Origin of the sequence: Pseudarthrobacter cellobiosi, from assembly GCF_023913815.1 — a bacterium.
Lineage (GTDB): Bacteria > Actinomycetota > Actinomycetes > Actinomycetales > Micrococcaceae > Arthrobacter > Arthrobacter cellobiosi.
The window spans coordinates 1-55,237 of record NZ_JAMXBK010000025.1 but is presented as its reverse complement, the minus strand read 5'-3'; the positions used below and the strand labels follow the sequence as shown (position 1 = coordinate 55,237).

57 protein-coding genes and 1 pseudogene (1 of these 58 cut by a window edge) are annotated in these 55,237 nt (G+C 66.0%); 25 read left to right on the top strand and 33 right to left on the bottom strand.

Features of this window, described 5'->3' with window-relative positions; all coding sequences use genetic code 11:
* On the top strand, positions 1–852 hold the 3' portion of the coding sequence (locus tag NG701_RS12190) for a polysaccharide deacetylase family protein (protein ID WP_252567792.1). It extends 108 nt beyond the left edge of the window; the window shows 852 of its 960 coding nt (coding positions 109–960); its start codon lies off the left edge, out of view; its stop codon occupies positions 850–852.
* 102 nt (positions 853–954) lie between these two features.
* Here the strand turns inward: NG701_RS12190 and NG701_RS12185 are convergent, their stop codons facing one another.
* From NG701_RS12185 to NG701_RS12165, 5 genes are all read right to left on the bottom strand, one after another.
* Positions 955–1,938 (bottom strand): ribokinase, encoded by a 984-nt coding sequence (locus NG701_RS12185; protein ID WP_252567790.1) that lies wholly within the window; start codon positions 1,936–1,938, stop codon positions 955–957.
* Positions 1,935–3,362 carry a uridine transporter UriT gene (uriT, locus tag NG701_RS12180; protein WP_252567788.1) on the bottom strand — a complete coding sequence of 476 codons (1,428 nt, stop codon included), beginning with the start codon at positions 3,360–3,362 and terminating at the stop codon, positions 1,935–1,937. The genes NG701_RS12185 and uriT overlap by 4 nt, the downstream gene beginning before the upstream one ends.
* Positions 3,363–4,391 (bottom strand): uridine-preferring nucleoside hydrolase UriH, encoded by a 1,029-nt coding sequence (gene uriH / locus NG701_RS12175; RefSeq protein ID WP_374208684.1) that lies wholly within the window; start codon positions 4,389–4,391, stop codon positions 3,363–3,365.
* 140 nt (positions 4,392–4,531) lie between these two features.
* Positions 4,532–5,080, bottom strand: coding sequence for a DapH/DapD/GlmU-related protein (locus NG701_RS12170; RefSeq protein ID WP_252567786.1), 549 nt, complete (start codon positions 5,078–5,080; stop codon positions 4,532–4,534).
* Positions 5,081–5,122: 42 nt separating this feature from the next.
* Positions 5,123–6,022, bottom strand: a complete 900-nt coding sequence (locus NG701_RS12165) for a helix-turn-helix domain-containing protein (protein WP_252567784.1) — start codon at positions 6,020–6,022, stop codon at positions 5,123–5,125.
* Between the two features lie 127 nt (positions 6,023–6,149).
* Between NG701_RS12165 and NG701_RS12160 the strand changes: the two genes are divergently transcribed.
* From NG701_RS12160 to NG701_RS12135, 6 genes are all read left to right on the top strand, one after another.
* Positions 6,150–7,193, top strand: coding sequence for an NAD(P)-dependent alcohol dehydrogenase (locus tag NG701_RS12160; RefSeq protein ID WP_252567782.1), 1,044 nt, complete (start codon positions 6,150–6,152; stop codon positions 7,191–7,193).
* A 47-nt stretch (positions 7,194–7,240) separates the two neighbouring features.
* Positions 7,241–8,290: a LacI family DNA-binding transcriptional regulator gene (locus NG701_RS12155; protein ID WP_252567780.1), complete on the top strand. Its 1,050-nt coding sequence runs from the start codon at positions 7,241–7,243 to the stop codon at positions 8,288–8,290.
* Between the two features lie 113 nt (positions 8,291–8,403).
* Positions 8,404–9,513 carry a GTP pyrophosphokinase gene (locus tag NG701_RS12150; RefSeq protein WP_252567778.1) on the top strand — a complete coding sequence of 370 codons (1,110 nt, stop codon included), beginning with the start codon at positions 8,404–8,406 and terminating at the stop codon, positions 9,511–9,513.
* Positions 9,514–9,645: 132 nt separating this feature from the next.
* Complete coding sequence (locus NG701_RS12145; RefSeq protein ID WP_252567776.1) at positions 9,646–10,998, top strand: glycosyltransferase family 87 protein; 1,353 nt, start codon at positions 9,646–9,648, stop codon at positions 10,996–10,998.
* A 61-nt stretch (positions 10,999–11,059) separates the two neighbouring features.
* The gene (locus NG701_RS12140; protein WP_252567774.1) at positions 11,060–12,280 is read left to right on the top strand and encodes a glycosyltransferase 87 family protein; all 1,221 of its coding nucleotides are present in this window, start codon (positions 11,060–11,062) and stop codon (positions 12,278–12,280) included.
* Between the two features lie 24 nt (positions 12,281–12,304).
* Entirely contained in the window at positions 12,305–12,601 is a 297-nt protein-coding gene (locus tag NG701_RS12135; protein WP_252567772.1) for a hypothetical protein, read from the top strand.
* 40 nt (positions 12,602–12,641) lie between these two features.
* Here NG701_RS12135 and mptB read toward each other — a convergent pair whose 3' ends face one another.
* Entirely contained in the window at positions 12,642–14,261 is a 1,620-nt protein-coding gene (gene mptB, locus NG701_RS12130; protein WP_252567770.1) for a polyprenol phosphomannose-dependent alpha 1,6 mannosyltransferase MptB, read from the bottom strand.
* Between the two features lie 168 nt (positions 14,262–14,429).
* Here mptB and NG701_RS12125 point away from each other — a divergent pair.
* Positions 14,430–15,419: pseudogene (locus NG701_RS12125) on the top strand (SulP family inorganic anion transporter); the annotation flags it as partial.
* A gap of 88 nt (positions 15,420–15,507) precedes the next feature.
* Here the strand turns inward: NG701_RS12125 and NG701_RS12120 are convergent.
* From NG701_RS12120 to NG701_RS12110, 3 genes are all read right to left on the bottom strand, one after another.
* Entirely contained in the window at positions 15,508–16,659 is a 1,152-nt protein-coding gene (locus NG701_RS12120) for a GGDEF domain-containing protein (RefSeq protein WP_252567768.1), read from the bottom strand.
* Between the two features lie 165 nt (positions 16,660–16,824).
* Positions 16,825–17,478: a response regulator gene (locus NG701_RS12115; RefSeq protein WP_252567766.1), complete on the bottom strand. Its 654-nt coding sequence runs from the start codon at positions 17,476–17,478 to the stop codon at positions 16,825–16,827.
* Entirely contained in the window at positions 17,478–18,890 is a 1,413-nt protein-coding gene (locus NG701_RS12110) for a sensor histidine kinase (RefSeq protein ID WP_252567764.1), read from the bottom strand. The genes NG701_RS12115 and NG701_RS12110 overlap by 1 nt, the downstream gene beginning before the upstream one ends.
* Before the next feature lie 165 nt (positions 18,891–19,055).
* On the opposite strand from NG701_RS12110, the gene NG701_RS12105 reads away from it, so the two are divergent.
* The 5 genes from NG701_RS12105 to NG701_RS12085 all read left to right on the top strand — a co-directional run bounded on the left by NG701_RS12105 (position 19,056) and on the right by NG701_RS12085 (position 22,397).
* Positions 19,056–20,210 (top strand): ABC transporter permease, encoded by a 1,155-nt coding sequence (locus tag NG701_RS12105; protein WP_252567762.1) that lies wholly within the window; start codon positions 19,056–19,058, stop codon positions 20,208–20,210.
* 34 nt (positions 20,211–20,244) lie between these two features.
* Positions 20,245–21,015 (top strand): ABC transporter ATP-binding protein, encoded by a 771-nt coding sequence (locus tag NG701_RS12100; protein ID WP_252567760.1) that lies wholly within the window; start codon positions 20,245–20,247, stop codon positions 21,013–21,015.
* Positions 21,016–21,024: 9 nt separating this feature from the next.
* Positions 21,025–21,729, top strand: coding sequence for an alpha/beta fold hydrolase (locus NG701_RS12095; protein ID WP_252567758.1), 705 nt, complete (start codon positions 21,025–21,027; stop codon positions 21,727–21,729).
* 102 nt (positions 21,730–21,831) lie between these two features.
* A complete protein-coding gene (locus NG701_RS12090) occupies positions 21,832–22,107 on the top strand; it encodes a type II toxin-antitoxin system Phd/YefM family antitoxin (RefSeq protein ID WP_056347465.1) in 276 nt (91 codons plus the stop codon).
* A complete protein-coding gene (locus tag NG701_RS12085; RefSeq protein ID WP_252567756.1) occupies positions 22,104–22,397 on the top strand; it encodes a type II toxin-antitoxin system RelE family toxin in 294 nt (97 codons plus the stop codon). The genes NG701_RS12090 and NG701_RS12085 overlap by 4 nt, the downstream gene beginning before the upstream one ends.
* 36 nt (positions 22,398–22,433) lie before the next feature.
* On the opposite strand, the gene NG701_RS12080 is transcribed toward NG701_RS12085, so the two are convergent.
* On the bottom strand, positions 22,434–23,660 hold the full coding sequence (locus NG701_RS12080; protein ID WP_308216223.1) for a multidrug effflux MFS transporter: 1,227 nt from the start codon (positions 23,658–23,660) through the stop codon (positions 22,434–22,436).
* Positions 23,661–23,823: 163 nt separating this feature from the next.
* Here NG701_RS12080 and arfB point away from each other — a divergent pair, with 163 nt between their 5' ends.
* On the top strand, positions 23,824–24,246 hold the full coding sequence (gene arfB / locus NG701_RS12075) for an alternative ribosome rescue aminoacyl-tRNA hydrolase ArfB (protein WP_252567754.1): 423 nt from the start codon (positions 23,824–23,826) through the stop codon (positions 24,244–24,246).
* A 52-nt stretch (positions 24,247–24,298) separates the two neighbouring features.
* On the opposite strand, the gene NG701_RS12070 is transcribed toward arfB, so the two are convergent.
* From NG701_RS12070 to NG701_RS12035, 8 genes are read right to left on the bottom strand one after another with little or no spacing between them, the layout of a single operon-like run.
* Positions 24,299–25,360, bottom strand: coding sequence for a HoxN/HupN/NixA family nickel/cobalt transporter (locus NG701_RS12070; protein WP_252567752.1), 1,062 nt, complete (start codon positions 25,358–25,360; stop codon positions 24,299–24,301).
* Positions 25,361–26,230 (bottom strand): urease accessory protein UreD, encoded by an 870-nt coding sequence (locus NG701_RS12065; protein ID WP_252567750.1) that lies wholly within the window; start codon positions 26,228–26,230, stop codon positions 25,361–25,363.
* A complete protein-coding gene (ureG, locus tag NG701_RS12060) occupies positions 26,227–26,841 on the bottom strand; it encodes an urease accessory protein UreG (protein ID WP_252567748.1) in 615 nt (204 codons plus the stop codon). The genes NG701_RS12065 and ureG overlap by 4 nt, the downstream gene beginning before the upstream one ends.
* 42 nt (positions 26,842–26,883) lie before the next feature.
* Entirely contained in the window at positions 26,884–27,594 is a 711-nt protein-coding gene (locus NG701_RS12055; RefSeq protein WP_252567746.1) for an urease accessory protein UreF, read from the bottom strand.
* Entirely contained in the window at positions 27,575–28,060 is a 486-nt protein-coding gene (gene ureE / locus NG701_RS12050) for an urease accessory protein UreE (protein WP_252567744.1), read from the bottom strand. The genes NG701_RS12055 and ureE overlap by 20 nt, the downstream gene beginning before the upstream one ends.
* Positions 28,061–28,084: 24 nt before the next feature.
* Positions 28,085–29,797: an urease subunit alpha gene (gene ureC, locus NG701_RS12045; protein WP_252567742.1), complete on the bottom strand. Its 1,713-nt coding sequence runs from the start codon at positions 29,795–29,797 to the stop codon at positions 28,085–28,087.
* On the bottom strand, positions 29,794–30,141 hold the full coding sequence (locus tag NG701_RS12040; RefSeq protein ID WP_252567740.1) for an urease subunit beta: 348 nt from the start codon (positions 30,139–30,141) through the stop codon (positions 29,794–29,796). The genes ureC and NG701_RS12040 overlap by 4 nt, the downstream gene beginning before the upstream one ends.
* A 14-nt stretch (positions 30,142–30,155) precedes the next feature.
* Positions 30,156–30,458 carry an urease subunit gamma gene (locus NG701_RS12035; RefSeq protein WP_252567738.1) on the bottom strand — a complete coding sequence of 101 codons (303 nt, stop codon included), beginning with the start codon at positions 30,456–30,458 and terminating at the stop codon, positions 30,156–30,158.
* A gap of 240 nt (positions 30,459–30,698) precedes the next feature.
* Between NG701_RS12035 and NG701_RS12030 the strand changes: the two genes are divergently transcribed.
* On the top strand, positions 30,699–31,709 hold the full coding sequence (locus tag NG701_RS12030) for a DMT family transporter (protein ID WP_252567736.1): 1,011 nt from the start codon (positions 30,699–30,701) through the stop codon (positions 31,707–31,709).
* Between the two features lie 27 nt (positions 31,710–31,736).
* Here the strand turns inward: NG701_RS12030 and NG701_RS12025 are convergent, their stop codons facing one another.
* The 8 genes from NG701_RS12025 to NG701_RS11990 are packed head-to-tail and all read right to left on the bottom strand — an operon-like array spanning position 31,737 to position 40,801.
* A complete protein-coding gene (locus NG701_RS12025) occupies positions 31,737–33,266 on the bottom strand; it encodes an aldehyde dehydrogenase family protein (protein WP_252567734.1) in 1,530 nt (509 codons plus the stop codon).
* Entirely contained in the window at positions 33,263–34,012 is a 750-nt protein-coding gene (locus tag NG701_RS12020; protein ID WP_252567732.1) for an HD domain-containing protein, read from the bottom strand. The genes NG701_RS12025 and NG701_RS12020 overlap by 4 nt, the downstream gene beginning before the upstream one ends.
* Positions 34,013–34,042: 30 nt before the next feature.
* Positions 34,043–35,344: an NAD(P)/FAD-dependent oxidoreductase gene (locus tag NG701_RS12015; protein WP_252567730.1), complete on the bottom strand. Its 1,302-nt coding sequence runs from the start codon at positions 35,342–35,344 to the stop codon at positions 34,043–34,045.
* Positions 35,345–35,346: 2 nt separating this feature from the next.
* The gene (locus NG701_RS12010; RefSeq protein WP_252567729.1) at positions 35,347–35,667 is read right to left on the bottom strand and encodes a 2Fe-2S iron-sulfur cluster-binding protein; all 321 of its coding nucleotides are present in this window, start codon (positions 35,665–35,667) and stop codon (positions 35,347–35,349) included.
* 45 nt (positions 35,668–35,712) lie between these two features.
* Positions 35,713–36,486 carry an SDR family NAD(P)-dependent oxidoreductase gene (locus tag NG701_RS12005; protein ID WP_252567727.1) on the bottom strand — a complete coding sequence of 258 codons (774 nt, stop codon included), beginning with the start codon at positions 36,484–36,486 and terminating at the stop codon, positions 35,713–35,715.
* Positions 36,479–38,356, bottom strand: a complete 1,878-nt coding sequence (locus NG701_RS12000) for a PEP-utilizing enzyme (RefSeq protein ID WP_252567725.1) — start codon at positions 38,354–38,356, stop codon at positions 36,479–36,481. Before NG701_RS12000 ends, NG701_RS12005 begins: the two co-directional genes overlap by 8 nt.
* Positions 38,357–38,405: 49 nt before the next feature.
* Entirely contained in the window at positions 38,406–39,521 is a 1,116-nt protein-coding gene (locus NG701_RS11995; protein ID WP_252567723.1) for a PEP/pyruvate-binding domain-containing protein, read from the bottom strand.
* A gap of 2 nt (positions 39,522–39,523) precedes the next feature.
* Positions 39,524–40,801 carry a cytochrome P450 gene (locus NG701_RS11990; protein ID WP_252567721.1) on the bottom strand — a complete coding sequence of 426 codons (1,278 nt, stop codon included), beginning with the start codon at positions 40,799–40,801 and terminating at the stop codon, positions 39,524–39,526.
* A gap of 644 nt (positions 40,802–41,445) precedes the next feature.
* Between NG701_RS11990 and NG701_RS11985 the strand changes: the two genes are divergently transcribed.
* A complete protein-coding gene (locus NG701_RS11985) occupies positions 41,446–41,838 on the top strand; it encodes a hypothetical protein (protein ID WP_252567719.1) in 393 nt (130 codons plus the stop codon).
* 41 nt (positions 41,839–41,879) lie between these two features.
* A complete protein-coding gene (locus NG701_RS11980; protein ID WP_252567717.1) occupies positions 41,880–42,470 on the top strand; it encodes an RES family NAD+ phosphorylase in 591 nt (196 codons plus the stop codon).
* Positions 42,471–42,474: 4 nt separating this feature from the next.
* On the opposite strand, the gene NG701_RS11975 is transcribed toward NG701_RS11980, so the two are convergent.
* Entirely contained in the window at positions 42,475–43,269 is a 795-nt protein-coding gene (locus NG701_RS11975; RefSeq protein WP_252567715.1) for an IclR family transcriptional regulator, read from the bottom strand.
* 71 nt (positions 43,270–43,340) lie between these two features.
* Positions 43,341–44,036: an HD domain-containing protein gene (locus NG701_RS11970; RefSeq protein WP_252567713.1), complete on the bottom strand. Its 696-nt coding sequence runs from the start codon at positions 44,034–44,036 to the stop codon at positions 43,341–43,343.
* Positions 44,037–44,308: 272 nt separating this feature from the next.
* Here NG701_RS11970 and NG701_RS11965 point away from each other — a divergent pair, with 272 nt between their 5' ends.
* Both NG701_RS11965 and NG701_RS11960 read left to right on the top strand, forming a co-directional pair.
* The gene (locus NG701_RS11965) at positions 44,309–44,530 is read left to right on the top strand and encodes a hypothetical protein (RefSeq protein ID WP_252567711.1); all 222 of its coding nucleotides are present in this window, start codon (positions 44,309–44,311) and stop codon (positions 44,528–44,530) included.
* 570 nt (positions 44,531–45,100) lie between these two features.
* Positions 45,101–45,505 (top strand): RidA family protein, encoded by a 405-nt coding sequence (locus NG701_RS11960; RefSeq protein WP_252567709.1) that lies wholly within the window; start codon positions 45,101–45,103, stop codon positions 45,503–45,505.
* A 144-nt stretch (positions 45,506–45,649) separates the two neighbouring features.
* Here the strand turns inward: NG701_RS11960 and NG701_RS11955 are convergent, their stop codons facing one another.
* Genes NG701_RS11955 through NG701_RS11940 form a run of 4 tightly spaced genes read right to left on the bottom strand, consistent with a single transcriptional unit; the run spans position 45,650 to position 51,314 of the window.
* Positions 45,650–47,425, bottom strand: a complete 1,776-nt coding sequence (locus NG701_RS11955) for an acetyl/propionyl/methylcrotonyl-CoA carboxylase subunit alpha (protein WP_252567707.1) — start codon at positions 47,423–47,425, stop codon at positions 45,650–45,652.
* 7 nt (positions 47,426–47,432) lie between these two features.
* Positions 47,433–49,124, bottom strand: a complete 1,692-nt coding sequence (locus NG701_RS11950; RefSeq protein WP_252567705.1) for a 5-oxoprolinase subunit B/C family protein — start codon at positions 49,122–49,124, stop codon at positions 47,433–47,435.
* Between the two features lie 18 nt (positions 49,125–49,142).
* Complete coding sequence (locus tag NG701_RS11945) at positions 49,143–50,495, bottom strand: MFS transporter (RefSeq protein WP_252567703.1); 1,353 nt, start codon at positions 50,493–50,495, stop codon at positions 49,143–49,145.
* A gap of 60 nt (positions 50,496–50,555) precedes the next feature.
* On the bottom strand, positions 50,556–51,314 hold the full coding sequence (locus tag NG701_RS11940; protein WP_252567701.1) for a LamB/YcsF family protein: 759 nt from the start codon (positions 51,312–51,314) through the stop codon (positions 50,556–50,558).
* Positions 51,315–51,420: 106 nt separating this feature from the next.
* Here NG701_RS11940 and NG701_RS11935 point away from each other — a divergent pair, with 106 nt between their 5' ends.
* Positions 51,421–52,161: a GntR family transcriptional regulator gene (locus NG701_RS11935; protein ID WP_252567699.1), complete on the top strand. Its 741-nt coding sequence runs from the start codon at positions 51,421–51,423 to the stop codon at positions 52,159–52,161.
* 17 nt (positions 52,162–52,178) lie between these two features.
* Positions 52,179–52,514, top strand: a complete 336-nt coding sequence (locus NG701_RS11930; protein WP_252567697.1) for a hypothetical protein — start codon at positions 52,179–52,181, stop codon at positions 52,512–52,514.
* A gap of 38 nt (positions 52,515–52,552) precedes the next feature.
* Here NG701_RS11930 and NG701_RS11925 read toward each other — a convergent pair whose 3' ends face one another.
* The gene (locus NG701_RS11925) at positions 52,553–53,302 is read right to left on the bottom strand and encodes a LysR family transcriptional regulator substrate-binding protein (protein WP_252567696.1); all 750 of its coding nucleotides are present in this window, start codon (positions 53,300–53,302) and stop codon (positions 52,553–52,555) included.
* 112 nt (positions 53,303–53,414) lie between these two features.
* Here NG701_RS11925 and NG701_RS11920 point away from each other — a divergent pair, with 112 nt between their 5' ends.
* The 4 genes from NG701_RS11920 (at position 53,415) to NG701_RS11905 (ending at position 54,957) form a co-directional block, all read left to right on the top strand.
* The gene (locus NG701_RS11920) at positions 53,415–53,819 is read left to right on the top strand and encodes a DUF5997 family protein (RefSeq protein WP_252567694.1); all 405 of its coding nucleotides are present in this window, start codon (positions 53,415–53,417) and stop codon (positions 53,817–53,819) included.
* 143 nt (positions 53,820–53,962) lie between these two features.
* Positions 53,963–54,232: a type II toxin-antitoxin system Phd/YefM family antitoxin gene (locus NG701_RS11915; protein ID WP_252567692.1), complete on the top strand. Its 270-nt coding sequence runs from the start codon at positions 53,963–53,965 to the stop codon at positions 54,230–54,232.
* Positions 54,229–54,612 carry a PIN domain-containing protein gene (locus NG701_RS11910; protein ID WP_252567690.1) on the top strand — a complete coding sequence of 128 codons (384 nt, stop codon included), beginning with the start codon at positions 54,229–54,231 and terminating at the stop codon, positions 54,610–54,612. Before NG701_RS11915 ends, NG701_RS11910 begins: the two co-directional genes overlap by 4 nt.
* Positions 54,613–54,804: 192 nt before the next feature.
* Positions 54,805–54,957: a hypothetical protein gene (locus NG701_RS11905; protein WP_252567688.1), complete on the top strand. Its 153-nt coding sequence runs from the start codon at positions 54,805–54,807 to the stop codon at positions 54,955–54,957.
* The last annotated feature ends 280 nt before the right edge of the window (positions 54,958–55,237 follow it).

Below are 55,237 nucleotides of genomic sequence, written 5' to 3'. Positions count from 1 at the left end.
GCCCACGATCCGAAGAGCACGCGCCGGATGTCCCTGATGACCCACCAGTCGTACGGGCCCAAGGTGGCGGTCCTGCGTCTGCTTCAGATCCTCCAGCGACAGGACATTCGGGCCACCTTCTTCGTTCCCGGCTTCACGGCAGACTGCTACCCGGACACGGTCCGGCGCATCGTGGACGCCGGGCACGAGGTGGCCCACCACGGGTACCTGCACGAACCCATGCAGGGGATCGACGCCGAGACCGAGGCCCGCTACATCGACCGCGGGCTCGAGGCCCTCGCGAAGGTCGGCGTGGAACCGGTGGGTTACCGCGCGCCGTGGTGGGAACTGAACTGGCACTCCCCTGCGCTCCTGGCGGACCGAGGTTTCCTCTACGATTCGAGCCTGCTCGACGGCGACGCACCGTACCGTTTCAGCGTCGCCCCCGGCGACAGCCGGGACATCGTGGAGATCCCGGTCGACTGGACCCTGGACGACTGGGAACAGTACGCGTTCTACCCCGGAGTTACCGGCAGCGGCGTCATCGAAAGCCCGGCCAAGGTCCTGGAAATGTGGACCCTGGAGGCGGAGGCACACCATGCCCAGGGCAGCTGCTTTGTCCTGACCAACCACCCGTTCATCTCCGGCCGGCCGTCCAAGGCCGTTGCCCTGGAAAAGCTGATTGACCGGGTGAAGTCAATGGACGGAATGTGGGTCACCACCATGGAGGACATCGCCGAGCATACCCGCAGGACCGTCGAGGAGGTCCACATCCACGCCCGGATCGAGGTCCCTTCCTTTCCGGACACGGGCGCCCGGTTCACGCCGGCCGCGGTCCGGCAGCAGACACCGGCCGGTAGCCACGGCCGGTAACCCCGGACTGCGATAAGCGGCACACAAGGAAGCGCCCGACGGCGGCAGGAGACTGCCGCCGTCGGGCGCTTCTTGCGTTGTGTGGGACCGTCAGCGGACACCCTAGGCGAGCAGGCGCTCCACGTCCGCCACTTCCGGGTAGGCCGCCTGCGTTCCCTTGCGCGTGGTAGCCAGCGCGGCGGCAATCGAAGCGAAAGCGGCGGCGTCAGCCAGCGGCGCGCCGGCTGCCAGGCGGGCCGCCACGGCCCCCGTGAACGCGTCGCCCGCGCCGGTGGTGTCCACGGCCTTGACCTTGATGGGTGCCACCCGGACCAGCTGCTGCCCGGCAGGAGCCAGCGAATCCAGCACCACAGAGCCGTGGGCCCCCAGCGTGACCAGGACGCGTTGCAGGCCCCGCTCGGCGAAGTGCAGCCTGACCGCTTCCCAATGGCTGACATCCGCGTCGCTGCCGGGAATTTCGGCGGAACCGGGATTCCCGGCGGAGCCGAGGAACAGCGACGCCTCATGGGCGTTGACCAGCAGGACGTCGGTCAGGTCCGCCAGCGCCTGCGGGATTTCCGCGTACGGCGAGAGGTTCAGCAGAACTGTGGCGCCGGCGTCGTGCCCTGCCCGGGCGGCGGACTCAACCGTGTCAAGGCTGACTTCCAGGCAGAGACAGACCACTGCGGCGCCGTCGAACGTTTCCGCCGCAGCGGCGACGTCCGCCGGCGAGAGGGTGCCGTTGGCGCCGGCGGAGATGATGATGTTGTTTTCGCCGCTGGAATCCACGGCGATGACGGCGACGCCGGTGGCCTCGGTTGCTGAGGTGCGCACGCCGGAGATGTCCACCCCGGCGCCGGCAGCGGAGGACAGGAGCATGTCGCCGTTGGCGTCCACGCCCACGGCACCCACAAGACTGACGGACCCGCCCAGCAGGCTGGCGGCGACGGCCTGGTTGGCGCTTTTGCCGCCCGGGTTCACGGCGAAACCGTTGCCGTGCACCGTCTCGCCGGGCAGCGGCAGCCGCTCGCAATAAATGGTCAGGTCCGCGTTCAGGGAACCGACGACGACGATCCGGCCGCGGGTGCCGGCTGTTGCGGCGGTCATTCGGTCACCTCAGCCTCGACGGGCTTGGGGATCAGGAGCGACGCGGCGAACGCGGCCACCGTGATGACCAGGCCCGTCACCACCACGGAGAGGTAGGACGCCTTGGCGTCGCCGAGAGCCGAGGTGGCCACCAGCACTGCGGGCAGCACCAGGAAGCTCAAGCCGGCGCCCAGGTTGAAGGCGCCCGCGTTCATGCCGGGCAGGAACCCCGGGTTTCCGGCGGGTGAGAGGACAACTCCGAGTCCGTTCAGCATGATGTTGACCGTACCGGCGTACATGATGCCCAGCAAGACCGTTCCGGCGATCATCATGGGCAGGCTGCTGAGGCCGAAGAACGCGATGATGGCCAGGGCGGCGATGCTGCCCAGCATGCCGATACGCAGGACCTTGGTGTAACCGAGAATGGGCGCGAGCCTGCGGCTGAGGGGACCCACCAGCCAGCCGAGCAGGGCGTACGGGGTGAGGATGATGAGCGACATTTCCGTGGGGCCGATGCCGAATCCCGGGTCAGCGGCCTGCACGTACGCCGGTACGATCCCGTTGATGACGGCGAAGATGCCGGTCATGGTCAGCGTGATGGTCAGCAGCGGCGCCCAGGTGGAGCGCTGCCGCAGGTGGACGGTTTCCACCATGGGCTGTTTGGCGCGCTTTTCCACCGTCCAGAAGCAGTAAAATGCGACGGCGGCAACCACCACCAGCCCGATGGCCAGCAGGAGCGTGCCGGGCGCGAAGGCGCCCACCAGCTTGGAGCCCTCGTTGAGGGCGGTGAGCAGCGCACCCACGGCCACGACGATGAAGAACACGCCCAGCCAGTCCATGGAGGTGCCGGCGGCCGGCTTGCTCTCGCCGGCGAGGACGGCGATCAGGGCGGTGGCGACGAGGGCCAGGACCACCATCAGCCAGAAGATGCTGCGGAACCCGAAGTGCTCGGCGAAGTAGCCGCCCACGAACGAGTCGACGCCGGCCACGCCGCCGTTGACCGCGGTGATGAGGCCCATGAGCGTCCCGTATTTGCGCGGGTTGCTGACGGCGGAGCGGAGCATGATCAGGCATAACGGCACCGTGGGGCCGCTGACGCCCTGGATGATGCGGCCCACAAAGAGCCAGGTCACGTCGGGAGCCATGGCCGCGATGACCGAACCGCCGGCCATCAGGAGCATCATGCCGATCAGGATCTTCTTCCGGCCGATGATGTCACTCAGGCGGGGCAGGAAGACGGAGAACAGGGCGGCCGCGGTGAAGAACCAGGTCTGGGAGAGGCCGATGACGGCCTGATCGGTGTTCAGTTCCTTGCCCATGGTGACCAGGGCCGGGCTGAGCATGGAGGCGTTGAGCTGGAAGGCGACGCACGCGGCCAGCAGGGCGACCATCAGGGCGGTGACGTTGCCCCGGCTGGTCTTTGCCTCAATGAGGGTGGCGCTCATTTACTTGCCTCCCGTGGCTGCTGCAAGGCCTGCTGCTTCAAGAACGGCCGGTTCGCCGATGCGCACGAGGGCATCCGTGACGAGGTCCCAGAAACGGGCGTGGTCCAGGTCAACGGCCACGGACGTGGTGCAGTCGTCCGGTGCGGGGGCGCGGAAGTCGGCCACGGTCATGCCGAGCGTCAGTGTGCCCTGCAGTTCGATGTCCACCGGAACCTTGCGAGTGGTGACGATGCTGGGATCGATCACGTAGGCCACGGCGCACGGATCGTGGACGGGCGGGAAGTCAAAGCCCTGGGCGTCCTTGTAGGTCTGGGTGAAGAACTCCATCAGTTCCATCACGAACTTGGCGGGTCCGGTACCCACAGCCGCAATCCTCTCCACCACATCCGGGGTGGCCAGGGCCTGGTGCGTGAGGTCCAGGCCCACCATCACCACGGGCCACTTCTCGTTGAATACGATGTGGGCGGCCTCGGGGTCGATGATGATGTTGAATTCGGCCACGGCGCTCCAGTTGCCCACGTGGTAGCCGCCGCCCATAAGGACAACTTCCTTGACGCGTTCCACAATGCGTGGCTCCTTGCGGGCTGCCAGCGCGATGTTGGTGAGGCCGCCGGTGGGAACCAGGGTGACCGTTCCGGGTTCGTGGGCCATCACAGTGTCAATGATGAGGTCGACGGCGTGGCGCGGGTCCAGTTCGATGGTGGACTCGGGCTGTGCGGGGCCGTCCATGCCCGTTTCTCCGTGGATGGACGGCGCGGTTTCGATGGTGCGGACCAGGGGCCGGCCGCAGCCGGCGGCAAAAGGTACGCCGGTGATGCCGGCGATGGTCCCGACGGCGAGCGCGTTCTTGGTGACCTTTTCGAGCGTCTGGTTGCCCACCACGGTGGTGACGGCCAGCAGTTCAATATCAGGGTTGCCGTGCGCGAGCAGGATGGCCACGGCGTCGTCATGCCCGGGGTCGCAGTCAAGAATGATTTTCTTGGGGGCGGGTTTCATCGGTTTGGATTCCACGTTAAATCTCCACGTCATTGGGGCCTGCCGGAGCAGTGGCCGAAAGCATTCACGGAGATCATGACACCTGCCCAAGCCGCGCGTCAAGCGCTTAACGTTGCCGCACGTCAAACGCTTGATGTCTTGGCGGCGCTTTCAGACCGTGGGGCCTCAGTTGGCTAGCGAGCCACTACTCGTGCAGGCGAGCCCACAACAATGGCACTTTCCGGTACGTCCTTCGTGACCACGGACGCAGCCGCCACAACGGCATCATCACCGATCGTCACGCCCGGCAGAATTGTGGCGTTGGCCCCGATCCAAACATTGCGGCCAATGACCACAGGGGCCGGGTGCATGTCCGCGCGACGGCTCGGCATGAGGTCGTGGTTGAGCGTGGCTATCACCACGTTGTGCCCGATCAGACAGTCGTCCCCGATGACCACACCGCCCTGGTCCTGAAACTTGCACCCGGAATTGATGAAGATCCGTTCCCCGAGGGAGATGTTCTTCCCGAAGTCGGAGTAGAAGGGCGGGAAAACCGTCACAGATTCGTCAACCGGCTTGCCGGTCAGCTGAGCTAACAGCTCCCGTACCCGCTCCGGTTCCTGATATCCGCCAGTGATGCGCAGGGCATCCTGGCTGACCCGGTGCATGACCTCATGCAACGGCGAGTCCCCGGTGATGGTGTGTCCGGCATTCAGCGCCTCAAGGAGATCGGCGAGTTCCATGGTGTCTTTTCAGTCAAAGCTCGTCACGCGTGTTCGCACACTTTAATTGTTGGGTTTTGCTGCTTCCGAAACCGCCGTGGCCGCCCAGCTGGTGAGGAGTTTGATGCGCTCTTCGTGGGTCGTCCCGGGTTCGGCGGTGTAGAAGCTGACGTCTCTGACGACACCCGGGGAGGTAGGCAACGCCAGGGACTGGTAGGTCAGCTCCAGGTCGCCGACCACGGGGTGTCGCAGCCGCTTGGTTCCCTCGTGTCGGAAACGGATGTCATGCGATGCCCACAGCGTGCGGAACTCGGGGCTCAAGGTGGATAGTTCGCCTACGAGTTCGCGCAGAGAGCGGTCGTTGGGCTCACGGCCGGCTTCGGCACGCAGCAGGGCGGCGGTGGCCGCGGCGCCGGCGTCCCAGTCGACGAAGAACTCCCGTGCGGCCGGGTCGAGGAAGTGAAAGCGTGCGAAGTTTGCTTGGCCGTTGGCAGTGGTGGTTTCGCTAGCAAACATGGGCGCGTGGAGTGCGCGCCCCAGCGCATTAGAGGCCACGATATCGAGGCGGCCATTGCGGACGAACGCGGCCGACGTGGTGATGGAGTCAAGCAGCCAATGGACAGTGACCGCCAGCCCCACTTCCTTGCGGCGGGAATGCGTCCGGCGCATGGGCCGGGCGGCCCGTGCCAGCTCGAAAAGGTACAGGCATTCCTCATCATTCAGGTGCAGTGCCCCGGCGACGGCCTTGAGGACGTCGTCAGACACGCCGCTGATGTTGCCCTTCTCCAGCCGCGCGTACCACTCGGTGCTCACTCCGGCGAGGACAGCAACCTCTTCGCGGCGCAGTCCGGGAACGCGGCGACGGCTGCCCGCGGGAAGCCCCACCTGCTCCGGGCGGATTTTGGCGCGGCGGCTGGCCAGGAAGTCCCGGATGTCGGCGCGGTTGTCGGGCAGGTTGTCCATGAATCCACGATAGCCCCAGTTCACCAGGCTAAAGGGGGGAGAGCTTGTACCCCAATAAACGCAGCCTTCTTCAGCCGATGGAAATAGGGTGATATTGATGCAAAGGCACCCCCTAAACAGGAGAAGAATGTTTACCGTTAGTTCCTACGCCGCACCGTCCGCCGCTGAGCCGCTCGTTCCCACGAAGATCGAACGCCGCGACGTCGGCCCCCTTGATGTCCTGATCGACATCAAGTTCGCCGGCATCTGCCACTCTGACATCCACACCGTCCGCGGGGACTGGGGTCCCCAGTCCTACCCATTGGCCCCCGGCCACGAGATCGCCGGCATCGTCACCGAGATCGGCTCGGCGGTCACCAAGCACGCTATCGGCGACCGGGTCGGCGTCGGCTGCATGGTCAACTCCTGCCGCGAATGCGTCAACTGCCTCAAGGGCGAAGAGCAGTACTGCCTGAATGGCAACGTCGGCACCTATGGCGCTGTGGACCGCGACGGCACCATCACGCAGGGTGGCTACTCCACGCACGTCGTCGTGACCGAAGACTTTGTTGTGCGGATCCCCGAAGGCATCGCGCTCGACGCCGCCGCTCCCCTGCTGTGCGCGGGCGTCACCACGTACTCCCCACTGCGGCACTGGGGTGCCGGCCCTGGGAAGAGAGTTGCCGTCGTCGGCCTGGGCGGCCTCGGCCACATGGCCGTTAAGCTCGCCCACGCCATGGGCGCGGAAGTCAGCGTACTTTCCCAGTCGCTCAAAAAACAGGAGGACGGGCTGAAGCTGGGCGCGGACCACTACTACGCCACCAGCGACGAGACCACCTTTGAGGATCTCGCCGGCAGCTTCGACCTGATCATCAACACCGTGAGCGCATCGATCGACATCAGTGCCTACCTGCAGCTGCTCACCCTCGACGGCGCCCTGGTCAACGTCGGTGCTCCCGCTGAACCGCTCCCGGTCAACGCGTTCGCCCTCATCATGGGCCGCCGCTCCTTCGCCGGCTCCATGATCGGCGGGATCCGCGAAACCCAGGAAATGCTCGACTTCTGCGCCGAGCACAACCTCGGCGCCGAAATCGAAGTCATCCCGGCCAGCAAGATCAACGATGCCTACGAACGCGTCCTTGCCTCCGACGTCCGCTACCGGTTCGTCATCGACACCTCCACTCTCGTCTAGAACACCGGCGGGCAGCACCGGCCCTCCACGCCTACTACGATCGAAGGATGGAATCCGCGGAGCAGGTGCAGCAATCCGTCCGCTCTCGGCGCATCACCGCCGCCATGGTCGCGGCCCGCGCCGGCGTCTCGACGGCGACGGTTTCCCTGGTGGCCAACGGCAAGACTGCCGGTCGCGTTTCTGAGGACAACATTGCCAGAGTGCGGGACGCAATTTCCGAGCTCGGGTACGTGGTGGACGGGATCGGCAGCTCGCTGGCCAAAGGCGTCAGCTCCATCGTGATCCTCGTGTCTCCGGACATCTCCAACCCGTTTTTCGCCAAGGTGATCGCCGGGGTCCGGGAGTCACTCGGGGCTGATTACCAGCTGCTGCTGTCCGTCACCGACGCGGGCGAATTTCCGCAGGCCGGCGACGTCCGGAAGCTGATGGCACTCCGGCCGGCCGGGCTGCTCGTGGGTGCCCCAAACGCCGAATTCCTGGAAGAACTTTCTGCCGCGGGCCCCGTGGTCCTGCTCGATGCTCCAGGGCTGGAGGCCTACGCCCCGTCCGTCAATCTGGACGTTGCGCACGGCGCGGGGGAGCTGGCGGGACACCTGGCAGATGCAGGGCATCGGCAGGTGGCCTACGTGGACAGTGTCACCGGCACAGCGACGTTCGCCATCCGCCGCGAAGCCTTCCTGGACGAGGCAGCGGCCCACGGAATATCGGTGGGGCCCGGCCACATCATCAGGACCACCATCGACGTCGGGGCGTCTGCCGCCGCGTTCGCCGCCGCCTGGCCCGCGTGGCAGCAGGCCGGGGTCACCGCCGTCGTCTGCTGCACTGACACCCACGCCTATGGGGTGCTGCAGGAAGCGCGGGTGGCAGGCGTCCAGATCCCGGGCCAGCTGGCCATCGCCGGCTTCGATGATCTGCCGTACTCCGCCACCAGCAATCCCAGCCTGACCAGCGTGCATCTGCCGGCGACCTTGTTGGGGCTGAAGGCCGGCGGGCAGCTGCGCCGACTTATGGAAGGCCACCAGCTGGAGCAGCCGCAGCTGACGCTGGAAAGCTCCCTGGTGGTCCGCAACTCCACCTCGGCAACGGCCCCTTCATAGCCAACGCTCTCTCACTTTCCCTAAGAAAGTGAGAGAGCGTTGCCGCATTTCTTAGAATAAGTGAGAGAGCGTCCTGATGGGGTGCTGTCACACCCCCGCCGTAAGCTGGGGGCATGCCGAGTAACTGGGACAGCCTGGACATCAGCCTGCGTGAATCCGTGCAGGAAAACGTGGAGATCTACGAGCGCGTCCGCCCTGCCCTGAAGCTGGTCACCAAGGACGTTCTCCACATCCTCCGCGACATGTTGAAGGACACCGAGGTCACTCCGCTGTTTGTCACCGGGCGCACCAAATCGGTGGAATCCTTCCGGGAGAAGATTTCCCGGATTGAGGAACCGCTGGAACCCGGCGGCCCCCCGGTGCTGAAGTTCCCGGACCCGTTCCGCACCCTCAATGACATGGTGGGCGTGCGCGTTATCACCAAGCTGCCCGCGGAGAACGCCCTGGTGGCCAACATCATCAAGCGCCAGCGCCAGGTGTTCGACTGCCGCGGCGACCGGGAGAAGGACATCGGCTCCATCGAGTCCGGCACGTACGGCTACTCCAGCCGCCACCTCATCCTGCGCACCATCCAGAACGAGGCCGTCAAGGATTACCAGCAGGCCTTCAACCCGGACATTCAGGCCAACGGCAGCTACTTCTTCGAATGCCAGATCCGCACCGTCTTCGCCCACGCCTGGAGCGAGATCGAGCACGACATCCGCTTCAAGGCCGAGGACCCCCGCGCCTGGACTCCGCATTTCGACCGCCAGTTCACCGCCACCGCCGCCATGCTGGAAACGGTGGAGAGCGCCTTCGCGGACCTGCACGAACGCTACGAGGAAGTCCGCAGCTACTGGGATGTCGAGGGTGAGGGCGCCGCGCAGCTCACACCCAACCGGATCCGGGACGTTTGGCGCACGCTGCTGCCGCACGTGGACCGCAAAGTCGATGACGACTGGGGCTGGGCCGCCGAGCTTATGGCCGCCCACGGCCTCAACCAGACCGTCCAGCTGGCCGGCCTTCTGAGCGCCCAGCGGATCACCGAGGTCCGCAAGGCGCTGGACCACCGCTACTCCCCCGGCCCGGACCGCCTGCTGGATGACCTCCTGCTCTGGCAGTACGGCACCAAACACATTGACCTCACCGCAGAGGCGCCCGACGCCGTCCCGCACCCGCGGCGCGACAGCCTCCTGCGGCGGCTCAAACAGATCGAGCGCTACCGCCAGACCAAGTCCGAGTAGACCAATCGCGGAGCCGCAGGATTATTGGGCACCACCGACATTTCAACTACCCTTGACTCATGGTGGAGGCTGTTGTAAACGGACCTCCGATGCTCCCGGTTCCAGCCCCGCGGCAAGATCCGGCACCTGTTTATGCCCCTCTCTGACAAGGATTCCGCCATTTCCACGGACGCATTCTTCGCCACGCTCACCCGGATCCGCAACGTCATCCTGCCTGCGGCCGCACGGTCCTGGCTGAACACGCCGCGTGGACTTCTCACCGGCTTCATCCTGGTGCACCTGGGTTTCCTGATCTTCGCGGCGCTGCTGTCCCTGCGGGGCGAAGCTTTCAGCGACACGTTCATTTACCGCGACTGGGCCCGGGCGGGTTTCGACGAAGCGAACCTCAGCGGAGGCCCCAGCCCGTGGGTTTACCCCATCCTCGCGCTGATCCCCATGGCGCTAGCAGGGCTGGCTGGTCCCGGACCGTTCTTCTTCCTGTGGGTGCTGATGACCACCATCCTCAACGGCTGGGGCCTGGCCAAGCTCACGGAGCGCGGCCGCAACCTGAACGCGATCCCCGCGGGCTGGTGGTGGCTGGTGTTCACCCTGCTCATGGGCTGGCTGGGCTTCGCTCGCGTGGACGGCCTCACCGCACCGATCGTCCTGGTGGCCCTGGCCTACGGCGTGGGCCAGCCGTTTATCGCCTCGGTCCTGCTTGCCGCAGCCACCTGGGTGAAGGTCTGGCCGGCCGCAGTGATGCTGGCCCTCTTCGCCGTCGTCAAGAACCGCCTGCTGGTGGTGCTGGCAGGCGTGGCAACCTCAGCGGTGGTGGTGGCTCTGGCCGCCGTCGTGGGCAGTGTTCCCAAACTGCTGAACTTCCTGACGCAGCAGGGCGACAGGGGCATGCAGCTCGAGGCAACGTTCACCACTCCGTGGCTGTGGCTGTCCGTGCTGAACATCGGCGATTCCCGGATGTACATGAACACCGATATCAACTCGATGCAGGTGGACGGCCCCGGAACGGCAGTGATGTCCGTGCTGATGCAGCCGCTCCTCATCCTTGCCGCCCTGCTCGTGGCCGGACTGACCTTCTGGGCGCTGCACAACGGCAAGCTCAACGGCAACGGCAAGGCCGACGGCGCGGTGGACCGCACCGAGCTGCTGCTGGCCGGAGCCCTCACCCTGGCCACCGCCTTTGTGGTGTTCAACAAGGTGGGCTCACCCCAGTTCATGGTGTGGCTGGCCCCCGCCGTAGCGGTGGGGCTGGCGCACAGCTGGCGTGAATGGCGGGTCCCCGCGGCCATGCTCATCGCCATCGCGGTGGCAACGTTCTTCATCTACCCGCTGTTCTACGATGCCCTCAGCCACAACAACCCCCTCATGGCCGGCGTGCTGACCATCCGCAACGTCCTCCTGGTGGTCCTGTTCCTGTGGTCGGTCCGGCGCCTGTACTCGCTGGGCAAAAAGACTTCCGCGTCCGTCCCCGCGCTCAAGGAGTCCTAAGATTTCCACGAAGTTCTTCGACCGGCTGGTCAGCGTCCGCAGCACCGTCCTGCCCGCGCGCGTGGTGGACTGGTTCGCCCGTCCGTCCAGCGTCTGGTGGGGCTTCGCAGTCATCCACCTGTATTTCCTTGGCTGGATGGCGTCGTTCTTCCTCAACGGCGATACGTTCAGCGACACCGAGCAGTACCGCCAGTGGGCCATGGACGGCTACAATCCGGACAGCCTGGACGGCAAGATCAGCCCCTGGGTATACCCAGTGCTGGCGCAGATCCCCATCTTCCTCGCGAACATTGCCGGACCCAGCCTGTACCTCCTGTGCTGGTTCCTGATCATCACAGCCCTCAACGCCGTCGGGCTTGCTTTCCTGACGCGCGGGCCGCGGAAGGTGAAGGGCATCGCCCCGGCCTGGTGGTGGCTGTTTTTCACGGTATTTATGGGCTATCTCAGCTTCGCCCGGGTGGAGGGAATCACCGCCCCCATCGTGCTGATTGCCCTGCTGTACGCGGCCGAACGCCCCGTGGTGGCGGGGATCCTGCTGAGCGTGGCCACCTGGCTCAAGGTGTGGCCGGCAGCGGTCCTCGTGCCCATCGTTATTGCCAGCCGGAAACGGATCCAGGTACTGGCGTCCGGTGTCGCAGTCACCGCCGTCGTGGGCCTGGGCACGTACCTGTCCGGCGGGCTGCCGCACATCATGGACTTCCTGACCAACCAGGGCGAGCGTGGGATGCAGCTTGAAGCCACGTTCTCCACGCCGTGGGTGTGGCTCAGCGTCTTCAACATCGCCGGTTCCAAGATGGCGGACAACACGGCCATCAACTCCACAGAGGTCTACGGCCCCGGCGCCAGCGTGGCCGCGTTGCTGATGCAGCCCCTGCTGATCCTCGCCGCCGTGGTGGCGGCAGTCCTGCTGGTCAGGGCCCTGAACCGCGGTGCCGAGCGGGAGGAACTCTTCCTCGAGGGTGCGCTGATGATGACCACGGCGTTCATCGTGTTCAACAAGGTGGGTTCGCCGCAGTTCATTATCTGGCTGGCCCCCGTGATCATCGCGGGCCTGACGCACGACTGGGAGCGGTGGAAGGTTCCCGCGGCGCTGCTGATGGGAATCGCGGTGACCACCTTTGTGATCTATCCGCTGTTCTACACGCCGCTCATCCACGCCCACCCGGTCATGGCCGCCATCCTCACCACGCGCAACGTGCTGCTGGTGGTGCTGCTCTGGTGGTCGGTGAAGCGGACCGCCGAGCTCGGCCGGAAATCACAGGCGGTCACGCAGGCCGCCTGACCCGGGCCGCCTTAGGGTAGTGCCATGACTTTGGGGGAAGAAAACACAAACAGGCCGGGGCTCCGCCGTTGGCTGCCGCTGCTGGCACCGATCCTTGCGGCAGCCGCGGTTGCCACCGGACTTGCTGCAGTCTTGGCGCCCCGGCAGGAGATCGGGTGGTTCGCCTACGCACCCCTGGCTAACCAGACCTTCACATCGGACACGATGGTCCTGATGGACAGCGGTGCTCGGACCGGTTATTTACTCATTGCAGTGGCCCTGCTGACATTGGCGTTCTGGTTGGGTTACCGCCTGGGTCTTCGGCGCAGGGCCGCGTCGTAGAGTTCCGCTCGTTAGAGCTCTTTGGCGGAGCCGGCGCGCCTCAGCGGGCGGTGCGGCGCTGGTCCAGGACCCAGCGCCAACCCCGCCGGGCCCAGTCCGAGGGTTTGCCCTCGATCAGCAGCTTCCGCGTATGGATGTCCAGGACCAGCAGGTAGAACGTGAACAGCAGCGCCGTCACGAACGCCAGCGACGACGCGTCAATGGCCAGCTCCACAAAGGACCAGACCGAGAGCTGGTCCTGTGCGCCGAAGACCACAAAGAACGTCACGCCCACGTAGAGGCACCGGATCTGCCAGTCGTTCCGGATGCCGGTGGCGGCCAGGAACGGCACAAACCAGAGAATGTACCAGGGCTGGATGATGGGCGAAAGCATCACGACGGCGGCGAACGCCAGGGCCAGCCGGCGCACCGCCCGCGAGTAATCGCCACGGAACATCAGCAGCAGCACCAGCCCGATGGCCGCCCACTTCATGCCGGTCCGCAGCAGGTCCGCGATGGTGCCGCCCGCCAATCCCAGCACGTTGCCGAGGAACTCGACCTGCTGCCCCAGGAACCCTGACGGCGAATAGCCGGTGTAACCCGGCGTCGGGTCCATGATGGCCCACACCCACCCCAACCCGAGGTTGTACGGGATCCCGCTGACTGCCAGCACCGCGAAACTGATTCCCGCCGTCGCGCCCCAAATGAGGAACTTCCGCGTCCACGAGGCGGCCGGCCCGGCCCACATAACCCCGATGAACGGGAGCAGCAGAACCGTGATGGGCTTGATCCCGATGGAGGCGGTGACCAGCAGGATTCCGGCCAGGTATCGCTTCGTCGCGGCGAAGTAGACACCGGCGACGGCGAGGCCCACCATGAGCGCGTCGTTGTGGGCGCTGGCCACGAAACTGATGAGGAACAGCGGGTTGGCCACCGCGATCCAGAGTGCCCGCGCGCCGTTGATGCCGTGCAGTTCGGCCAGCTTGGGTACGTAGATGACGCAGAGCAGGACCCCGACGCCGGCGATCAGGCGGAACAGCAGCACGGACACGTCGGGCTGCGCCCCTGTCAGCTCCACCACGCCGCGGGCGAGCCACAGGAAGTAGGGCCCGTAGGGGGTCCGGTTCTCGGCCCAGGCCGGGTCCGCGCCGAGGGCAAACCAGTTGTTGAGGGTGGAAATGCCCACGGTGTAGGGGTTCTGGCCTTCCATGACCAGGCGGCCCTGTCCCGTGTAGGCGTAGACATCGCGGGAGAAGATGGGGACGGCCAGCAGGAGCGGCAGGGACCAGGCGGAGATGGCTATGACCACCGACCGCAGCGAGTGTTCGTCCCAGTCGTCCAGCCGCTGGCCCAGCCGGAGCCAGGACCGCATCAGGAGCATCGCCCCCACCGTCAGGAGCACGGTGGACAGCGTCACACCCCAGCCCTCGGTCCGCAGGGCGATGACCACCGGCTGGCGGATCATGGGTGAGCCGTTGGCGATCCAGCCCGTTCCGATCGAGCCCACAAACATCATGAGGGCGCCGAGGAAGCCCTGCCAGGTGGCGATGTACACCCGGCGCTTGGTGGGGGGGGCTACGGCGGGCGCGGCAGATTTCGGGAGCTCCGCGCCGGCCGCTGTCTTTTTCGACGGACCGGGAACGCTCTCCGAAGTGCTGATGTGTGAACCGCCTGCCGTCATGTCTTGTGTGGTCCCCTACTTACGTTACGGCGCTGGCTGGACTAGCTATAGGCCGGTCTACAACCCAGTCATTTTAGCAGTTGGCCCGCGGCCTGCCCCAGACTTGTAGGGGCGGACGTGCCCCCTATTTCGCAATGAGGCGTGGCGCCGCCCCATCCCCGCCTATGAATGAAGCCGCCACTGCCGGCTTCACCTGCACGATTGGACCCAGCCGTGGCCGTACGAAGCGTCCCAGATGCCCGGACCAGCACGCCTCAGCAGCTCCAATCAGTCCGTGCCACGCTTCGCTCGCCGCGGCGGCTGAAGACCGAGGCGCTGGCAGGCCTGGTGGTGGCGCTGGCGCTGATCCCGGAGGCGATCGGCTTCTCGGTGATCGCGGGCGTGGATCCGCGGATCGGCCTGTTTGCCTCGTTCACCATGGCTGTCACCATCTCCTTTGTGGGCGCTGGCGGTCCTCGGCGTCACCCGGTTGATGCGGTTCATCCCGCGCTCGGTGATGGTGGGCTTCGTGAACGCCCTGGCGATCCTCGTGTTTATGGCGCAGATTCCCGAACTGATCGGCGTGCCGTGGATGGTCTACCCGCTGGCGGCCATGGGCCTGGTCATCGTGGTGGGACTGCCAAGAATTACGACGGCGGTGCCCTCACCCGTGGTGGCCATCGTGGTGCTCACCCTGTTTGCCGTGCTGGCCAGCGTGGATGTGCCCACCGTCCAGGACAAGGGCCAGCTGCCCGAGAGCCTGCCTTCGGCGTTTGTCCCCAACGTCCCGCTGACGTGGGAGACATTCCAGGTCCTCGCACCGTTCTCGGTGTCTGTGGCGTTGGTGGGGCTGCTCGAATCGCTGATGACCGCCAAGCTCGTGGACGACATCACGGACACCCGCTCCAACAAGACCCGCGAGTCCTGGGGCCAGGGCGTGGCGAACATCGTCACCGGCTTCTTCGGCGGCATGGGCGGCTGCGCCGTGATCGGCCAGACCATGATCAACGTCAAGGGATCCGGGGCCCGGAGCCGGGTATCCACATTCCTGGCCGGCGTCTTCCTGCTGGTTCTGGTGGCGGTGCTCGGCGACGTTGTGGCCTGATTCCGATGGCCGCGCTGGTGGCCGTGATGATCTTCGTTTCCGCCATCACCTTCGACTGGCACGCCATCACTCCGCGGAGCACGGGCGAAAAGTGGAGCTGATCGGGCTGAATGCCGCCAGTGGCTATGCGGGAACGGCTGGCGGGAAAGCTCAACTGACGGGCTAGCCTCGCGGGTCGCTGTGGACGGCGCGGTTCCGTCCCAGCGACTTGGCCGCATAGAGGGCCCGGTCAGCGGCTGCGATGAGGTCTTCCACATCGGACGTCGCGGCGTCGTACAATGCCACACCGTAACTGACGGTGGGCATCTCCAGCCCGTCGACGGTGGGCACTTGGGCGAGCCGCCTGCTGACCTCCTCGGCGATTTCCTCCGCGCGCCCGGCGGAGGCGCCCGGGATGAGGAGGATGAACTCTTCCCCGCCGTACCTGCCCACGAGGTCCGTGGATCTCACCACGTCCCGGCACGCGTCGGCGAAGGCCTGGAGCGCAAGGTCGCCGGCAGCGTGTCCGTGGGTGTCGTTGACTGCCTTGAAATGGTCCAGGTCAGCGAGGATCAGGGCACCCGTTCCCCGGGCGACGGTCCTGTCCTTCAACAGCGCCGCGGCCAGGTCCCGGAAGGCTTTGCGGTTGAGCAGCCCCGTCATATCGTCCCGGGTGGCCACCATGTGCAGAGCCCGGGTCTGCTGTTCGGTGCTCAATGCGGCCATGCTGAAGGACACCACCACCAGCAGCACCATGGTCACCAACGTGGTCACTGCGGACCCGAAGAACGTGACGAACGTGGGACCGTTCGGGCCCTCCAGGAGGAAGAGGACAAGCCGGCCGAAATAGAACGCGGACAACCCGGCCGCCGCGGCAGCCATGGGGACCCGCACGCGCGAATATCCGGGGTCCAGCCGCCAGAGTTCCCGGGAGGCGAGCCCCACCGTCAGGCACATTGCGGCGAGGAAGACTGCACCGCCGGACCAGGTGTTGGTGCCGGGATTGTCGACGGCGGAGGCAACCAGGGTGACCAGCGGTACCCCGGTGAACGCCCACCGCAGCGGCGGCACCTCCCGGAGCGACCGGGCACCGGCCCAGACGGCTGCGCCGCCGAGGACCAGCAGGACATTGCCCAGCATATTGGCCCACCATTGGTGGGCGGTTCCGTTGAGCAGGAAGGCGGCGGATCCGGAAAGGAAGAACACCAATGCGAGGCACCACCAGCCGCCGTACGGCGAGCGCGTGTAGCGGTAGTCCAAGAAGTAGAACAGCAGCACCAGGACCAAAGCCATCACGCCGAAGGCAATCCTCAGCGTAGAAGTGTCCAGGACCATGTCCGACGTTCCCCCCGACTGCCGAGTGATGCAGACCTCAGTATCGCACCGCCATCGGACATTTTCGCCCTGCAACCGAAACTGCGACACCCCTGGATTTTTTGTCCACATAATCCGCGCCGAAAGCCATTTAGCGGCCGATATCTTCCCAAAAACTCAGGGAGGTTACTGGCCTGGCGTGCGGATGATCCGTCGTTGCGTGGCCAGGGCGATGGCCGAGGTCCGGTTGTCCACGCCGAGCTTGCCGTAGATGTGCACCAGGTGGGTCTTGACGGTGGCCTCGGAAATGAAGAGCCGCCGGGCGATGGCGCGGTTGGTCAGGCCGGTGGCCAGCAGTTCAAGCAACTGGACCTCGCGGGTTGTGAGGGCGGTTTCCGGGCTGCTGATCCGCGACATCAGCAGGGCCGCGACCTTGGGCGCCAGCGCCGTCTGGCCCGCCGCCGCCGACAACACGGCCTGGCGGATCTGTTCCGGCGGGGCGTCCTTGAGCATGTAGCCGCTGGCGCCTGCCTCCACGGCGGCCAAGATGTCCGCCTCAGTGTCGTAAGTGGTCAGGATCAGGACCGGCGGCGGGGAGTCCAGCTGCCGGATCGCTGCGGTGGCGGTGACGCCATCCATCCCGGCGCCCATCTGCAGGTCCATCAGGACCACGTCCACGCGGTCCCCCAGGGTCCGCAGCCGCGCCAGTTCGCGCAACGCCGCGTCCCCGTCGGCGGCCTCGGCAGCGACGCTGAAGTCCTCAAATTCGGCGAGCATGGCGCGCAGTCCCGCGCGGACCACGGGGTGGTCATCCACCAGGAGAATACGGAGCTCCCCCATCAGTGCCGCTCCCCCGCCGGGCCGGGCAGTTCCGGGCTTACCAAGGGCCGCCCGGGCAGCGCCCCTCCAGGGGGCGACTGACCAGGCAGCACACTTCCCGAGAGCGGCAGCCGGATGGCGACGACGGTCCCTTCGCCGGGTGCCGTCTCCACGTCCAGGGAGCCGTTCAGCTCAGCCACCCGGGCAGCCAGCGAGCGCAGCCCAAACCCGCTGCCGTCCGCCCGGCCAGCCACGCCGGAACCCGGCGTTTCCGGCACAAAGCCCGTGCCGTCGTCGTACACGTCCAGGGTGACCTCGTCCCCGAGGAACGCGAGGGTGACGACGGCGGTGCTCGCCTTGGCGTGGAGCCGGACGTTGGCCAGGCTGGCCTGGGCGGCCCGGAGCAGGGTGACGCTGTACTGCGGCGGCAGCTCCGCCGGGTCGCCCACCAGCTCGAAGCGGCAGCGGAGTCCGTTACCGCGAGCGGCGGCCAGGGTTTCGGTTTCGCCGCAGAGCCGCTGCAGGCTTTCCGGGAGCGACGACTCCTGGAGCTGGGGCGAGGTGAGGCCGCGGACAAAGCTGCGGGCCTCCGCGAGGTTTTCCGACGCCGTCTGCTGCACCAGCGCGAACCGCTCGGCGGCGGTGGCAAGGTCGCCGCTGGCCAGGGACTTTTCTGCCGCCCGCGCAACCAGGACGATGCTGGACAGGCCCTGCGCGAGGGTGTCATGGATTTCGCGGGCCAGGCGCTCACGTTCAGCTGCGACGCCGGCATCATGTTGGGTCCGGGCCAACTCGGCCCGGGTCCGCCGGAGTTCGTCCGCGGCCAGCCGCTGCGCCTCACTCTCCTGGTAGAGCGCCTGGTAAGCCAGCCCGGTGACCACGGCGAAAACGGCACCCAGCCCCGGTCCCAGGACCATGGGCAGGGTGGGCGACGGCAGGCCGCTGGCCACCCACTGCGAAGCCACGACGGCGGCCGTCATCGCGGCGATGGTGAGCAGCGCAATCCTGCGCGGCAGGATGTGCAGGTGGAGGAAGAAGAGAGGAAAGGCGACCCAGGAAAATTCGGCACTGCCCGCGAGGAGGACGCCCCACAGTGCTGTGACAAGGCCCAGCCAGGGGGCGGCGTAGGGGTGCGGGTTGAAGCTGGAGCGGCCGGCGGCGAAGCGCTTCTCCAGGATGGTGCCGGCGAGATAGGCCGCGGCGAGCGCAAGGGCGAGTGCGGACCAGGCGAGGCGCTGGCCGGTTGCTGCGCCTTCCGGCATTGCGGGGCCGTTCACTCCGGCGGCGCCGTCGGTGCCGACGGCTCCGTCAGCGAAGTGGAGCCGCAGGATGGCGACCAGCAGCAGCACGGCAAAACTGACATGAAGCGTCACCCGGAGGAACCGCAGGATGGCAGCCCCCGACGAGGTGGGCTGTGGGTCCGCGGCAGGCATTTCATCAGCTTATGCGCCGGCGGGGACGTACGGATCAACCAAAAGGTTGACCGCCCCATCAACCTCTTGTCCCGCCGGCCTCAACCAAGTCCCCGATGTGGGCTGGGCCGATGCGCCGGAGAGTGGAATCAGAAGGAATTCCACCCCCACTGAAGGAAGTACAACGTGTTTCTCGCTATTCGCGACATCCGGTTCGCCAAGGGCAGGTTTGCCCTGATGGGCGGCGTGGTAGCCCTGGTGACGCTGCTGCTGGTGCTCCTGTCCGGGCTTACCGCCGGCCTGGGCGACCAGTCCACGTCCGCCATCGGGAAGCTGGGTGCCGGGTCTGGTGCTGGCTCCGGTGCTGGGTCCGGCGCTGAGACCAGGCCGGTGGACAGCATCGTGTTTGGCGCCCCCGGCACCAACCAGCCCACGGCGTCCTTTACCGAAAGCGAAGTAACGGCCGCGCAGGTGGACAGCTGGAAACACGTCCCGGGCGTGGCCCGCGCCGAGGCCTTGGGCATCAGCCAGTCGCGCCTGCAGGGCGGCGACGGCGGCACCACCAATGTGGCGGTGTTCGGCGTTGCAGAGGACGGGCTTCTGGCGCCGTCGCCGGTTCGGGCGGGGTCGGTGGTGATCGGTGCGACCGTCGCCGCGGATCTCTCGCTCAAGGTCGGAGACACGGCCACGGTGGGTGGCACTGGGGTGACCGTCGCCGCCGTCGTGGATGACCAGTGGTATTCGCACACCGGTGTGGTGTGGACGGCGCTGCCCACCTGGGCCGAGGTGGCGCACCTGGCGCCGGCTGCCGGCAGCGCGCCGGGGAGCATGCCGGTGGCCACCGTCGTCGCCGTCACCTACCAGGACGGGGCCGTGGTGGACGAGGAAGCGGCCAATGCGATGGCGCGCACGGTCAGCACCAGCCGCACAGGATCGTTCCAGGCGCTGGGTTCCTTCAAGAGCGAAAACGGGTCGCTGATGCTGATGCAGGCGTTCCTCTACGGGATTTCGGCGCTGGTGATCGTGGCGTTCCTGACGGTCTGGACCGTGCAGCGCACCCGCGATATCGCCGTCCTCAAGGCCATGGGCGCGTCGGGCGGCTACGTACTGCGCGATGCCATGACCCAGGCCGCCATTGTGCTGCTGGCCGGCGCGGGCCTGGGCGGGGCGGTCGGAATTCTGGGCGGATTCGCCGCGGCACAGGCCGCGCCTTTCCTGGTCACGCCCGCCACCACGCTGCTGCCCGTGCTGGGAATTGTGGCCTTGGGCATGGCGGGCGCCGCGCTGGCAGTTCGCCGGGTGACCACCGTCGATCCGCTGATCGCCCTCGGTGGCAACTAATTCCTCTCCCTGAAACTCCCGAAAGGTACTTCCCATGTCTGTTACAACTGCTGCGCCCCTCATTCCCACCGCCGGCTCCGTCCTCACCCACCCTCTGACCCTCACCAACGTCACCCTCGAATACCCGGACGGGGGCGGCACCATCAAGGCCCTGGACAGCATCAGCCTCCAGGTCGCAGCAGGCCGGATGGTCTCGCTGGTGGGCCCGTCCGGATCGGGCAAATCCAGCCTCCTGGCAGTCGCCGCCACCCTGGTCCGCCCCACCAGCGGGGACGTGATCATTGACGGGATCAACACCGCGGGGCTGAAGGACCGGGAACTGACCGCGCTGCGCCGGGAGAAGGTGGGCATCATCTTCCAGCAGCCCAACCTCCTGGCGTCCCTGACCGCCGTCGAGCAGTTGATGATTGGCCACCACCTGCGTGGCAAACCGCTGAGGGCCGCGCGTTCGCGCGCCGCGGGACTCCTGGATCTGGTGGGGCTGGCCGCGTCCGCGGACAAGCGTCCGCACCAGCTCTCGGGCGGGCAGCGGCAGCGGGTGAACATTGCCCGGGCCCTGATGGGCAGTCCGAAAGTGCTGCTGGTTGACGAGCCGACGGCGGCGCTGGACCACGCGCGCAGCGCGTCGATCGTCGGGCTGCTGCGCCGGGTCACCGACGAGTTCCAGGTGGCCACGGTGATGGTCACGCATGACACGGAATTCGTCCCGCTGACCGACGCCGTCGCTGTAATGCGCGACGGCGGCCTGACCGCCCCGGTCTTACCCGGCGCCGGCACCTTACTTAGCGCAGGCGCCGCGGAGTAGGGTTCCGTCATGGACATCATCCTGGTACCCGGTTTCTGGTTGGACGCGTCGTCGTGGGAGAAGGTGACGCCTGCCCTGGAGGCGTCGGGGCACACAACCCATCCACTGACTCTTCCCGGCCTTGAATCTATGGACGCACCGCGTGGCGGCATCACTCTGAAGGACCATATTGCCGCCGTCGTAAACGTTCTGGACGGTCTCGACGGAAAGGTGGTCCTCGTGGGGCACTCCGGTGGTGGCGCGGTCATCCACGGCGTGGCGGACGCACGGCCGGACCGCGTTGCCCGGAATATTTACGTGGACAGCGGACCCCTGGGCGAGGGCGGCGTCATCAATGACGGGCTGCCCACCGAGGGCGACGACGTGCCCCTGCCGCCGTGGGATGGCTTCGATGACGCCGATCTGGTGGACCTCACCGATGAGTTGCGCGCGTCGTTCCGGGCGCGCGCCATCCCCGAGCCCAGGGGCGTTGCGCATGGCCGGCAGCGCCTGCATGACGTCCGCAGGTACGACGTTCCGGCGACTGTGATCGCGTGCCAGTTCCCGTCGTCGCTCCTCACCGAATGGATCGACGCCCGGCATCCCTTCACCGCCGAGTTGGCCCGCATCCGCGACGTCGAGTACGTGGACCTCCCCACCGGCCATTGGCCCCAGTTCACTAAACCTGTGGAATTGGGCCAGGCGATCCTGGCGGCGGTGGAGCGGACGGGGTGACGCGGCGGGTCTAAGCAGTGACATCAGCCGATCCCCCGAGAGGTTCATCATCGGCTAAAAGTCAGGCCATTAAATAGCCTGACTTCAGGCTATAATCACAGTATGAAAACCGTGCCCCTTAGCGAAGCCAAGGACAAGCTTTCCGCACTCGTGGAGGAGGCGGACAAGACGCATGAGATCATCCAGATCACCCGCCACGGGCACCCGTCAGCGGTGTTGATGTCCGCTGACGACCTCGAGTCACTCCAGGAAACCATCCACTGGCTATCGCAGCCGGACATCAGGACAGATTTGGAACAGGCCCGGCGCGACATCGAGGCAGGGAACACCGTCAGCGGCGATGACCTGCGCCGAGAGTTTGGGCTACCGCCGAGGTGACTGAGGAACCATCGAACGAGCAGGGCCCCTGGAGAATCGAAGTTACCAGCCCCGCGCTGAAGGGGTTTCGTCGGCTGCCGGAGAAGGCTGCTGCCGCAATTGTCGAATTCGTTGCTGGAGTTCTGGCCGACAATCCACGCCGGCTCAGCAAGCCCCTCACAAGTGAACTCCTGGGCCTGCGCACCGCACGCCGCGGTGACTACCGCGTGTTGTTCACCCTCGATGTTGAAGAGCACACCTTATATGTCCACCGCATCGAGCACCGCGCGGACGTCTACAAGCCTCGCTGACAAAGACCCATAGACAGTGTGCGAGTGTGGTCCGGGTCAGCGAATTCGATCCTGACCACGCCGCCTCTTGACCAGCCCCAGGCAAAGCACGGCCGCTGCCGCTGAAGCGGCCGCGACGATGCCGAGGGGGACGGCGTCGTTGGCGCCGCCGATGCCCACCAAGGGAGCGGCGATGCCGCCGAAGGCGTACCGGGCCAGTCCCAACAATGAGGATGCCGTCCCAGCGATATCGGGATAATCCTTGAGGGCAAGCGACGTGGCCGGCGGGCTGGTGACGGCCACGCCGCTGACCATGGTGAACAGGGACAGGACAATGGCAATCAGCGGCAGGTGCAGGGCCGCCGCCGCCAGCAGCCCCAAGGCGCCGGCCGCCGTCATTATCAGGCCCGCGGTGAGCGTCCCACGTTCGGACCACCGTTCAGCGAGCCGGCCGGCGATGAACCCGAAGACCACAAAGCCCAGTGAATTCAGGCCGAACGCGAACGAGTAGCCCTGCGGGGAGAGCCCATACATGCCTTGGAGTATGTAGGTTGCCCCGCTCAGATAGGCGAAGACCGCCGAGTACGTGAAACCGGTGATCAGCACGGCCCCGACGAATACGCGGTCAGCGAGGAGCCGGCGGAAACCGTGGAGGGTCTGCGAAAACCCTCCGGTCACCCGGCGGTTCGCCGGCAGGGTCTCCTGGAAGACCACCAATGACGCCAGCAGGACGGCGACGCCGACGGCTGCGAGAAACAGGAAGACTCCGCGCCAGTCGGTGACGGTGGCGAGTTGCCCGCCGATGACCGGGCCGATGATGGCGGCCAGTCCGCCGAGAACCGTGAGGCGGCCGTAGTAGCGAATGAGTTTGGCGCCCGAGTAGACGTCCCGCCCGGCGGCCTGCGCAATGACGATGCCCACGGCTCCGGCGAGGCCTTGGACAAACCTCGCGACGATGAGCGTCTCAACGGTCGGGCTGATCGCACAAAAGACAGAAGTGACCGTGTACGCAACGACACCGATCAGCAGCGGCGTCCGCCGCCCGAGGCGGTCCGAGAGCGGCCCCGCTACTAATTGGCCGATGGCGAGGCCCAGCAGACAGGCGGTGATGGTCAACTGGGCCACCGACGTCGTGCTTTGCAGCTCAGCGGTGAGGGCTGGGAGGACCGGGAGGTAGAGGTCCATGGAGATGGGACCGAAGATGGTCAGCAGGCCAAGCACAATCGCCAGGGGGCGGCCGACTGTCTGCTCGCGTGCGGGAATCGGGGTTACGACGGCGGTCACGCTGGCTCCGGTCTGTGGGTAGGGGCAGGACTGCGGTTCACGTTCAATACAACGCGGTCATGCCTGTCCTAGCGAGGGCTCTGGTTATCAGGGGTCTGCCAGTACCTCCCTCCCCTGCCGCAGCCGTAGCGGGTAAGCGCCCATAGTGTGCAACGCTGGTTGCATGGATCTGGAGGTGTCGCCCGCGCTCACGATTCCGGCGTCGGAACTCCGCTGGCGGTTCTCGCGGTCGTCCGGGCCAGGCGGTCAGCACGTCAACACAACGGACAGCCGCGCCGAACTCTCATGGAACATCGCCGGCTCCGCCGTACTTTCGGATGACCAACGGCAGATGCTGCTGACTCGTCTCGCACCACGCCTCGTCGCCGGGGTGATCACCGTGGCCTCCTCCGAGCAGCGCTCCCAGCTGCGCAACCGCGAGACCGCCCTGTCCAAGCTCGCCGATCTCGTGGCAGAAGGTCTGGCACCCGAAGGCCCCCGCCGCCGGGCGACCAAACCCACGCGGGGTTCGAACCGCCGTCGTCTCGCCGCCAAGGAACAGCGGTCGGCGACGAAACGGCAACGGCAGCGGCCGTCCGCCGAGTAGCGCCGTCGAGCCGGGCTCCGGCAGGACCCAGCGGCGATCCCGCCGTCGAGCCCTATCCCTGCGGGTTTCCGCCCGTTGTGGCTGAGGCGGCTTCGCCGGCGCGGCGCACCCAGGTATGCGCAGCCCAGATGAACAGCAGCAGCGCCACGAGGACCAGCCCGGCGTGGCCGAGTTCGAGTTCGGCAAGGAAGGTGGTCACCGGGTCGGTGAGACCGAGCATCGCGTGCAGTAGGCCAGCGATGGTGATGACCGAGATGAACAGGGCAGAGGCTGCGGACACACCTGTGATCACCATGTTGAAACCGATACGGCGCCGGGGGTCCACAACGGCGCTTCGGTACATCCTCATCATCGCGACGCCGTTCACCGTGTCACACAGCGTCATCGCTGCCATGAAGCCGAAGGGCAGGGCCATGAGGGCGACCGGGGAGATGCCGGCGAGGGCTGCCGTCGCTGTGAGGAGCAGGAACGCGATGGTCGAGGCCGTGTCGAAGCCAAGGCCGAAGAGGAATCCCAGGACGAAGATGTCACGTGGACGGTTGACGCGGGAGAGCGGTTTGTTGAGCAGGCGGGCCACCAGCCCGGTCGGGGCCAGTGCCTCGCGGGTGACGGTCGCACCATCTTTGACGCGGCGGTACAGCAACGCGGTTCGCCGGAACGCGGCGGCGTTGTAAACACCGATGGTCAGCAGGAACAGGCCCGAGACAGATGCCCCGGTAATGCTCAAAACCATGTTCGCGGACGAGCCGTCATTAAGCGCGTCCTGAATGATGCCTGCACCACTGACAACTAGTACCCCGGCAAGCACAACCACCATGCTGTGGCCCATGCTGAAGGCGAAACCCACGCTGACTGGGCTGCGGCCCTGGGCCGCGAACCGGCGGGTGGAGTTATCGATCGCCGCAATGTGGTCCCAGTCGTAGCTGTGCTTCACCCCGGCCAGGTAAGCCGTGATGAGCAGGCCGAGCACCACAGGGCTGTGGTTTGTGCGCAGCGAATCGGCCAGCAGCGCAAGCATAACGACGTGGAGGGCGGCGACTGCCGCGAAGGTGACCGCCAAGCGGCGGGCCGTCGGGAGGGCTTCCCGCTCGTGGTGGTTCAAGAGGGCTTTCATTTAGTACTTTCGAAGGTCGAGGCGGGGCTGGCCGTGCCAGCGCAACCGCAGAAAATCGATGCCGGCGCGGATGACGGCGTCCAGCGGCTCGGTGGCGTGGGACAGGGCCCGGATGACCAGGCCGCCGTCGAGCAGTGACATTCCCAGGTTGCAGCCGTCGGCAAGCGGCAGCAGCTGCTCATGCAGCTCGTTCAGCAGCGCGGCATCCACGCGGGCATCCATAACCAGGAGGGAACCGACGTGGGTGTAGTCCTCGAGGAAGGCCATGCCGTCTATCGGGGCGGTACCGGCCAGCGGACGGATCAGCAGGTTGTCGAGCACCGCCAGGCGCCCGTCGACCGAGATCTCGTTCCGCAGGCGGATTTCGTCGTAGCCGAACAGGGCGCCGTCCGGTGACCAGCCCGGGGTGACGATCTCGGCCATCACCAGCGAGGCGCTGCCGTGCATCTCAACCACTGTGGCCTGGCGGTAGGTCGCCCCGCGGTAGGCGATCAGCGGGTCCGGCACATATTCCAGGCTCGCGTTGGGGCCGAGCCTTATGTGCGTCCGCTGTTCGGCGCGGGTCCCGGGAGTGCGGTAGATCTTCGTGGCTGACTGTGTGGTCAGCAGGAGCCGGGCCCCTGTTTCCACGGCGATGTCGATTTCATACTCGTCGCCACCGACGTACCCGCCCCCGGGATTGACCACCACGTAGCAGACCTGGCCGGTGTCATCGAGGTAGTGCGGGCGGAGGATGCGCAGCGCGCCCTGGTGGTACTGGCTCGTGGCGATGCAACGCTCGCCCCGCACACCCACCGTGAGGGCGAGCGTACCGGCGAGTTCGACGGCGGCTCGGCGCACCGGGAGTTCGGGCGCAGGCGCACCCGTCACTGGCGGAGGTCAAGCATGAGCACGTCGCGCCTGATCCAGTTGATGACGTGCTCCAGCCCTTCGTCGGTTTTGAGGTTGGTGAAGCAGTAGGGCTTGTTGCCACGGAACTCGAGAGTGTCCGCCTCCATCACGGATAGGTCAGCACCCACATACGGGGCCAGGTCCTTTTTGTTGATGATGAAGAAGTCGGACTTGATCATGCCCTGGCCGGCCTTGCGCGGGATTTTCTCGCCCTGCGCCACATCGATGATGTAAATCGAGAAGTCCACGAGCTCCGGGCTGAACGTGGCCGAAAGGTTGTCGCCCCCACTCTCGATGAAGACGACTTCGAGGCCGGGGTGGCGCAGCCGCAGCTCCTCCACAGCGGCCGAATTCATCGACGTGTCCTCCCGGATCGCCGTGTGCGGGCAGCCGCCGGTTTCGATTCCGATGATCCGGTCCAGGGGCAGGATCCCGTTGGCCGCGAGGATCTTGGCGTCCTCGATGGTGTAGATGTCGTTGGTGATCGCGGCCATCGAAATCTCGGTGCTGAGGTGGCGGGTCAGGCGTTCCACGAGCTGGGTCTTGCCTGCGCCGACAGGACCGCCGACGCCGATTTTGATGAGTTTCATGGTGCTCCTTGCTACGTATTGGGTGCGGCGAACCGCGGACTGCTAAGACATAAACATGCGGACGCGCTGGCGTTCGTGGCGCATCTGGGCGATTTCGAGGCCCGGGGCGGTGATCCCGAAGTCGTCGGCTTCGAGTGCCTGGATCCGGCGGACGGCATCCACGATGTTGGGATGCGTTCCCAGAAGCACACGCTGCCCGGCGTCCTGCCCGATGGGGATGGCACGGATGGCGTTTTGGGTCAGTGACGTGACCGCCGTGAAGAGGTAGCTCGCGAGCAATTCCTCCAGCGGGACGCCCAACTGCCGGCCGGCAACGCCGAACGCGACCGCCGGATGCCCGGCGCAACGCCCAGATCCGACGTCGGCCGCGTAGCCCGCGAGCCGGGCACCTGGCGCCACGGTACCGGCGATGGCCAGCATCCGTGCGCCCATCTTGGTCCCCGCCTCGCGCACTTCACGGGGCAGCGCCGCCGCGGCTATCATCCGGTCGACCCGGGCAACATCGTCAACCGAGTACGCCTCGTACGCCAGGCGCAGGGCGAACCCGTCACTGTACGTCAGCTGGATGCTCACAAACTGGCTCAACCAGCTGGCGAAGCTCGCTTCGCCGTCGATGAGTCCACGTTCCAGGAACGTCTCCATCCCGAAGGAATGGCTGAACCCGCCGGTGGGGAGCGCGGAGTCAGAGAGCTGCAACAGCGGCAGCAGGTACGACGGCGGCTCGTTCACGCGCTCAGTGGGTGTGTTCGGCATGGCGGAACGGCACGGGCACCACACGTTCCTGGCGCGAGTACGGCACGCCAACGTGGATCAGGTAGTCCTCGATCGTGTGGTCGTACTGCACCACCATCACCTCGGCGGCATATTCACTGTCGGCGTCGAAGAATTGCGCCTGCATATGCCGGTTGCCGAGGTTATGCGCCACAACCCCCATTTCACGGATGCTGCGCGCGGCAATAACCAGGACGTCGGTTGCCAGGGCAGTCACCACGATGACTGTTTTGTGGTCGCGGAACAGGATGTCGCCGTCGCGGAGGTCCCGCACCGGGCCGGCGGCATCGCTGAGCCGGATGCCCAGCTCACGGCCGTGGTCGGTGGTCACCCGCTGGATTTTCTTGACGAGTTCCGCGCTCGGCAGGAGAACCTGTTCCTCGTGGAGGCCGGCCAGCTCGTCCTCGGGGAGATCATGCCGGTTGGCGATGACGTGGTCGATGATCATATATGCCCCCTTAGGGATATGTGTCTAAAAGAGGAAGTAGCGCTGCGCCATGGGCAGCACCGTCGAGGGCTCCGCCGAGATTGGCTCGCCGTCGACAGTCACCTCGTAGGTTTCCGGGTCAACGCCGATATCGGGCGTCGCGCCGTTGTGCTTCATGTCTGCCTTGGTGAGGGTACGGATACCGCTCACCGGCCGGATCACGCGGCGCAGGCCCAACTGCTCGGGGACTCCGGCGGCGATGGCGGCCTGGGAAAGAAACGTGATCGATGAGGCATGTACCGCGGTGCCGAGTGCCCCGAAGTTGCCGCGCAGGGTGCGTGGCTGCGGCGTGGGGATGGAGGCGTTGGGATCCCCCATGACGCTCATGACCGCCTGCCCGCCCTTGAGCACGAGCTCGGGCTTGACGCCGAAGAACATCGGGTCCCAGAGCACAAGGTCGGCAAATTTGCCCTCTTCGACGCTTCCGACCGAGTCCGCGATGCCGTGGGCGATCGCCGGGTTGATCGTGTATTTGGCCACGAAGCGTTTGAGTCGGAAGTTGTCTCCCACCTCGGGGTCGCCGTCGAGCTTTCCGCGTTGGCGCTTCATGGCGTCCGCTACCTGCCAGGTGCGCAGGACCACCTCGCCGACCCGGCCCATGGCCTGGGAGTCGGAGCTGGTGATGGAGAAGATGCCCATGTCGTGCAGCACGTCCTCCGCTGCGATGGTCTCCTTGCGGATACGCGAATCGGCGAAGGCCACATCCTCGGGGATGTCCGGGCTCAGGTGGTGGCAGACCATCAGCATGTCGAGGTGTTCGTCGATGGTGTTGACCGTGTACGGCAGGGTGGGATTGGTCGACGCCGGCAGGACGTTGGGCAGCGCCGCGATCTTGATGATGTCCGGGGCATGCCCGCCGCCGGCGCCTTCGGTGTGGAACGTGTGGATGACGCGGCCGCCGATGGCCCGGATGGTGTCTTCGACGAAGCCGCACTCGTTGAGCGTGTCGGAGTGGATGGCCACCTGCACGTCATACTCGTCAGCCACGCGCAATGACATGTCGATCGAGGACGTGGTGGCGCCCCAGTCTTCGTGAACTTTCAGCCCGATGGCGCCGGCCCGGATCTGTTCCGCGAGGGGCTCGATGGCACTTGCGTGGCCTTTGCCGAGCAGGCCGATATTGATCGGCAGGTTCTCCATGGCCTGAAGCATGCGTGAAATGTGCCAGGCACCCGGAGTAACGGTGGTGGCCTTGGTCCCTTCGCTCGGTCCGGTACCGCCACCGATCAGCGTGGTGATCCCCGACGCCAAGGCCACCGGCACCTGATCGGGGCTTACGAAGTGCACGTGCGTATCAATGCCGCCGGCGGTGAGGATCTTGCCCTCGCCCGCGATGATGTCGGTAGCGACACCGATGGTGATGTTCACACCCTGGGAAATCTGAGGGTTTCCAGCCTTGCCGATTTTGAAGATGTGCCCGTCGCGCAGGGCCACATCGGCTTTGTAGATGCCGGTGTAGTCCAACACGATCACGTTCGTGATCACGGTGTCCGGGATGTCCTCGTCCCGGACCAGCTGCCCGTTCTGGCCCATGCCGTCACGGATGACCTTGCCGCCGCCAAACACGACTTCTTCACCGTAGTTGGTGTGATCGTGCTCAATCTCGAGGAACAGATCAGTGTCCGCCAGGCGAACTGCGTCTCCCGTGGTGGGGCCGTAGAGGTCCGAGTACTGTTTGCGGCTCAGCTCGAAGCTCATTTGGTGTCGTCCTGCAGGGAGATCAGGCCGCGGCTCGGCTCGAGCGGGCCGTTGATGCGGTCCCGGAATCCGAACACCGCACGCTCGCCCGAGAGAGCAAGCAAGTTGACCGTCTTGGCATCACCGGGCTCGAACCGCACAGCAGTGCCTGCCGGGATGTCCAGCCGGAAGCCGTGGGCCGCATCCCGGTCGAACTCGAGGGCATCGTTCACCTCGAAGAAATGATAGTGGGACCCCACCTGGATTGGGCGGTCACCGCGATTGATCACGGCCAGGGCGCGGGGAATGAGGCCCGCATTGCACGTGATGGGCTCCGGGCGGAGGACGTATTCGCCGGGTTTCATGGGTTCTCCTTCGCCTAGCGAATGGGGTTGTGCACGGTGACGAGCTTGGTGCCGTCCGGGAACGTCGCCTCGACCTGGACGTCATGGATCATGTCGGCGACACCTTCCATGACATCTTCCCTGGTCAGGATGGTGGTGCCATAGCTCATAAGATCGGCGACCCGGCGTCCGTCGCGGGCGCCCTCGACCAGCTCATAGGTAAGGATCGCGATGGATTCCGGATGGTTGAGCTTAAGTCCGCGCTTCTGCCGGCGTCGTGCAAGATCGGCAGCAACCACAATCATCAGTTTTTCGCTTTCGCGTGGCGTTAGATGCATTAAAGCCTCCCAATCATTCGCGATAAATCGCGAGCTCCCACTCGTTATCTACAACCGGCCAAAGAGGCGACCGGGAGGCCCGTGGATGACTGAAGACTATCAGAGTCTCACCAGGATCTGGGGCCCTAACCAACGCCGTCCCCTTCGTCTCCAACTGCACCTCCCGCATACCCCGGTGATATGGTCGAAAGCCCCCTGTCGACGGCGACAATCCAGCACACCTGCCTACGGGGGAACACCTTGACCACGCCGCACACCGAACCGGTTCCGCAGCTCAGATCGGCAGCACGCGTACTGGCCGCGGGCATCCCGCTGGCTGTTACCGCAGGCCTGACCCTGCCACTGCAGGCCCGGATCAACGGCGAGCTGGGGCAACGGCTGCAGGATCCGCTGCTGGCCGGGTTGTTCAGCTTCGGCGGTGCCGCCCTGATCATGGCCGCTGCCACACTCGTCCTCCCCAGCGGCCGCGCCGCGTTCGGCAAACTCCTCTCCGGCACCCGCCAGCGCACCATCCCCTGGTACTTCCATGCCGCTGGCGTCATCGGCGCCTACTTTATCTTTGCCCAGACCAGCTTTGTCGCAGGCGTCGGGATCGCCATCTATACCGTGGCGGTGGTGACCGGCCAGACGGTCAGCGGGCTGGCCGTGGACCGGATCGGGTTGGGTCCCGGCGGCAAACGGGCCATTACCGCGCTGCGGGTGCTCGGTGTGCTGCTCACGGTGGGCGCGGTGTTCTGGGCGGTGTCGCCCCGGCTCTACGGCGTGCCGGATCCGGCCGCCATGCTGGTCCCGCTCGCACTTGTTGTCCTGGCCGGGATCCTGATGACTTTCCAGCACGCCGTGAACGGCAGAATCGCCGCGCAGGTCCGGTCGCCGATTCCGGGGACCCTGATCAACTATGTGGTCGGCAGTGTCGGGCTGGCGCTGATCTGGGTGCTGAAACTGGCCCTCACCGGGGGTCTGCCCACGCTGCCGGCCGAGCCGTGGCTGTACACCGGCGGCGTGCTGGGCTGCATCAACCTGGTCCTGAGCGCCCTGCTGATCCGGCATATCGGCGTGCTGCTGACCGGGCTGAGCATGATCGCCGGTCAGCTGATCGGAGCCCTGCTCATGGACTGGCTGCTGCCGGTGGCTGGCAGCGCCATCTATCCGCAGACGGTGTTCGGCACTCTGCTCACACTGGCCGCGATCGTCGTGGCCGCGCTGCCGGGATCAGCACTGCGGAAGTTCTGGCGACGGGGACCCCGGTAGGCCGGAAGCGGACGCCACCGCCGCGGGCTACGGCTTCCGGTGAATGGACTTGTAGCTCAGGTACGCGTTCAGGCCTTCAATCCCGTACTCCGTGCCGAGGCCGGAGTTGTGCCGTCCCCCGAACGGTGCGGCATGGTTTGAGGCGAAGAAGTTCAGGCCAACAGAGCCCGTGTCCATGCGGTCTGCCACGGCGAGTGTGGCGTCCGGATCGTTGCCGAACACCAGCCCGCCCAGGCCGAACTCGGTGTTGTTGGCGAGGGCCACCGCTTCCTCAACACTGCCGCCGGCGTCGTCGTATTTGAGGATGCAGATCACCGGCCCGAAAATCTCCTCACGGGAGATGCGCATGTCCGGGGTGACGTCGGCGAACACCGTGGGTTCCACGAAATAGCCGTGCTCCAGCCCCCCGGACAGCGACGCGGCCCGGCCTCCTGTGGTGGCGCGGGCACCCTCGGCCAGCCCCGAGTCCACATACTCCAGCACGGTCCGGTACTGGGTCTCCGTGGCGCACGGACCAAACACGGTGTCCGGCTCCAGCGGATCACCCTGCTTCCCGGCGGCAATCGTGGCCGTGACCATGTCCACCACCTCGTCATAGCGGCTTGCCGGGGCGAGGATCCGGGTGGAGATGTAGCAGGTCTGCCCGGTGTTACGCATGGAGGACTTGATCAGCACTCCGGACATGGCGTCCAGGTCCGCGTCCGGCAGCACAATGGCGCTGGATTTTCCGCCCAGCTCCAGCGTGACCGGGCGCAGCAGTTCACCGCAGGCCGCGGCAATTTTCCGGCCCACCGGCGTCGAGCCCGTGAACGCCACCTTGGCCACGCCCGGGTGCTTCACCAGCACATCTCCCAGCCGGCCGGAACCCGTGACCAGGTTGACCACCCCGGCCGGGACCCCGGCCGCGGCGATCGCGTCGATGATCACGCGGATGGATAGGGGCGTGGGCGACGCCGGCTTGATCACCACGGTGCAGCCGGCCAGCAGCGCCGGCGCCAGTTTGATGACCACGAGGTTGATGGGGAAGTTCCACGGCGCGATCAGCGCGCAGACTCCCAGCGGTTCGCGCCGGACCACGGACTCCCCGCCGCCGCGCGGGAACGGGCGGACGTCCTCACGCTCCAGGTATTCGGCCAGGGTCGCGAAGTACCGGAAGATACTTGCTGCATTGGCCGCCGCGCCGGCGGATTCGGCCACCGGAGAGCCGTTTTCGCGCGAGTTCGTCAGCGACAGCTCGTCGGCGCGCTTTTCCACTTCCTCGGCAATCCGGACCAGGTAGGCGGCCCGCTGAGAAGGGGTCAGCCGTGGCCACGCGGGGCCGCCGGCACTAGAAAACGCCCGCTGGGCGGAGCCGACGGCGGCGTCCACGTCTTCGGGGGTGCCGTCCGGCACCGAGCCCCACACTTCGCCCGTGGCGGGATCGGTCACCGGGTTCCGGCCGGTGCCGTGTGAGGGCTGCCAGGCACCGTCGATGAAAATCGTCTCCACGTGCGTATGCGGCAGGGCGAGGCCCGTCCGGGCGCTCAGGGCCGGAGCATCCTGGGTCGCGGAGGTCATCGGATCACCGCCGTCTTCAGCAGGGCGTTGGAACGGTTGAGGTCCGCGGTGGCCATCTCCACTGCGGCCTGGGTGATGAGTTCGGGCACGATTTCGGCGGCAAGCCTGTCGGTGTAGGTGGCCGGATCCATCTTGAACCAGGTGGAAGCCAGGGCAATTCCGGCGTGGTCGAACCGCCACAGCCGGTCGGCGTCGCGCATGAGTGCGTCCTCCAGCGAGCGGGCCACGGGCCGGGTGTCGTGTTCGTCGATGATTTCGCAGACGCGTTCCACAAAGGCCGGGGAATAGCCCAGCCCCGGCAGCACCCGGCGTGCCACGTTGCAGCCCTGTTGCTCATGTTCGTAGCGGATGGCAGCCTTGCGCCAGTCCCCCGCGAACCCCTCCGAGATGATCCGGGATTCATCCACGTGGGCCCACCCGGTGTCGTGCAGCAGGGTGGCTACCCGCACCATTTCGGCGTCGGCATCGGGGTAGGCCCGGCAGAGGCGTTCGGCGAACGCCAGGGAAATCGGCAGGTGGATGTCGTTGCCTCGGGTCCGGGTCTCGTGCACCACCGCCTGCCAGAGCGCGTCGAGCTCCTCGAGGGCAGCGGGCGTGGTGCTGATGGGAGTGGTGTCCACCGGGCCGGGCGCCGGAATGGGACGGACCCTGTATTCGGCGGCGAAAGCCTCGGCCAACGTATCAGTGGGATCGGTGCCGGCGTCGACGGGGCCCGCCGCGGCAACCGGAGTCTGGTGGGTGCTCATAATGCTCCTTCGGGTGGGCCGGCCTGGCGGCTAGCTGTCCGTGGTGATGGTCTTGAGGGGGGTGGCGGGGTCCGCCGCGGCGTCGGCCGGAATGTTCTGGCCCTTAGCCAGGGCGTTCTTCACCGCCATGAAGTCCAAGGGCGCGTTCACGCAGTCGGCGGCGATGATCCGGCCCTGCCGGTAGTAGAGGACGCTGAATTTCCCGCGTTCCTCATCGCGCCGGAGGACCGTCTGGTCGAAGCCGTTGCACAGGCCGGCGATCTGCAGCTTGAGGTCGGCCTGATTGGACCAGAACCACGGGATGCCAGCGTATTCCTCGCGGCGGCCGGTGAGCGAGTACGCGGCCACCTTGGCATGCTCGATGGCGTTGTTGACGCTCTCCAGCCGGATCCGCTCACCCGGAGTGGAGCCTGGCACGGGGTTGGGCATGTTGGCGCAGTCGCCGATCGCCACCGTGGTGCCGTCCGAAGCCAGCGCGAACCGGTCCACCACCACCCCGTTCTCCACGTCCAGCCCCAGCTGTTCAGCAAGTTGGGTATTAGGGATGACGCCGATGCCGATCAGCACGATCTGGGCAGGCAACACCATGCCGCCCTGAAGCTCGACGGCGGCAACCGCCTTGCCGCCGTCCGCCGGGGTAAAGCGTGCAGCACTCGTCTTGAGCCGGATATCCAAGCCGCGGGAGCGGTGTGCCTGAAGGAAGTACTCGGCAGTCTCCTCCCCCACAGCACGGCCAACGAGCCGCGGCCCGAATTCGAGCACGGTGACGTTTTTGCCCATCTTCTGCAGGCTGGACGCGGCCTCGAGGCCGATAAACCCACCGCCGATCACCACCACATCCGTGGCGTCGCCTACCCGGGCCTTGAGCGCCAGGGCGTCGTCGGCGTTGCGCAGGTACAGCACGCCGTCGAGGTCGCCGCCTTCAATTTCCAGCTTGCGGGCACGGGCACCCACTGTGAGGGCCAGCCGCTTGAAGGGGAACTGCTGGCCGGAGGACGCATGCGCCACCCCGGAACCGTCCGCTTCCTTGTCGATCCGGACGATGTACTCGCCCTTGACCAGGTCCACGTTGTGCTCGGCCCAGTACTCGTTGGAGCGGAAGATCAGCGATTCGCTCTCCACCGTGCCCTGCAGGAATTCCTTGGACAACGCCGGCCGCTGGTACGGGCGGTGGTCCTCATCCCCGAGCAGGGTGATGTGCTCGTCGAAGCCCAGCGCCCGGAGCGATACCGCAAGCTGCACTCCTGACTGGCTGGCGCCGATGATCAGGAGCCCGGTGCGGGTAGGAACCGTGGCGGTGTCAGTTGCCTGCTCCACTGCGTGCGTGCCCACGGCTACACCTGGGTTTCCGGGGTGGTGACGAACAGTTCGATCTCGTCCGTCAGGCGCAGCTGGCAGGACAGCCGCGAGGTGTCCTCACGGTCGACCGCGGTGCCGTAGAGCATCTCGTCCTCCATGTCTTCCATCGGCGGGAGCTGCGAAACGCAGTCCTCCCGGACAAACACGTGGCAGGTGGCACAGGACAGCGAGCCGCCGCATTCAGCCACGATTCCGGGGACGCCGTTGCGCACCGCGGTTTCCATGACCGAGTCGCCCACGTTGCCCTGGATGTCGCGGACAGCGCCTTCGGCGTCGGTGAAGTGAACCGTTGGCATTGGTCCTCCTTTGGATTGAAGTGAGTTGGAAGGTGGGGACGGCGGTCAGATGAACTGCCGGCCGCCGTCGACCACCATGGTCTGGCCGGTGTAGTAGGAGCTGTCCGGCCCGGCGAGGAAGAGCGCGGCACCCACGATGTCCTCCGGCTGGCTGGCCCGCTTGATGGCTCCGCGGTCCACGCCGTAGTTCTCGGCGTTCTCCATCAGCCCGTAGCTGGCCTCGGTGAGGGTGAAGCCGGGGGCGATCGCGTTGACCGTGATCCCCCGCCGGCCCAGTTCCTTGGCCATGACCCGGGTCAGTGCCACCACGCCACCCTTGGAGGCAACGTAGTGCAGCCACTGTTCCGAGCCGCTGAAGATCGTGGCGCTGGAGAGGTTAATGACGCGCCCGCCTTCGCGCAGGTAGGGGCTCGCCGCGCGGGTCACCAGCCAGGGGCCCTTGAGGTTCACGTTCATCACCAGGTCCCATTCGGCCGGATCAATGTCCTCAAAGGGGCTGCGGGTCACCCCCGCGTACACCGCTGCGTTGTTAAGGACGACGTCGATGCTTCCGTTCCCGAACTCCGCGCAGCTTTTCGCGAGGTCCTCCGTGGAGTCCACACTGGTGACGTCCGCGGAGAAGGCCGTCGCTTCGGCACCGGCCTCGCGGACCAGCTTCGCTGTCTGCTCGGCACCTTCAAGATTGATATCGGCCACAGCCACCCGGTAACCCCGGCTGGCAAAGCCGAGCGCAAACGCCCGACCCAGCCCGCCGGCGGCACCGGTGATCAGGACGGTTTTGCCGTCGTTCTGGGCTGCAGGCACGTTCAGTTCAGACATGGCTATGGCTTTGGGCGCCGGGGCCGGCGACGACCAGCTCGTCCTCGGCGTCAAGGATCTGCACCGTTCCCTTGGTCCCGTCCACCCGCAGCCGCTGGCCGGTTTTGATGGTGGTGGATGCCGAACCGGTTCCGGTCACGGCGGGGAGCCCGTATTCGCGGCAAACGATCGCGGCGTGGCTCATCATGCCGCCGATGTCCGTGACGGTGGCCTTAATCTTGCCGAAAATCGGACCCCAGGACGGTGCGGTAACGGTTGCCACCAGGATCTCGCCCTGCTGCACCTCGGAGAGTTGGTCCGCATCTGTGATGACGCGGGCCAGTCCTTCCACCACACCGGGCGAGGCTGCCATGCCACGCAGGCCGCCGCCCTCCACTTCTTCGCCGGCACCCAGCCACTGCTGGACCTGCTCGGTGGTGATGCCCCAGAGCATCCGGGTAAAGGGTTCGGTGATGGACTCCGGCGGGGTGTTCAGGGCCGGGGCGGGACGGGCGGTCTTGAGGGCATCGACGATGCCGCGGCGGCGTTCGATTTCCTCCGGCCAGTAGTCCGGGCCGATGGGCTTGGCGCCCACACCCCAGCCGGTGACCAGGTCAAAGAGCGCGTCACGGACCTCGTTGCGGCCCAGGTAGAGCAGGTCGTCCGATTCGGTCCAGAAGCCCTCAGCCTGCATCATGCGGGACAGCTCGCGGATCTTGCGCCAGAAGACGCCCATGGTCCAGTGCTCGATGTAGAAGTTGTGGTTCTCCACGTACGGGTAGGCGGTGGCAGCGAGGCCGCGCTTGGCGTCGAAAAGGGCCTGGTTTTCGCCCTCAAGCAGGTCGCGGTATTCCTCGATGATGCGGTCGCGTTCGACGATGAGGGCCTCCGTGGGCCGCATGATCTCCTGGCCCTCGTCCACGCGGCGGATGTAGTCAGCGATGTAGCCCAGCGGGATTTCCTGGTACTCGTTCCAGTACTTGTCGTGGCCATAGAATCCGTTGCCCACGGTGAAGTTGAACCACGGGTCCTTGGCGCCTTCGTACTGGGCCATCCAGCGGTCCCCGCCGGGAGCGGCGGCGATGGCACCCAAGGTGGCATCGACGTCGTCCGTGTTGCTGGCGTTGCTGAAATGAGTCTGGAGTCCCAGTTCCACGGCGAGCTTCGCCAGCTGCTTGAGCTCATCGTCGGGGCGGAACAGTTCCATGTCCACGCCCTGCACCATGGTGGCGATGGACTGATCCGGAACGTTGGGGAAGACCTCTTTGCAGAAGTTGAAGAAGTCCAGGTAGGCGATGTAGCCCAGGTTCAGGAACTCGAAGTGGTACTGCCAGTTCTGGTACGCCAGCTGGATGAGGCGGTCGTAGCTTTCCAGCAGTTTCTCTGAGCCGTCCTTGCCCTTGCCGGACACGATGTCGTCCATCGGGACCATGTCCGGGAGCTTGGGGAAGGAAATAGTTTCCATCTCCTCGATGGTCCCCTTGACCTTGACGTGCCACTCCTTGAGCAACTGGTCCCAGTTCTGGAAGTAGTGGCCGATCCGCTCCCCAAACAGGGGCACGCGGGCAGCGATCTGATCCTCCGGCACGGGAATGGGAGACATGTAGAGGTAGCCTAGGTGGATGCGGAACTCGATGCCGTTGGCGTTGGGGATCATCAGGTGCCGGGCGTTGTACTGGCCCAGGCACTTGACCGCGAATTCGCCGCCAATGGTTTCAAACGGCTTGAACACGGTGGGCCAGTGCTGGCTGTCGCAGAACCAGAACTTGGCGTCTTCCTGCTCCTTGAGCTTGTCCTGGAAAACCAAGTAATAGGGGTAGATCTTTTCCCAGCCTTCGGCGCCGGCGGGGACCGCGAGCTCGGAGGGTTTGGGGAAGGACTTCAGGGACATGGCGGTCCTTTCAATACGGGCTCGGCGATGAGCCTTGGTGGGTGAAGCCTTAGATGGAGGGTTTGAGCAGCGAAGCCGTGATGCTGCCGAGGCTGAAGCCGCCGGTGGCCGGCGCCTTGCTGGGGAGCCCGGTGAAGTAGCCGCCCGTGGTGACCGTGGGCAGCGCGGACGGTTTGGAGGAGTGCACGGTCTCCGGGCGGGACTGGAGCAGCAGCAGGTTTTCGCCGTCCGGCAGGTCCGAATCGAGGGCCCATTCGATGTCCTGGGGGCATTTGTAGTGCTTCTCGGCACGCTTGGCCATCTGCGCGACGGCGGTGAGTTCCGCATCGGTGAGGCTGCGGCGGCCGCGGCGTTCGGCGTCGACCTCGCGTTCCACCAGGCGCTTGGCTCCTGCGTCCGGGACCAGTTCGGCGTGCTTGTCGCCCAGGTGATCGGCGACGACGGCGAGCGTGACCTTGTCCAGGACGATGTTGTCCGGTGTGACCTGGCCTGACACCACCATCTCGCCCACCCCGTAAGAGGAGTCGATGGTGATTTTGGAGCGGTCCCCGTTGGTGGGATCCATGGTGATGGCGACGCCGGAGACCCGGGAGTTCACCATCTTCTGGACCACCACGGCCATGGACAGGCCTTCGTTGGGGATGTTGTTCCTGAGCCGGTAGATGATGGCCCGGGAGGTGTACAGGGAAGCCCAGCACTGACGGATGTGCTCGGTGACGGCATTGACGCCGTCGAGCCAGAGGTACGTGTCCTGCTGGCCGGCGAACGAGGCATCCGGCAGGTCTTCAGCAGTGGCGCTGGACCGTACGGCCACCGGCACCGGGGCGTCGAAACGGGCCATGAGGGACTCGTAGGCGCCCACGGTGAATTCGCGCAGGGCCTGGGGCACGGGCCGTGAGCAGATGTCCTCGCGGATGGCGGCGGAAACGCTGTCCACCTGCTTCAGGTCCTCCGGGTCCAGGTCGGCCAGGAGTTGGTTGATCTTTGCCGTAATCCCCGCCTCGTCCATAAAGGCGTCGAACTCTGCGGTGGTGACCACAAAGCCGGGCGGGACGGGCATACCGGCGGAGGTCATGGTGACCAGGGATGCGCCCTTGCCGCCGAGGTTTTCAAGCTTCGGTGTGACACCGCCGTCGAAGAACTGGATGAATTCGTTGCTTTTCATGGTTAGGCCTTCCAACTGACAGGAACGGTCTCGGGAACACGGAAGGAGAGGTTTTCGCGGAAGGCGACGCCCTCCGGGTCCTCCAGCTGCAGCTCCGGGGCGAGCCGTGCCACTTCCTCGAGCGCAATTTTGGCCTGGAGCTTGGCGAGCATGTTGCCTAGGCAGTAGTGGATTCCGAACCCGAACGAGAGGTGCTCGCGGGCATTGGGCCGGGCGATGTCGAAGTCGTCTCCGCCGGTGAACTTGCTTTCGTCGCGGTTGGCGGAGCCCATCAGGAGCAGGAGCTGGGAACCTTCCTCGATGGCCACCCCGCCCACTTCGGTGTCCTTGAGTGCCTTGCGGCGCCACCCGACGATCGAGCCGGCGAAGCGGAGGACCTCGTCGATAGCGGCGGGGACCTTTTTGGGGTCCTCGACCAGCTGCTGCCACTGTTCGGGGCGGGCCAGGAGCTCGCGCAGGGCATTGGAGATCAGGGTGGTGGTGGTCTCGTGCCCGGCGAAGAGCAGGCTGTAGAGCACGGAGGCGATCTCGTGGTCGGAGATGTCGGCGCCGTCCTGCTGGGCCCTGACCAGGTCGCCGGTGAGGTTGTCGCCGCCCTGCTCGCGTGCCACCCTGACCAGGCGCAGGCATTCCTGCCAGTACTCCACCAGGTTGTGCGCGTGCGGGACCTGCTCCTCGTCGCTCAAGTTGCCCCAGGTCATGGCGGCGCGGGAGTCGCTCCAGCGCTTGAACGTGTCCACCTGGGAGACGTCCGCGCCGATCAGAGTCAGGATGGTGATGGTGGGGACGTCATAAGCAAGGTCTTTGACGAGGTCGCCGCGGCGATCCGGACGGGCCAGCATCTTCTGGATGAGGGCCTCCACGTTCTCCCTGATGAAAGGCTCCAGCGCCTTGTAGCGTCGGGGTGTGAACGCCTTCTGCACCACGGCGCGGATCCGGGTGTGCTCCGGCGGGCGGCGGGCGGAAAGGCCTGAGTAGGCGGTGAAGCCGCCCTCTTCCATGATCTTCTTCGCGGCGGCACCGCGTTCACGGACCGGCGCCTGGGCGTTTTCGCTCGAGAACGTTTCCCAGTCCTCGAACACCGCCTTGATGTCGTCGTAGCGGGAGACAACGTATAGGCCCACGCGCTCATCGAACATGACGGGCTGCTCGGCCCGGAGCTCGGCGTAGGCGCCGAAGGGATCCTTCATCTGGAAAGGTTCGTAGCCGTGGTGCCCGGCGGGGGCTTCGGCGCCGTACCCGAAGGGACAGCGGCCGGCCGTTTCTGTCGACGATGACATCTTGACTCCTGGTGACTTGGTTCCGCCCGGCACCGTCAGGGTGGCGGGGGTTCTTAGTGACCAGTGTGGTCCACATCACCGGCCGATGACAGCCCTTACTTCCACTCAGCGGAAGGCAATGTCAGTGCTGGGCGGACGCCGTCGGGCTTCCCGTACAGGTCGCCAGTATCCCCATCCTTGATGTCTCGACCATTTGGGCCCACGTCTCCTTGGCCGACCAATACCGCAATGACCGGTCCAAAGGGCTGCACCTACCGCTAGCAACGCAAATGACGCTAATGTCTATTGGTATGAACCGTCACCAAAACGATGCAGGCGTGTCCAAGCCGGGAACCCTCAAGGTCCCGGAAGGTCCCGCGGCCAGCCTCGAAGGACGGGCGCCAAACTCCGCGTCGACCCATAAGAAGCCAACGCCGAGGGCCTCAGGGAAGTCGGCACCCCAGGCTGCGAGGACGATGTATGTCACCGCACCTGCGAAGACCGGACGGCGGAATATGACGGCCTGGACGTCCCAGCCGAAACGGGGGTCCGTCCGCGTAGTTGAGGAACGTCTCCGGAATGGTGAACAACAGCTCCGGCGAACGGCCAGGGCCCTCGCTGAGATACTGGAGCGCACAGATCAGGGACTTGAGGCCACTCCGGAAGTGGCACGATCCCTGCAGGCGTCCGAAAACCGGTGGCGTGCCATCGCCAAGGAGTACGGGTTGTTCGACAGCGGTTCGGTTGCCGCCCTCCTGGGCGGCAGCGGGACGAACCGGAACAAGGCCCACCAGTTGGCCAAGGAAGGCAAGATCCTTGGAGTGAAACGTGGACGAGGCACCCTGTTCCCGGGGTTCGAGTTCGACCACGGTGAAGTCCGGCCCGTCATCGCGGAAGTTGCCGCCATCGGACGGCGCAATCGATGGTCCGACTCGCACCTGCTCCTCTGGCTGGCTTCCCCGAACGGGTACCTGGAAGGCCGCATCCCGGCCCGGATGATGGATGAGCCGGGCAAAATTCTCGAGGCTGCACGCCAGGACCTGGCAGAACGTTGGTAGGGCCGGTACCCGCCCCTCCGACCCCTTTCGACCCTCAGCAGATGACCATCCCCGAGGAAACCTTGCTGCACCGCGTTTACGGTGCCGGCCCAAATGGGAAGCGCCTCCCGACGTCATCCAACCCGGGCATTGGGGAGCCGACGCGGTTCGCTTTCTTTGACGACGAGCATGGGGTGCCGGTGCCCGTTCTCTACGCAGCCGAGGATGTGGAAACGGCTGTCTGCGAGTCGGTACTCCATCATCTGCCCGCTGCCGGAGGGACTGTCTTTCCTAGGCAATACGCGGACCGAATCGCCGCAGGGATCACGACGCTCAGGCCGCTGCAAGTGGCATCCTTCCGGGGTGTCGGGCTGCGGCACTTCGGGTTGGACCGGTCCCAGCTGACTGACACAGAGTCCACGTGGTACGCCGACACGGTGAAATGGGCGGAAGCCGCCTGGAAGGCCGGCCTGGACGGGTGTGTCTGGACCAGCCGCCGGCTCGACTCCGGCGTGGCTTACGTTTTCTTCGACCGTGCCAAGGACGCTTTCGGCCTTACCGGGAGGGTTTCACCAAAAGTCTTCCTGAACGGTCCCGATCTGGACTGGCTTATCAATTTTTGCGCCTTCATCAACGTGGATGTGGAGCTCTGACGTCTCAGCCCTTGGCCCCGCGATGCACGCCAATCAGTGTTTCCAGCGGGATCCGCGCGGTGGCTCGCTCGATCTGGGCCGATATTCCCTTAAGGACGGGGAGGTGCCTGGTCAGGGTGGACGCGTGGGAGGTGGGCAGCACCAGGCCAATCGCGGCGCCGATCCTGCCGGTGTGGAAAACCGGAACGGCGATGGAACACGAACCCAGCCGCACCTCCTCCAAGGTGATGGCGTAGCCTTGCTCGCGGATCTCACTCAGCTCTGCGGCGAACCGCCGGGGGTCAATGTGGGTGTGGGCGGTGGGCCGTTCCAGATCCCGGTTCAGGTAGGCGTCCCGGACCCAGTCTTCCTCGAAGGCGAGGATGACTTTCCCGACGGCGGTGGCGTGCATCGGCAGCCGGCCTCCTACGCGGGAGGCCCGGGGGACGCGCTTGGAGCCATAGACCCTGTCGATGTAGAGGACTTCATGCCCTGCCCGGATCGCGAGGTGCGCGGTCTCGCCGGTCAGGGAGAACAGGTCCTGGACGTAGGGGCGGGCAGCATCGCGCAGTTGCCGGCCGGTGTTCTGGGCGAGCTCCCACAGCCGGATGCCCAGCTGGTAGCGGCCGTTCGATTCGCGCGTCAGGAAACCCCAGTCCGTCAGCTCGTTGACCAGCCGGTGCGTCGTGCTCAGGGGCAGCCCGGATTTCTCCGCAATGTCGGTCAGGCTCAGGGCTCCGCGGGACTTCTCGAAGGCCTCCAGGATGGTCAGCACCTTGGAGGTCACGGTGCGTCCGGGTTCGCGGCTGCCGCCAGCCATGGTGACCTCCTGGTTTCCGGTGCGCCTCGCGGCGTCCGGAATTGAGTCTAGACGTGACGCAAGTCGTTTCCTCAGCTCTCGTCGAGGAGGCGCTGCCGCTGCGGCCACAGGGTGACCGATTCCAACGCAGACAGCGCCCGCGCCATGGCGTTCGCCTCGTCGGTAAACAGGTAGCCGTGGACGCGTTGGCTGCACAGCCGCAGCGCCTGACCGCGGTCCAGCCCGAACCAATCCATCACTGTGTCGATGCCGTGTGGACTGAGCCGCCAGGTTTTGTCCGCGTCCTTGACGATAGCGTCCTCGATGGAGAGTGCTTCGCGGCGGGAATCGTGCCCGTCAATGATGTCCAGAATTGCCGGGACTTTCACGTCATCGTAATCGGCCTCAGCGAGGATTCCGGCGGCCAGTCTGGCCCCCTCTTTCTCGTGGAGCAGCACAAGGTCCGGACGTCCGCCGCCCGGCGCGATTGCCGCCAGGACATCCGACGACGGCACCTGGGACCAGCCGATGTCGTGCAGCATGATCGCCGGAAGCACGACGGCGGCATCCGCTTCCGGGTGCGCGGCCAGCAGTGCGCGGGCCAGCCCAAAGGCGTAGAGCGTATGGGCGTCGTTGTCCCGTACCTTCAACAGAGGCGCCGCGAGCTCCCAGATAACGGCCAGACGGGGGTCCAGGGCGATGACCCCGTCCGGCTCCGCTTTGATCGCGGCAGAGACTGCCGCAACGTCGAGACCCGAGTGATTGGCTGCCGACCGTAGCTTTGTCATCCAACCAGCGTGCCCCGCCAAGGGATCAGCTGGCAACGATTTCTTCCGCCCAGCGGAATCACACCTCGCCATAGCGGAAGCGGGCGCGTCCGCCAACGGGTACCTGCGGGGCCACGTCGTGGTCTTTGAAGGAAATGTGCCGGATTCCTCCCCCGGGCTACCCGCCTGCGCTAGCGTAGCCACTGGGATCGGGAAATTTTCCTGGCGTCCTGGATCCGGGGCAATGCAGCCGTCGGGTTGTGTCTAATGTTTCGTTCGAGCAAAGGATGATCATGGCCGTTTCAATCGAGCTGGGCAAGAAACTCGACAAAGACTACGAAAACAAGAGCCTGGAGGAAGTCCTCGACGCTCCGCCGTCCGCGCTGGCCGGCCTCACGGACAAGCACGCCGAACTCCTGGCCGGCATGGGGATCAAGACAGCCCGCGATCTCGGCAGTAACAAGTACTTTGCAGTGGCAGGCGTCCTGGTGGCCCTGTCCAAGCACGTCGACTGATACACCCCCAACGTGAGAACGGTCCGGCCGGTTTCCACACCGGCCGGATCTTCCTGGTTACGAGCACCTCAGGGCAATTCCATCCCGAGAATCCGGGTCTCCGTCCGAAGCGCCATGCATGGCCCAATGTCACCTGCGTGCTCGCACGAATCGGCGTACGAGAACACAGTTCCCTGGTTGGCCACGGAGACCGGCTTCATAGCTGACGCCGTCGACCGGCGCATGCCGGTTCTGGAATCTGCTTCGGGAGCCAACTGCTGGCACGCGTGCTCGGCGGATGGGTATCGTCCTCTCCACGTCCCGAACAAGGATTTAAAGCGATCGCTTCCGACGACCACGAACTCATCCCCGAAGGTCCCTGGATGCAACTGCACGAGAGGTCGCGCAACGAAAACGCGCCGCAAGCATTCAGCGACGGACCCTACCTCGGCGTGCAGTTCCACCCCGAGGTCACAGCCGGCAGCTTCGAGAGCTGGATCGAACGCTGGATCGCCAGCGGCACGATCGAGCGGTTCCGCGTGAAAGGATTCGATATTGACGAGTTCCCTACCAGCAGATCAGAGGAACACCATGAACACCACCCCTCGGGCGATCATGCCCGCCGCCTTGCCCGCCGGTCCGGCAGAGCGGACCGTCTACTCCTACGGTGTCCGTGTCGGAGACACGCTACACATATCCGGCATGGTCGCCTTCGATGCCGACGGATCGATTGTCGGCGAGGGCAACATCGAGGCACAGACCGAGCAGGTCTTCGCCAACCTCCGCAGTGTCGTCGAGGAGGCCGGCGGCACTCTGGCCGACATCGTCTCCACGACAACATATTTGACAGACGTGGCCACCGCGCACATTGTGAGCGCTGCCCGGGCGAAGTATTTCACCGGGCCGGTCAAGCCCACCCACGCCGTCGTCGGAGTCGCTGCCCTGGCTAGACCTCAATTCCTCGTCGAAATTTCCGGCATCGCGCAGCTTGATTGACAGCCCCCGCCCGCCTCGTCTGAGCGATTAGACGGGGCGGGTCAAAGAGGGCCCACGGCTGCCCCGCTGGCCAGCGCTCTTAGTCCGAAGTTACGGCTGTCGTGACATGCGCTTAAGCAACGCGAAGTCCCAGCGCTGACCCGGCTATCCGATCAGCGCCAGCACCGCCCCCGCGCCGACGACGCCGCCGGCATCCGCACGGATCCCGCTCAGCGTCCCGGTGCGGTGGGCGGTCACCTGGGTCTCCATTTTCATTGCCTCAAGCACGACGACGGGATCCCCCGCCGCCACCTCGGCGCCCGGCTCCACGAGCCACTTCACCACAGTCCCGGCCATGTCCGCGCGGAGCTCGCTGGGATCAGCGACGCCGGCGGCAGCACCGCCGTCGGCAGCGCCATCCAAACCAGCCCCGTCAAGGGAAACCCCCGCCGGAACGGCCGCGCCGGAGCGCGCCCAGCCATCCAGTAGGTCAGCGGGAAGTCCAACGGCGAGGCGCCGGCCGTCGACGTCAACGGTAATGGTGCGCCGCTCACCGTCCGGAACGGACGTGCCGAACTCCGGATCCGCAGCGATGGAATCCGCGAAGTCCGTCTCGATCCAGCGGGTGTGGATGCCTAGCGCGGTCTCGGACGTGAAGTCGGGCGCCTGGACCACGGCCCGGTGGAACGGCATGACGGTGGCCACGCCGGTGATCTCCATTTCGGCGAGGGCGCGGCGGGCCCGGCGGAGTGCCTGCTGGCGGTCGGCGCCGGTCACGATCAGCTTGGCCAGCAGGGAATCAAACTGCGGAGCGACAACCGAACCGGAGCGGACCCCGGAGTCCAGCCGGATGCCCGGACCGGTGGGGCCGCTGAAGGTGGCGATGGTTCCGGGCGATGGCAGGAAGCCCCGGCCCACGTCCTCCGCGTTGAGCCGGAACTCGAACGAGTGGCCGCGCGGTGTGGGATCGGTGGTGAAGCGCAGCGGCTCACCGGCAGCGATCCGGAACTGCTCCTGGACCAGGTCCACGCCAGTGGTCTCCTCGGTGATGGGGTGCTCCACCTGCAGGCGCGTGTTCACCTCGAGGAACGCGACGGTGCCATCGGCGGCCACCAGGAACTCCACCGTCCCGGCCCCCGAATAGGAGGCTTCGCGGCACACTGCCTTGGCGGCGTCGTAAATCTGTTGGGTTTGCTCTTCGGTCAGGAAGGGTGCGGGGGCCTCTTCCACCAGTTTCTGGTGCCGGCGCTGCAGCGAGCAGTCGCGGGTGCCCACCACCACCACGTTGCCGTGCTGGTCCGCCAGGACCTGCGCCTCCACGTGCCGGGGCCGATCCAGGTACCGCTCCACAAAGCACTCGCCGCGGCCGAAGGCCACCACCGCTTCACGGACCGCGGAATCGAAGGACTCCTCGATCTGGTCCATCTCGCGGACCACCTTCAGCCCGCGCCCGCCGCCGCCGAAGGCCGCCTTGATGGCGATCGGCAGGCCATGCTCCTCGGCGAACTCGCGGACCTCAGCAGCCGAAGCCACTGGACCGTCCGTGCCGGCCACCAAGGGGGCGCCGGCGCGGACGGCGATCTCGCGCGCCGTGATCTTGTTGCCGAGCTGCCGGATGGCCTCCGGGGTGGGGCCGATCCAGGTCAGGCCGGCATCCAGGACCGCCTGGGCAAAGCCTGCGTTCTCGGACAGGAAGCCGTAGCCCGGGTGCACGGCGTCCGCCCCTGATTCCTTAGCCACGCGCAGGAGGTTGGGGATATCGAGGTACGTGTCCGACGGCGCGTTGCCGCCCAGGCTGTACGCCTCGGTGGCAGCGCCCACGTGCATGGCGTCGGCATCGACGTCCGCGTAGACAGCCACGGACTCCAGTCCGGCGTCTTCGCAGGCGCGGACGATGCGGACGGCGATTTCTCCGCGGTTGGCGATCAGGACCTTGCGCATCAGTTGCTCACTTTGTCTTGGAAACGTCGGGGGAAGAGTTGGTGGGCAGCCCGTAGCCCGGAGCCCAGCGGAACCGGATGGAACCGCCGATGGGAACCTGGGCGGCCAGGTCCAGCTGGTGGTCCACCACCACGCCGATTACCGGGTAACCGCCGGTGATGGGGTGGTCAGCCAGGAAGAGTACCGGCTGCCCTTCGGGCGGGATCTGGAGTGCGCCGGCCATGGTTCCCTCGCTGGGCAGCTCCCCGTCCCGGCTTCGGCTCAGCGGCTCACCGTCCAGGCGCATGCCAACGCGGTTGGAGCGGGGCGTCACTGCCCACTCCTGGGCGCAGAGGGATTCCAGCGCGGCGGCGTCGAACCAGTCGGCTCGGGGTCCGGGAACGATGTCCAGGACTGTGACGCCGGAGTCCGGGAAGTCGGGCTGCAGTTCGGGGTTGCCCACCACGTTGGAGGACGTGGCGGCGCCGACGCCCAGCAGTTGCCCGGCGGCCAGCGGTGCAGGTCCGATCCCGGACATGGTGTCCGTGGACCGGCTCCCCAGCACCGCGTCGACTGCCGCCCCGCCGCGGATGGCCAGGTAGCTGCGGAAGCCGCGTTCGGGCGCGCCGATGGTCAGGATCTCGCCGTCCAGCAGGGCAAACGCGGTGGCCATGGGCACCTCGCGCGCCTGCTCGGACTGGTCACCTTCGTCGTCCGGAGCGTCTGGGCCGGGAACGTCCGACGGCGTCACTATAGTCAGTGCCGACGGCGCGCCGGCCACTGCCAGCACCTGGTCCCCCACGGCCTGCACGCGCAGCCCGCCGGCAACGGATTCGACGACGGCGGCCGACGGGTCGTTGCCCACGATCCGGTTGGCGCGGCGCAGGGAGGAGCGGTCCAGCGCCCCGGCTGAAGACACGCCGAGCCCGGCGTGACCGGGGCGGCCGAGGTCCTGGATCAGGCTCTGCAGGCCCGGCGACAGGATCAGCAGGCCGGACTGGACGTCCGGTTCCTGGCTGGCCGGGGCTTCGGAATCCGCCGCCCCCGCCTGGGTGTCCGCGACTTCAATGAGCTCGCGCACCGCACTGAACTGCACGCGGTCACCGGGCGCAACCAGGGCCGGCTGCTCCCGGCTGAGGTCCCACATGGAGGCCGCGGTGCGGCCGATCAGCTGCCAGCCGCCCGGGGATTTCCGCGGGTACACGGCCGAATAATTGCCAGCCAGGGCCACGGAACCTGCGGGGACGGCGGTCCGGGGCGAACTCCGACGCGGGACTTCAAGTAGCTGGTTCTCCCCCACCATGTAGCTGAAGCCCGGCGCGAAGCCACCGAACGCAACCGTCCAGACCTGTCCGGTGTGGGCTGCAATGACGCCGTCAGCGCCCAGCCCGGTGAGCCGGCCCACTTCGGCGAGGTCGTCGCCGTCGTACACGGTCTCAATCTGCACCAGTTTGCCTTCGGCGTGGGACTGGACCGTCAGGTCCATCTCCAGCAGCAGGGCCGCCATCCGGCGCGCCGCAGCGGGCGAATCCGCCTTGACCATCACGGTTTCGGCGGCGGCCAGGACGTCCGCCTGGCCGGGCAGCGGCTCCTCCAGCAGGAGGGCCTGCAGGGCCAGGACGTCGTGGAGCCCGGAGAGTTCGGCGAGCACCGCCGTCGTACCTACCGGCCGGACGGCGAGCACCCGGGCCGCGGCAGCGGGCTTGCTGACTGTCTCCATGGGATCAGGCCGCGCCGCTCAGGCGCGGCTCTCCTTCGCGTCATCGCTGTGCAGCAGGCGGAGGTCCTCTTCCGGCTGCGGGTCGCGGCCGAGGCGCATGCCCACGATGGTGATGATGGCCGTCAGGAGGATGTACCCGGCGATCAGGTACCAGCCGCCGGACGCTGCGCCGTAAAGGGCGGTGAAGATCAACGGAGCCACAGCGCCGCCGATCACGCCGGCAAGGGTGTAGGCCAGGGAGCTGCCGGCGTAGCGGAGGCGGGCCGGGAACTGCTCGGTGATGAAGGCTGCCTGCGGGCCGTACATAAAGGCGTGCAGGGCCAGTCCGATCACCACGCCGATGATCAGCATCACCACGGACTTGCCCGCGATCATCAGGAAGAACAGGGGAATGTAGACGGCGGTGGCGGCAGCGGCAATGCCGTAAACCCAGCGGCGGTTGAACCGGTCGGTCAGGGCGCCGGCGAGCGGGATGAGGAAGAGCTGGAACGCGGAGCCGATCAGGATGGCAGCCAGCACGTTGCCGGTGGTCATGCCCAGTTCCTTGGTGGCGTAAACGGCCACAAAAACGGTGAACAGTGCGTAGAGCACGTCCGGGCAGACGCGGGACAGGGCAGCGGAGATCAGCGCACGGGGCTGGGTGGTGAAGACTTCCTTGATGGGGGCCTTCGGCTGGTCACCATGGGCCGCGATGGCCTTGAAGACCGGGGTTTCCTCGAGCTTGAGGCGGATGATCAGGCCGAAGACCACCAGCAGGGCCGAGGCCAGGAAGGCTACGCGCCAGCCCCAGGAAAGGAACGCTTCGGTGCTGAGTGAGGCGGCGAGGATGGCCAGGACGCCGTTGGCCATGAGGTTGCCGGCGGGAGGGCCGATCTGGGCTGCGGAGGACCAGAAACCACGTTTGTTGGGGTCGCCGAATTCGCTGGACAGCAGTACCGCGCCGCCCCATTCGCCGCCGACGCCGATGCCCTGGGCCAGGCGCAGGAGCACCAGGATGATGGGGGCCCAGATCCCGATTGCGGAGTAGTCGGGCAGCGCACCGATGAGGACGGTGGCGATGCCGATCAGTACCAGGGTGAAGACCAGGACGTACTTGCGGCCCACCTTGTCGCCGAGCCGGCCGAAGATGATGCCGCCGATCGGGCGGGCGAGGTAGCCCACGGCGAAGGCGGAGAAGGACAGGAGGAGGCCTACGAATTCATCGTCCGAGGGGAAGAAGATCTTGGGGAAGACGAGTGCCGAGGCCACCGAGTAGATGGCGAAGTCGTAGTACTCAAGCGATGTGCCGGTGAGGCTGGCAACGTACGCCTTGAGGGCGCCAGGCGGCGGCTTCCTTGCCGCGGTCTTTGCTGCCTTGTTGGTGCTGGTCATGGTTTCCTCCGGGGGGATGAGGGGTGGTGCGGGGGGCCGGCGTGCGGCCGTGGGATGGGGCTAGAGGAACGAGCTGATGCTGACACCGGCGTCGCCGAGAGCGGACTTCACTGCAGTGGCCATCGCTACGGCCCCCGGTGAGTCACCATGCACGCAGATGCTTTCCGCGCGGATTTTGAGGGTGGACCCGTCAATTGCGCGGACTGAGGATTCCGTGGCCATCCGTAGGACATGTTCCGCCACTTGTTCCGGATCCTCAAGGACTGCTCCCGGGAGGGAGCGCGACACCAGGGTGCCGTCCGGGTTGTAGGCCCGGTCCGCGAACGCTTCTGTCACTGCGCGCAGTCCGGCTGCTTCTGCAAGCCGCAGGACTTCCGAACCGGGGAGGCCGAGGATCGGAAGGTTGGGGTCAACCGATTTCACGGCGTCGACGACGGCCTGGGCCTGCGCTGTGTGTGTGACGATGGCGTTGTACAGTCCGCCGTGCGGCTTCACATACCGGACTTGGGTTCCTGCAACGGCGGCCAGGGCCTGCAGGGCACCTATCTGGTACACCACATCGTCGGCCAGTTCTGTGGGGCTGATGTCCATAAAACGGCGTCCGAAACCGGCGAGATCCCGGTAGCCGACGTGGGCGCCGATGACAACGCCGGCTCCAGCAGCCTCGCGGCAGGTCCTGCGGATGACGCTGGGATCGCCGGCGTGGAATCCGCAGGCCACGTTCGCGCTCGAAACCGAGCCGAACATGGCCAGGTCATCGCCGAGGCTCCAGCGGCCGAAGGACTCGCCGACGTCGCTGTTCAGGTCAATCGCTGCCATTTGTGATCCCCGTCTCATTGAGTGGTCCTACTAGGATGCACTAAATTTACGGATTGTTCAACAATCCTTCGATTCAACAATGTGACGATCGTGTAAATTCTCGAGTATGGCCTCTTCAGAACCGATCGTCCCCTCTTCGTCCTTCTCTCCGCGGGGATCGGCGAATCACGCGGCGACGCCGACCGCGGCAGGCCGCCTGCGGGTGGCCGTTCCGTCCGTGGCTGAGCGGGTGGCGGATGAGCTCCGCCTGCAGTTGGCGGAGGGGGCGCTGCTCCCGGGAACGCGGCTCACCGAATCCACCATTGCGGAGGACCTGGGCGTCTCCCGCAACACGGTGCGTGAGGCCTTCGTTGAGCTTGCCAGCGAACGCCTGGTGGTCCGCCATCCCAACCGCGGCGTCTTCGTGGCAAGCCTGGAGGCAGGGGACGTCCATGACGTCTATACCGTCCGTCGCGCCATCGAGGTCAGCGCGCTGCGTGCCGGAGGCAGCCCGGAGGATGTGGCCGCCGTCCGGGCCGCCGTCGAGGAAGGCAAGCGTGCCGCGGCGGCCAGTGACGACGAAGCCCTGGGCACCGCCAACCAGCACTTCCACGGCGCCATTGTGGCCATGGCCGGAAGCCCGCGGCTGAACAGCATCATGAGCCAGGTCCTGGCCGAGATGCGCCTGTTCTTCCACAAAGCCACCGTGGACGCGCAGTTCTACCAGCACTACCTGCCGGACAACGAAGCGATCTGCCTGGCCCTGGAAGCCGGGGAACTGGACCGCGCGGCCGACCTTCTCCAGGCGTATCTGGACCGCTCCGAAGACAACCTGAGCGAAGTGCACGGCGAAGCCGGAACAGACTGAGCCGTTAGGCTGGACGAATGAAACGCCGCCTTGCAGCCCTGTCCGCCGTCCCCCTGATACTCCTCCTCTCCGCCTGCGGATCGGTCCAGGAAGTCGCTGAAAACACCGCAAACGATGCCGCCTCCAAGGTGGCTACCGCAGCCTCGGACGAGGTCAGGAAGCAGGTCTGCACCGTGGTGGAGGACGGGCTAGTCAGCGTCCAGGACAAGGCATTGCTGGGCGGGCTGGTGTCCGCCGCGGACACTGCCGGGGTGCCCGCGGAAATTACGACGCCGCTGGGCCAGATCGCCGAAGCCGGAGACCAGGTGCCGGCCGAGTCAGTCACAGCACTGACGGAAGCCTGCTCGGCTTAGTTCCGGCTGTTCCTGTTAGAGCAACGCGGGCTCACAAGTTAGCGCTTGCCCTTTTTGCGTGAGCCCTTGCCGCGGCCCTTGTCCGGATTCGGGGCGTAGCGCTGGGCCACCTTCGGTTTCTTGACCGCGGGGCCGCGCCGGTCCGGCTTCGGCTCCTTCTTGGGCTTCTCCTGCTGGGCCGAGGGCTGCCGGGAGCTCGCCGCGGTGCGGCCGCGGACAATCCCGATGAACTCCTCGATGATGTCGTCCGAGGAATCGCTGGGCCAGGCGAGCGCGATCTCCGTGACCGGGGAACCCGTTAGCCGGCGGGCAACGGTGTCCTTGACGTTGAAATGCCGGGCCACGGACATGGGCAGGATTACCAGGCCCGCACCGGACGCCACCACCTGCATGGCCGCTTCCGGGCCACCCATTTCGGCTACGTCCAGGAACGTCTCTGCCGACAGGTCGGCCAGGGCCACTTCCTCAAACACCGAAATCTCGTGCCCCTTGGGCGCCACCACCACGGGCTGCTCCTCATACAGGGGGATCACGTTGAGGCCCTCGCGTTCCACCGGAAGCCGGACAAAGCTGAGGTCCGCGGAACCGTCACTTAATACGGAAAGCTGGGCGCCGTCGTCGGACATAAACGACTCCAGCGGGATGTCCAGGACGCGCTCTTCCCAGCGGCGGATCCATTTGCCCGGGGTCACGCCGGCCACGTAGGCGAAGCGGAGCACTCGGGGTGCCTCCTGCTCCGGCGATTCGGCGGGGCTTGCGTTCTGGGGGGATTCATTGTCTGCGGGCACGTCTTCACAGTACCGCCCGCGCGGCCCCGCAATGCCGGAACTGGGGTGGAGCTGGTGCGGGACTGGTGCTGAGATGGTGCCCTACGGGCAGGCAGCCGGATACCCTTGAACCATGACCTCTGCAAACTCCCAGTCCATGAAGCCGGCCACCGTTGCCAAGAAGCTTGGCATCTACCTGCCGGCAACACCGCAGGAGTTCCAGGATTCAACCATCAGCCGCGCCGATTTCGCCGAACTCCAGGCCAACCCGCCGGAGTGGCTCGCGGAGCTCCGGCGCAACGGCCCGCACCCCCGCCCGGTGGTGGCCCAGAAGCTGAACGTCTCCATCAGCGGCCTGGCCCGCGGCGGTGTTGAGGAAGCGCTGACGACGGCGGAAATCACCGCGCTGCTGCAGGCTCCCCCGGCATGGCTGGTCACCGAGCGCTCCACTCATGCCGCCGTCCGCACCGAAGCCCAGCGCGTCAAGGACGAAGCCGTCAAAAGGGACGCCAAGAAAGCCCGCGCCCAGGCCGAATAGCCTCCGCTTTCTGAGTCACCTGCGCTTTTCCTAGGCTTGTCCGCGGATCTGAACCTTCACGATTCGGATCCGCGGACAGGCCTCTGTTGTTCCTTTCATTGCCAATCGTAGAACAAGGGCTACATCAAGCGTAGAATGCAGCCATGGACAAGGTAGGGGTTCGGGAACTCAAGCAAAATCCAAGGGCTGTCATTGAGCGGGTTGAGCACGGAGCCACTCTTGAGATAACCCTCCAAGGCCGTGCGGTCGCAGTGATCTCACCTGTAACGCATCGCAAGAAGTGGACTTCAGCCGCTGAAGTGGCAATTGCCCTGAAGCTCGCCCAGCTCGGCGCAGACCAGACCGGGTGGCTCACGGAACATGAAGAATCCAGAGATGCCGATCCCCTTGTTGATCCGTGGACTACCCAGTGATCCTCCTTGACACGAATGTCCTGATCGCACCACCGGCCGTGTGGCCGGCCGGCGCCGTACTCGGCTCGAGCATCATCTCGCTGGCGGAGCTCCAATTCGGAATCCGATCGTCAGCGTCTGAGGAGATCCGCCGGAACCGGGTGCACCGCCTTGCCGTCTGGCGGGAACTGATGGACTGGATTCTCTTTGACGAGCATGCCGCCGAGAGTTATGGCGAGCTGGCTGCGCGGGTCAAGCGCCTGAGGCCCCAACATGCCAGGAGTAAGGACATAATGATCGCCGCGCAAGCCCACTCTCTTGGCATCCCGTTGATGACCCGCAACGCCAGGGACTTCGAGTTGGTCGAAGATGTGGTGGAGATCCTGGAGGCAGGCGACTGAGTGCGGGACTGACAATCCAACCCATTTGCGGCCAGGTCCGTGCGCCGAAGCGATAGCCTGGACGCTATGCGCACCGGGAGCGAAACACCTTGACGGCCAGAGACTGGTCAAGCAGCTGAAATCGCGGCAACCGTAGCCAGCTACCTTGAGATGCTGCGATTGGAAGTGCTAGGGCAGCCCTACAGTAAAACGATGTTCCGGGATCGGCTGCTGGCCCTGCTGAACAACCGGACCAGCACCGCCGTCGAGTATAAGCACCAGAACATCTCGGCCGTCATGATGAGGCTGGGCCTTCGCCCCATCAAGGGATACCAGCCAGAACTACCAGCACGCGCTGATCGCTGAAGTTCAAGCGCAACTGGCGTCCTCGCCGTCGATCATTGAGCAAGTCTTGGCCGAGGCGCTGCACACGCCTGACGCCGCAGCAATTGGCGCACTCGACTTCGATTGGTCCCCGATCCCCAAAATCGTCCTCCCGGACGCCCGGGCCGGCGCCCGGTCAGCGCGTCACTACGACTAAGCCTTGATCCACCGATGTTGCTCGGGGCGCCGACGGCGGTTTAAACCGAGAATGCCCGTCTTTTCAAGGAAAATGGAGCTTGTCTAGAACCCATTGACCACCGAA

What these genes read in the sequence shown, in the direction of transcription:
- ureE (WP_252567744.1), bottom strand. Translation starts at nt 28,060, where the DNA reads ATGATCATCGACCACGTCATCGCCAACCGGCATGATCTCCCCGAGGAC.
- NG701_RS11955 (WP_252567707.1), bottom strand. Translation starts at nt 47,425, where the DNA reads ATGCGCAAGGTCCTGATCGCCAACCGCGGAGAAATCGCCGTCCGCATC.
- uriT (WP_252567788.1), bottom strand. Translation starts at nt 3,362, where the DNA reads ATGAGCGCCACCCTCATTGAGGCAAAGACCAGCCGGGGCAACGTCACC.
- arfB (WP_252567754.1), top strand. Translation starts at nt 23,824, where the DNA reads ATGGATCTGGAGGTGTCGCCCGCGCTCACGATTCCGGCGTCGGAACTC.
- NG701_RS12090 (WP_056347465.1), top strand. Translation starts at nt 21,832, where the DNA reads ATGAAAACCGTGCCCCTTAGCGAAGCCAAGGACAAGCTTTCCGCACTC.
- mptB (WP_252567770.1), bottom strand. Translation starts at nt 14,261, where the DNA reads ATGACGGCAGGCGGTTCACACATCAGCACTTCGGAGAGCGTTCCCGGT.
- NG701_RS12095 (WP_252567758.1), top strand. Translation starts at nt 21,025, where the DNA reads ATGGACATCATCCTGGTACCCGGTTTCTGGTTGGACGCGTCGTCGTGG.
- NG701_RS12055 (WP_252567746.1), bottom strand. Translation starts at nt 27,594, where the DNA reads ATGCCGAACACACCCACTGAGCGCGTGAACGAGCCGCCGTCGTACCTG.
- NG701_RS11980 (WP_252567717.1), top strand. Translation starts at nt 41,880, where the DNA reads ATGACCATCCCCGAGGAAACCTTGCTGCACCGCGTTTACGGTGCCGGC.
- NG701_RS12000 (WP_252567725.1), bottom strand. Translation starts at nt 38,356, where the DNA reads ATGTCCCTGAAGTCCTTCCCCAAACCCTCCGAGCTCGCGGTCCCCGCC.
- NG701_RS12035 (WP_252567738.1), bottom strand. Translation starts at nt 30,458, where the DNA reads ATGCATCTAACGCCACGCGAAAGCGAAAAACTGATGATTGTGGTTGCT.
- NG701_RS11905 (WP_252567688.1), top strand. Translation starts at nt 54,805, where the DNA reads ATGTTCCGGGATCGGCTGCTGGCCCTGCTGAACAACCGGACCAGCACC.
- NG701_RS11940 (WP_252567701.1), bottom strand. Translation starts at nt 51,314, where the DNA reads ATGGCAGCGATTGACCTGAACAGCGACGTCGGCGAGTCCTTCGGCCGC.
- NG701_RS11915 (WP_252567692.1), top strand. Translation starts at nt 53,963, where the DNA reads ATGGACAAGGTAGGGGTTCGGGAACTCAAGCAAAATCCAAGGGCTGTC.
- NG701_RS11920 (WP_252567694.1), top strand. Translation starts at nt 53,415, where the DNA reads ATGACCTCTGCAAACTCCCAGTCCATGAAGCCGGCCACCGTTGCCAAG.
- NG701_RS12010 (WP_252567729.1), bottom strand. Translation starts at nt 35,667, where the DNA reads ATGCCAACGGTTCACTTCACCGACGCCGAAGGCGCTGTCCGCGACATC.
- NG701_RS12115 (WP_252567766.1), bottom strand. Translation starts at nt 17,478, where the DNA reads ATGGGGGAGCTCCGTATTCTCCTGGTGGATGACCACCCCGTGGTCCGC.
- NG701_RS12145 (WP_252567776.1), top strand. Translation starts at nt 9,646, where the DNA reads ATGCCCCTCTCTGACAAGGATTCCGCCATTTCCACGGACGCATTCTTC.
- NG701_RS11995 (WP_252567723.1), bottom strand. Translation starts at nt 39,521, where the DNA reads ATGAAAAGCAACGAATTCATCCAGTTCTTCGACGGCGGTGTCACACCG.
- NG701_RS11960 (WP_252567709.1), top strand. Translation starts at nt 45,101, where the DNA reads ATGAACACCACCCCTCGGGCGATCATGCCCGCCGCCTTGCCCGCCGGT.
- NG701_RS12170 (WP_252567786.1), bottom strand. Translation starts at nt 5,080, where the DNA reads ATGGAACTCGCCGATCTCCTTGAGGCGCTGAATGCCGGACACACCATC.
- NG701_RS11930 (WP_252567697.1), top strand. Translation starts at nt 52,179, where the DNA reads ATGAAACGCCGCCTTGCAGCCCTGTCCGCCGTCCCCCTGATACTCCTC.
- NG701_RS12155 (WP_252567780.1), top strand. Translation starts at nt 7,241, where the DNA reads ATGGAATCCGCGGAGCAGGTGCAGCAATCCGTCCGCTCTCGGCGCATC.
- NG701_RS11945 (WP_252567703.1), bottom strand. Translation starts at nt 50,495, where the DNA reads ATGACCAGCACCAACAAGGCAGCAAAGACCGCGGCAAGGAAGCCGCCG.
- ureG (WP_252567748.1), bottom strand. Translation starts at nt 26,841, where the DNA reads ATGAAACTCATCAAAATCGGCGTCGGCGGTCCTGTCGGCGCAGGCAAG.
- ureC (WP_252567742.1), bottom strand. Translation starts at nt 29,797, where the DNA reads ATGAGCTTCGAGCTGAGCCGCAAACAGTACTCGGACCTCTACGGCCCC.
- NG701_RS12005 (WP_252567727.1), bottom strand. Translation starts at nt 36,486, where the DNA reads ATGTCTGAACTGAACGTGCCTGCAGCCCAGAACGACGGCAAAACCGTC.
- NG701_RS11990 (WP_252567721.1), bottom strand. Translation starts at nt 40,801, where the DNA reads ATGTCATCGTCGACAGAAACGGCCGGCCGCTGTCCCTTCGGGTACGGC.
- NG701_RS11975 (WP_252567715.1), bottom strand. Translation starts at nt 43,269, where the DNA reads ATGGCTGGCGGCAGCCGCGAACCCGGACGCACCGTGACCTCCAAGGTG.
- NG701_RS12150 (WP_252567778.1), top strand. Translation starts at nt 8,404, where the DNA reads ATGCCGAGTAACTGGGACAGCCTGGACATCAGCCTGCGTGAATCCGTG.
- NG701_RS11935 (WP_252567699.1), top strand. Translation starts at nt 51,421, where the DNA reads ATGGCCTCTTCAGAACCGATCGTCCCCTCTTCGTCCTTCTCTCCGCGG.
- NG701_RS11965 (WP_252567711.1), top strand. Translation starts at nt 44,309, where the DNA reads ATGGCCGTTTCAATCGAGCTGGGCAAGAAACTCGACAAAGACTACGAA.
- NG701_RS12165 (WP_252567784.1), bottom strand. Translation starts at nt 6,022, where the DNA reads ATGGACAACCTGCCCGACAACCGCGCCGACATCCGGGACTTCCTGGCC.
- NG701_RS11950 (WP_252567705.1), bottom strand. Translation starts at nt 49,124, where the DNA reads ATGGAGACAGTCAGCAAGCCCGCTGCCGCGGCCCGGGTGCTCGCCGTC.
- uriH (WP_374208684.1), bottom strand. Translation starts at nt 4,391, where the DNA reads ATGACGTGGAGATTTAACGTGGAATCCAAACCGATGAAACCCGCCCCC.
- NG701_RS11970 (WP_252567713.1), bottom strand. Translation starts at nt 44,036, where the DNA reads ATGACAAAGCTACGGTCGGCAGCCAATCACTCGGGTCTCGACGTTGCG.
- NG701_RS12185 (WP_252567790.1), bottom strand. Translation starts at nt 1,938, where the DNA reads ATGACCGCCGCAACAGCCGGCACCCGCGGCCGGATCGTCGTCGTCGGT.
- NG701_RS12160 (WP_252567782.1), top strand. Translation starts at nt 6,150, where the DNA reads ATGTTTACCGTTAGTTCCTACGCCGCACCGTCCGCCGCTGAGCCGCTC.
- NG701_RS12025 (WP_252567734.1), bottom strand. Translation starts at nt 33,266, where the DNA reads ATGACCTCCGCGACCCAGGATGCTCCGGCCCTGAGCGCCCGGACGGGC.
- NG701_RS12110 (WP_252567764.1), bottom strand. Translation starts at nt 18,890, where the DNA reads ATGCCTGCCGCGGACCCACAGCCCACCTCGTCGGGGGCTGCCATCCTG.
- NG701_RS12040 (WP_252567740.1), bottom strand. Translation starts at nt 30,141, where the DNA reads ATGAAACCCGGCGAATACGTCCTCCGCCCGGAGCCCATCACGTGCAAT.
- NG701_RS12120 (WP_252567768.1), bottom strand. Translation starts at nt 16,659, where the DNA reads ATGGTCCTGGACACTTCTACGCTGAGGATTGCCTTCGGCGTGATGGCT.
- NG701_RS12135 (WP_252567772.1), top strand. Translation starts at nt 12,305, where the DNA reads ATGACTTTGGGGGAAGAAAACACAAACAGGCCGGGGCTCCGCCGTTGG.
- NG701_RS12070 (WP_252567752.1), bottom strand. Translation starts at nt 25,360, where the DNA reads ATGAAAGCCCTCTTGAACCACCACGAGCGGGAAGCCCTCCCGACGGCC.
- NG701_RS12020 (WP_252567732.1), bottom strand. Translation starts at nt 34,012, where the DNA reads ATGAGCACCCACCAGACTCCGGTTGCCGCGGCGGGCCCCGTCGACGCC.
- NG701_RS12100 (WP_252567760.1), top strand. Translation starts at nt 20,245, where the DNA reads ATGTCTGTTACAACTGCTGCGCCCCTCATTCCCACCGCCGGCTCCGTC.